The 56,234-nt window shown below is 64.3% G+C and carries 52 protein-coding genes and 1 tRNA gene (2 of these 53 cut by a window edge); 32 read left to right on the forward strand and 21 right to left on the reverse strand.

All coding sequences use genetic code 11. The features are described from left to right. Nucleotides 1-2,401, reverse strand: the 5' portion of a protein-coding gene (locus tag BI327_RS37440) for a CHAT domain-containing protein (protein ID WP_076866493.1). The gene continues 422 nt to the left of window position 1, outside the view; only the first 2,401 of its 2,823 coding nucleotides appear in the window; it begins with the start codon at nt 2,399-2,401; its stop codon lies off the left edge, out of view. 437 nt (nt 2,402-2,838) lie between these two features. On the opposite strand from BI327_RS37440, the gene BI327_RS37445 reads away from it, so the two are divergent. The 3 genes from BI327_RS37445 to BI327_RS37455 all read left to right on the forward strand — a co-directional run bounded on the left by BI327_RS37445 (nt 2,839) and on the right by BI327_RS37455 (nt 5,186). Next, nucleotides 2,839-3,249, forward strand: a complete 411-nt coding sequence (locus BI327_RS37445) for an ester cyclase (RefSeq protein WP_076866495.1) — start codon at nt 2,839-2,841, stop codon at nt 3,247-3,249. Between the two features lie 163 nt (nt 3,250-3,412). Next, a complete protein-coding gene (locus BI327_RS37450; protein WP_076866496.1) occupies nt 3,413-4,219 on the forward strand; it encodes a lytic murein transglycosylase in 807 nt (268 codons plus the stop codon). A gap of 121 nt (nt 4,220-4,340) precedes the next feature. Further along, entirely contained in the window at nt 4,341-5,186 is an 846-nt protein-coding gene (locus BI327_RS37455; RefSeq protein WP_076866498.1) for an FRG domain-containing protein, read from the forward strand. Between the two features lie 226 nt (nt 5,187-5,412). Here BI327_RS37455 and BI327_RS37460 read toward each other — a convergent pair whose 3' ends face one another. Beyond that, the gene (locus tag BI327_RS37460; protein WP_076866500.1) at nt 5,413-6,291 is read right to left on the reverse strand and encodes an SDR family NAD(P)-dependent oxidoreductase; all 879 of its coding nucleotides are present in this window, start codon (nt 6,289-6,291) and stop codon (nt 5,413-5,415) included. A 159-nt stretch (nt 6,292-6,450) separates the two neighbouring features. Here BI327_RS37460 and BI327_RS37465 point away from each other — a divergent pair, with 159 nt between their 5' ends. From BI327_RS37465 to BI327_RS37480, 4 genes are all read left to right on the forward strand, one after another. Beyond that, the gene (locus BI327_RS37465) at nt 6,451-6,852 is read left to right on the forward strand and encodes a response regulator (protein ID WP_076866502.1); all 402 of its coding nucleotides are present in this window, start codon (nt 6,451-6,453) and stop codon (nt 6,850-6,852) included. A gap of 101 nt (nt 6,853-6,953) precedes the next feature. Next, nucleotides 6,954-7,565, forward strand: a complete 612-nt coding sequence (locus BI327_RS37470; protein WP_076866504.1) for a LysE family translocator — start codon at nt 6,954-6,956, stop codon at nt 7,563-7,565. A 680-nt stretch (nt 7,566-8,245) separates the two neighbouring features. Further along, nucleotides 8,246-9,460: a GGDEF domain-containing protein gene (locus BI327_RS37475; RefSeq protein ID WP_076866506.1), complete on the forward strand. Its 1,215-nt coding sequence runs from the start codon at nt 8,246-8,248 to the stop codon at nt 9,458-9,460. Between the two features lie 219 nt (nt 9,461-9,679). After that, complete coding sequence (locus BI327_RS37480; RefSeq protein WP_076866508.1) at nt 9,680-10,300, forward strand: peptidoglycan recognition protein family protein; 621 nt, start codon at nt 9,680-9,682, stop codon at nt 10,298-10,300. 94 nt (nt 10,301-10,394) lie between these two features. Here the strand turns inward: BI327_RS37480 and BI327_RS37485 are convergent, their stop codons facing one another. Continuing rightward, the gene (locus BI327_RS37485; protein ID WP_076866509.1) at nt 10,395-10,802 is read right to left on the reverse strand and encodes a hypothetical protein; all 408 of its coding nucleotides are present in this window, start codon (nt 10,800-10,802) and stop codon (nt 10,395-10,397) included. Between the two features lie 194 nt (nt 10,803-10,996). Here BI327_RS37485 and BI327_RS37490 point away from each other — a divergent pair, with 194 nt between their 5' ends. Then, nucleotides 10,997-12,106: a dienelactone hydrolase family protein gene (locus tag BI327_RS37490; RefSeq protein WP_076866736.1), complete on the forward strand. Its 1,110-nt coding sequence runs from the start codon at nt 10,997-10,999 to the stop codon at nt 12,104-12,106. A gap of 694 nt (nt 12,107-12,800) precedes the next feature. On the opposite strand, the gene BI327_RS37500 is transcribed toward BI327_RS37490, so the two are convergent. The 6 genes from BI327_RS37500 to BI327_RS37525 form a co-directional block, all read right to left on the reverse strand. Continuing rightward, nucleotides 12,801-13,718, reverse strand: a complete 918-nt coding sequence (locus tag BI327_RS37500) for an NADP-dependent oxidoreductase (RefSeq protein ID WP_076866738.1) — start codon at nt 13,716-13,718, stop codon at nt 12,801-12,803. Nucleotides 13,719-14,038: 320 nt separating this feature from the next. After that, entirely contained in the window at nt 14,039-14,317 is a 279-nt protein-coding gene (locus tag BI327_RS37505) for a hypothetical protein (protein ID WP_076866513.1), read from the reverse strand. A 55-nt stretch (nt 14,318-14,372) separates the two neighbouring features. Next, nucleotides 14,373-15,050, reverse strand: coding sequence for a hypothetical protein (locus BI327_RS37510; protein WP_076866515.1), 678 nt, complete (start codon nt 15,048-15,050; stop codon nt 14,373-14,375). Nucleotides 15,051-15,376: 326 nt separating this feature from the next. After that, nucleotides 15,377-16,180 carry an LON peptidase substrate-binding domain-containing protein gene (locus BI327_RS37515; RefSeq protein ID WP_083742379.1) on the reverse strand — a complete coding sequence of 268 codons (804 nt, stop codon included), beginning with the start codon at nt 16,178-16,180 and terminating at the stop codon, nt 15,377-15,379. 282 nt (nt 16,181-16,462) lie between these two features. Continuing rightward, complete coding sequence (rpoH, locus tag BI327_RS37520; RefSeq protein WP_021077401.1) at nt 16,463-17,359, reverse strand: RNA polymerase sigma factor RpoH; 897 nt, start codon at nt 17,357-17,359, stop codon at nt 16,463-16,465. Nucleotides 17,360-17,575: 216 nt separating this feature from the next. Beyond that, a complete protein-coding gene (locus BI327_RS37525; protein WP_076866740.1) occupies nt 17,576-18,556 on the reverse strand; it encodes an RluA family pseudouridine synthase in 981 nt (326 codons plus the stop codon). A gap of 50 nt (nt 18,557-18,606) precedes the next feature. Here BI327_RS37525 and BI327_RS37530 point away from each other — a divergent pair, with 50 nt between their 5' ends. The 3 genes from BI327_RS37530 (at nt 18,607) to BI327_RS37540 (ending at nt 21,518) form a co-directional block, all read left to right on the forward strand. Next, entirely contained in the window at nt 18,607-18,942 is a 336-nt protein-coding gene (locus tag BI327_RS37530; protein ID WP_076866519.1) for a hypothetical protein, read from the forward strand. A gap of 126 nt (nt 18,943-19,068) precedes the next feature. Continuing rightward, nucleotides 19,069-19,716, forward strand: coding sequence for a QcrA and Rieske domain-containing protein (locus BI327_RS37535; RefSeq protein ID WP_076866521.1), 648 nt, complete (start codon nt 19,069-19,071; stop codon nt 19,714-19,716). A gap of 71 nt (nt 19,717-19,787) precedes the next feature. Then, nucleotides 19,788-21,518: a methanol/ethanol family PQQ-dependent dehydrogenase gene (locus BI327_RS37540; RefSeq protein ID WP_076866523.1), complete on the forward strand. Its 1,731-nt coding sequence runs from the start codon at nt 19,788-19,790 to the stop codon at nt 21,516-21,518. A 252-nt stretch (nt 21,519-21,770) separates the two neighbouring features. On the opposite strand, the gene BI327_RS37545 is transcribed toward BI327_RS37540, so the two are convergent. Genes BI327_RS37545 through BI327_RS37555 form a run of 3 tightly spaced genes read right to left on the reverse strand, consistent with a single transcriptional unit; the run spans nt 21,771 to nt 24,860 of the window. Beyond that, on the reverse strand, nt 21,771-22,040 hold the full coding sequence (locus BI327_RS37545; protein WP_076866525.1) for a hypothetical protein: 270 nt from the start codon (nt 22,038-22,040) through the stop codon (nt 21,771-21,773). Between the two features lie 50 nt (nt 22,041-22,090). Further along, nucleotides 22,091-24,406, reverse strand: coding sequence for a xanthine dehydrogenase family protein molybdopterin-binding subunit (locus BI327_RS37550; RefSeq protein ID WP_076866527.1), 2,316 nt, complete (start codon nt 24,404-24,406; stop codon nt 22,091-22,093). A gap of 1 nt (nt 24,407) precedes the next feature. Next, on the reverse strand, nt 24,408-24,860 hold the full coding sequence (locus BI327_RS37555) for a (2Fe-2S)-binding protein (protein WP_076866529.1): 453 nt from the start codon (nt 24,858-24,860) through the stop codon (nt 24,408-24,410). Between the two features lie 513 nt (nt 24,861-25,373). On the opposite strand from BI327_RS37555, the gene BI327_RS37560 reads away from it, so the two are divergent. Beyond that, nucleotides 25,374-25,448, forward strand: a tRNA-Glu gene (locus BI327_RS37560). A 1-nt stretch (nt 25,449) separates the two neighbouring features. Here BI327_RS37560 and BI327_RS37565 read toward each other — a convergent pair. Further along, a complete protein-coding gene (locus tag BI327_RS37565) occupies nt 25,450-26,493 on the reverse strand; it encodes a helix-turn-helix domain-containing protein (RefSeq protein WP_076866531.1) in 1,044 nt (347 codons plus the stop codon). A gap of 573 nt (nt 26,494-27,066) precedes the next feature. On the opposite strand from BI327_RS37565, the gene BI327_RS43850 reads away from it, so the two are divergent. Continuing rightward, nucleotides 27,067-27,858, forward strand: coding sequence for a DUF3047 domain-containing protein (locus BI327_RS43850; protein ID WP_394329912.1), 792 nt, complete (start codon nt 27,067-27,069; stop codon nt 27,856-27,858). An 18-nt stretch (nt 27,859-27,876) separates the two neighbouring features. Here the strand turns inward: BI327_RS43850 and BI327_RS37575 are convergent, their stop codons facing one another. Then, the gene (locus BI327_RS37575) at nt 27,877-29,172 is read right to left on the reverse strand and encodes an MFS transporter (protein WP_076866535.1); all 1,296 of its coding nucleotides are present in this window, start codon (nt 29,170-29,172) and stop codon (nt 27,877-27,879) included. 93 nt (nt 29,173-29,265) lie between these two features. On the opposite strand from BI327_RS37575, the gene BI327_RS37580 reads away from it, so the two are divergent. After that, the gene (locus BI327_RS37580; protein WP_083742382.1) at nt 29,266-29,862 is read left to right on the forward strand and encodes a TetR/AcrR family transcriptional regulator; all 597 of its coding nucleotides are present in this window, start codon (nt 29,266-29,268) and stop codon (nt 29,860-29,862) included. Between the two features lie 292 nt (nt 29,863-30,154). Here the strand turns inward: BI327_RS37580 and fabF are convergent, their stop codons facing one another. Further along, entirely contained in the window at nt 30,155-31,417 is a 1,263-nt protein-coding gene (gene fabF, locus BI327_RS37585; protein WP_076866539.1) for a beta-ketoacyl-ACP synthase II, read from the reverse strand. A 595-nt stretch (nt 31,418-32,012) separates the two neighbouring features. Here fabF and BI327_RS37590 point away from each other — a divergent pair. The 3 genes from BI327_RS37590 to BI327_RS37600 all read left to right on the forward strand — a co-directional run bounded on the left by BI327_RS37590 (nt 32,013) and on the right by BI327_RS37600 (nt 33,520). Further along, the gene (locus BI327_RS37590) at nt 32,013-32,432 is read left to right on the forward strand and encodes a hypothetical protein (RefSeq protein WP_076866742.1); all 420 of its coding nucleotides are present in this window, start codon (nt 32,013-32,015) and stop codon (nt 32,430-32,432) included. A gap of 111 nt (nt 32,433-32,543) precedes the next feature. Next, nucleotides 32,544-32,795 (forward strand): PilZ domain-containing protein, encoded by a 252-nt coding sequence (locus tag BI327_RS37595; RefSeq protein ID WP_076866541.1) that lies wholly within the window; start codon nt 32,544-32,546, stop codon nt 32,793-32,795. A 296-nt stretch (nt 32,796-33,091) separates the two neighbouring features. Next, complete coding sequence (locus tag BI327_RS37600) at nt 33,092-33,520, forward strand: hypothetical protein (protein ID WP_076866543.1); 429 nt, start codon at nt 33,092-33,094, stop codon at nt 33,518-33,520. Between the two features lie 247 nt (nt 33,521-33,767). Here the strand turns inward: BI327_RS37600 and BI327_RS42085 are convergent, their stop codons facing one another. From BI327_RS42085 to BI327_RS37625, 4 genes are all read right to left on the reverse strand, one after another. Continuing rightward, nucleotides 33,768-34,670 carry a hypothetical protein gene (locus BI327_RS42085; protein ID WP_143271775.1) on the reverse strand — a complete coding sequence of 301 codons (903 nt, stop codon included), beginning with the start codon at nt 34,668-34,670 and terminating at the stop codon, nt 33,768-33,770. 889 nt (nt 34,671-35,559) lie between these two features. Beyond that, nucleotides 35,560-36,729: a T6SS phospholipase effector Tle1-like catalytic domain-containing protein gene (locus tag BI327_RS37615; protein WP_083742380.1), complete on the reverse strand. Its 1,170-nt coding sequence runs from the start codon at nt 36,727-36,729 to the stop codon at nt 35,560-35,562. 152 nt (nt 36,730-36,881) lie between these two features. Then, entirely contained in the window at nt 36,882-37,148 is a 267-nt protein-coding gene (locus BI327_RS37620) for an HGGxSTG domain-containing protein (RefSeq protein ID WP_076866550.1), read from the reverse strand. Continuing rightward, on the reverse strand, nt 37,145-37,804 hold the full coding sequence (locus BI327_RS37625) for a hypothetical protein (RefSeq protein ID WP_076866744.1): 660 nt from the start codon (nt 37,802-37,804) through the stop codon (nt 37,145-37,147). The genes BI327_RS37620 and BI327_RS37625 overlap by 4 nt, the downstream gene beginning before the upstream one ends. A gap of 467 nt (nt 37,805-38,271) precedes the next feature. Here BI327_RS37625 and BI327_RS37630 point away from each other — a divergent pair, with 467 nt between their 5' ends. From BI327_RS37630 to BI327_RS37640, 3 genes are all read left to right on the forward strand, one after another. Beyond that, nucleotides 38,272-40,593 (forward strand): molybdopterin guanine dinucleotide-containing S/N-oxide reductase, encoded by a 2,322-nt coding sequence (locus tag BI327_RS37630; protein WP_076866552.1) that lies wholly within the window; start codon nt 38,272-38,274, stop codon nt 40,591-40,593. A 118-nt stretch (nt 40,594-40,711) separates the two neighbouring features. After that, nucleotides 40,712-41,752 (forward strand): alpha/beta fold hydrolase, encoded by a 1,041-nt coding sequence (locus BI327_RS37635; protein ID WP_076866553.1) that lies wholly within the window; start codon nt 40,712-40,714, stop codon nt 41,750-41,752. Nucleotides 41,753-41,798: 46 nt separating this feature from the next. After that, a complete protein-coding gene (locus tag BI327_RS37640; protein WP_076866555.1) occupies nt 41,799-42,668 on the forward strand; it encodes a PhzF family phenazine biosynthesis protein in 870 nt (289 codons plus the stop codon). Between the two features lie 51 nt (nt 42,669-42,719). On the opposite strand, the gene BI327_RS37645 is transcribed toward BI327_RS37640, so the two are convergent. Next, a complete protein-coding gene (locus BI327_RS37645; RefSeq protein ID WP_076866556.1) occupies nt 42,720-43,232 on the reverse strand; it encodes a winged helix-turn-helix transcriptional regulator in 513 nt (170 codons plus the stop codon). A 207-nt stretch (nt 43,233-43,439) separates the two neighbouring features. Between BI327_RS37645 and BI327_RS37650 the strand changes: the two genes are divergently transcribed. The 12 genes from BI327_RS37650 to BI327_RS37705 all read left to right on the forward strand — a co-directional run bounded on the left by BI327_RS37650 (nt 43,440) and on the right by BI327_RS37705 (nt 55,923). Beyond that, a complete protein-coding gene (locus BI327_RS37650) occupies nt 43,440-44,078 on the forward strand; it encodes a 2-hydroxychromene-2-carboxylate isomerase (RefSeq protein WP_076866558.1) in 639 nt (212 codons plus the stop codon). 71 nt (nt 44,079-44,149) lie between these two features. Further along, nucleotides 44,150-45,697, forward strand: coding sequence for a class I adenylate-forming enzyme family protein (locus BI327_RS37655; RefSeq protein ID WP_076866560.1), 1,548 nt, complete (start codon nt 44,150-44,152; stop codon nt 45,695-45,697). 51 nt (nt 45,698-45,748) lie between these two features. After that, the gene (locus BI327_RS37660; protein ID WP_076866563.1) at nt 45,749-46,486 is read left to right on the forward strand and encodes an SDR family oxidoreductase; all 738 of its coding nucleotides are present in this window, start codon (nt 45,749-45,751) and stop codon (nt 46,484-46,486) included. Between the two features lie 12 nt (nt 46,487-46,498). Then, nucleotides 46,499-47,680 (forward strand): acyl-CoA dehydrogenase family protein, encoded by a 1,182-nt coding sequence (locus BI327_RS37665; RefSeq protein ID WP_076866565.1) that lies wholly within the window; start codon nt 46,499-46,501, stop codon nt 47,678-47,680. Nucleotides 47,681-47,751: 71 nt separating this feature from the next. Next, nucleotides 47,752-48,879, forward strand: coding sequence for an acyl-CoA dehydrogenase family protein (locus BI327_RS37670; protein ID WP_076866566.1), 1,128 nt, complete (start codon nt 47,752-47,754; stop codon nt 48,877-48,879). Nucleotides 48,880-48,894: 15 nt separating this feature from the next. Then, the gene (locus tag BI327_RS37675; protein WP_076866568.1) at nt 48,895-50,082 is read left to right on the forward strand and encodes an acetyl-CoA C-acyltransferase; all 1,188 of its coding nucleotides are present in this window, start codon (nt 48,895-48,897) and stop codon (nt 50,080-50,082) included. Nucleotides 50,083-50,103: 21 nt separating this feature from the next. Continuing rightward, nucleotides 50,104-51,114, forward strand: a complete 1,011-nt coding sequence (locus BI327_RS37680) for an NAD(P)H-dependent flavin oxidoreductase (protein WP_076866570.1) — start codon at nt 50,104-50,106, stop codon at nt 51,112-51,114. A 10-nt stretch (nt 51,115-51,124) separates the two neighbouring features. After that, nucleotides 51,125-51,898: an enoyl-CoA hydratase-related protein gene (locus BI327_RS37685; RefSeq protein WP_076866746.1), complete on the forward strand. Its 774-nt coding sequence runs from the start codon at nt 51,125-51,127 to the stop codon at nt 51,896-51,898. A gap of 39 nt (nt 51,899-51,937) precedes the next feature. Beyond that, nucleotides 51,938-53,098, forward strand: a complete 1,161-nt coding sequence (locus BI327_RS37690) for an iron-containing alcohol dehydrogenase (protein WP_076866572.1) — start codon at nt 51,938-51,940, stop codon at nt 53,096-53,098. 24 nt (nt 53,099-53,122) lie between these two features. Continuing rightward, nucleotides 53,123-53,929, forward strand: coding sequence for a glutathione S-transferase family protein (locus BI327_RS37695; RefSeq protein ID WP_076866574.1), 807 nt, complete (start codon nt 53,123-53,125; stop codon nt 53,927-53,929). A gap of 39 nt (nt 53,930-53,968) precedes the next feature. Further along, entirely contained in the window at nt 53,969-54,670 is a 702-nt protein-coding gene (locus BI327_RS37700) for an SDR family NAD(P)-dependent oxidoreductase (RefSeq protein ID WP_076866576.1), read from the forward strand. A gap of 50 nt (nt 54,671-54,720) precedes the next feature. After that, complete coding sequence (locus tag BI327_RS37705) at nt 54,721-55,923, forward strand: ABC transporter substrate-binding protein (RefSeq protein ID WP_076866578.1); 1,203 nt, start codon at nt 54,721-54,723, stop codon at nt 55,921-55,923. 24 nt (nt 55,924-55,947) lie between these two features. On the opposite strand, the gene BI327_RS37710 is transcribed toward BI327_RS37705, so the two are convergent. Continuing rightward, a protein-coding gene (locus BI327_RS37710; RefSeq protein ID WP_076866580.1) for a glucosamine inositolphosphorylceramide transferase family protein crosses the window boundary here: on the reverse strand, nt 55,948-56,234 show its end. The gene runs 1,270 nt beyond the window's last position; only the last 287 of its 1,557 coding nucleotides appear in the window; its start codon lies off the right edge, out of view; it ends in the stop codon at nt 55,948-55,950.

Consider the following 56,234-nt stretch of genomic DNA (forward strand, 5'->3'; position numbering starts at 1 on the left):
GGCCGGACGCGGTGCTGTCGTGATAGAAGCCGTGGGTTGCCAGATGTGCGATGCGGGCCTTGCCGATCTTGTCGCGCAGCACGCTTTCGCTGACACCGGCTCCGCTCAGCATCTCGACCGGCGCGCCGCGCGCGCGGGCGAGTTTTGCGATCGCCTCGATCTCGGTCCTGGTGCCGGGCAGGGGCATCGGCCCGGGCTCGCCGTATTCGATGCCGCCGGCGAGCAGCATCGCGCCGCGTTGGTCGAGCGTCTCGCGCGCATGGATCGCGATCAGCGCGTCGGGGCTGGTCAGCATCCGGATCGTGGTGCGGTCTTCCAGCAGGCCGCCGTCGGCGCGGGGCAACAGCGCGAACGGCACGGCAAACAGGAAGCCGTCAGGCACCACGTAGAGCGTGGTCTTGCCTTGCAGGACAGGCTCCAGCGGCGCGAACAGCCGCGCGCGAAGGTTCTGGAAACGGCCCTTGGTGTCCAGTCCCCGGTTGTCGAGTGCTTTGGTGTCGTCGAGATCCGGCGCGGTGGCCCGCGTCGTCCGCAGCCGCGCGATCTCGGTGCGCACCCCGGTGTCGACCATCCGGCCGGGATCGCCGAGATCGACCACGCGCGGCTCGCTCGTGGCGGTCTCGACGATGGCATAGAGCACGGTCGCCGACAGCGGCTCCTTCTGTTGGCGATCCGCCTTCCACTGCCGGGTGATGAAGTAGTTGATGACGGCTTCCTGCGGCGCCAGCAGCTGCGCGGGATGGATCGGGTCTTGCGGCAGCTTGACGCCGATCGCATCGAGCCGCTTGTTCAGCGCCTTCTCCGCCGCGTCCTGCCGCTGCCACACCGATCGCGCCCAGTCGTCGATATTGCCCGACGAGAACAGCTCCTGCTTCTCGCCGTTGAGCCGCAGCGCCGCGCGTACCAGCGTCGCGGTCTCCTCGTCCTTGCCCGCGACCTGCGTCTCGAGCTGGCGCAATGCCGTGGCGTCGCCGCCGCCGAGCGTCTTCCAGCGCAGCACGGCAGCGGCAAAGGCCGACTGTGCGACGGACGACCCGGCGCCGGTGGCGAAGCGGCCGAACGCGAACAGCAGATGGTCGGCATGGGCGCGGATCGCTTCGGCGACCGCGCGGTCGCCGGCCGTGCCGACCTCGCGCTTCATCCAGTCGAACATCTCGCGGTCGAGCGCGCTGAACGCCCGCACCGCGCGGTTCGGATCGGTCGCAATTTTGGCAACGGCGATGCCGAGCTTGATCTCGAAGGAGAGCGGATGCTGCGCGGTGAAGGCGCGGGTCGAGATCGCCAGCGCGGTTTCGCGCAGCCGCATGCCCGCGTCCCGCTCGCCGCGCTGCTCGCGCTTGCCGGCGGCCAGCACCGCGGCCTTGATGCGGAGGAAATCCGCGAAATTCTCCTCATTGGCGACGATCGCTTCCAGCCGCTCCAGGTCGGCTGGCGCGACCGCGATGTCGCCGGCGGCAAGCATGTCGGTGTAGAACAGCCAGGCATCGGCCTGACCGGCAAACGTCGGGTCCTTCGGCGCCAGCACGGTCGCGATCGCGCGATGCCGGCGGAAATAGCGGCGGGCGTCGTCGAAGCGGCCGAGGTTGAGGAAATCCTGCCCGGCGTTGTTGACCGTCACCAGCGTGTTGAGATGGTTCTCGCCGTAGCGCTTGACGCGCTTGTCGATCGCGAACTGATCGAGCTCGAGCGCCTTCGCCGGCGCGCCGATCTCGCGCAGCATGTCGGCATAATTGTTGGCGAGCTTCGCGGTGGTGCGATGGTCGGGCCCCAGCGCCTTCTCCGCGCGCTCGAAATTGTGCCGGCCCAGATTGGTCGCCGACGCCGCCGAGCCGTTGGCCGAGAGCGCGACCGCGAGCTTGTCATTGGCGATCAGCGATTCCTCCGAGCCTTCGCCCCAATAGGCATTGAAGGCCGCGATCCCCTTCAAGTAGAGCGGAACCGCCTCCGCGATCCGGGCGTGGTCGGACAGCAGGATGGCGTATTCCAGCAGCACGTCGGCATTGCCGGGCGGCGATTGCGCGGCCGCCTTGCTCTGGAATGCGCGCACGAACAGTTTTTCCGCGAGATCGTCGCGCTTGACCGCGCGCAACGCGGCGGTGGCGTCGTAGAACTGTCCCATCACGAACTGGGCGTCGTCCAATCTGTCCGCGGCGTCGAGCGCGGCAGTCAGTTGCGCAGTGCCGGCGTCGATCTTGCCGCTGCGCACGAGCGCGATGGCGTTCTTGATCTGCGCGGTGACCACCTGGGTGCTGCCGGCCGCTTGCGCCGGCGCGCGCTTGGTGCGGGCGTCCTGCGCGGCCGCACTGTCGATCGGTCCGGTCAGACCCGCGCCGAGCGCGAGGATGATGCCAAGCGATGTGGCGGCCCTGCGCGCGCGTACGAAACCCAAGGCGATCGTCATCAGCAGTACATCCTCATCTCAAAACGCGTCATCGGATGCATCCCCAAGTGACGGCGTCGTTGCAGCCGGCCGCCCGGCTTTAGCGTCGCGCCTTGCATGAACAAGACATGGCGGCCCGGCCGCGCCGGCGGAACCGGCTCGCCGGGCGCGTGCTTCTTGGTCGCCGCCAGCGCCGCCGGCGTTCACGCATCGGCGCCTCTGATGCGCCCGCGCGGCGCGCCGCTACTTGCATGCCAGCGGCATGATCAGGCCATCGGATGATGTTACCGCCGGCTGCCTCGCTCTCCCCGCAACCGTCTTTCGCTTCGAAGCCGGAACGCGCCAGGACCGAAAGCATTGATTTTTCTGACCATCGTCACTTGCGCCGGCCCGTCCGATTCGCGTATGAGGCGCATCCTTCCTTTTCTACAACTTTTCATTTGAGAGCCCGATCGCCGATGTCCAACGCCACAAGCGACGCCAACAAGGCGCTCGTGCTCGCGCATTACGACGCCGTGACCAATCGCCTCGATCCCGATGCGATCCGCGCGCAGCTGGCCTCGGACTTCTTCGATCATGCCGCGGGCAAGCGGATGAGCGCCGAGGAGGTGATCGCGCACGCGGCCGCGATGCACGAGACCTTCGCCGACCTGTCGGCGGTGGCCGAATGCCTGGTCGCCGAGCGCGACATCGTCGCCGGCCGCTTCGTCTGGCGCGGCCGCCACCGCAGCCCGTGGCGCGGCATTGCCGCGACCGGCCGTCACGTCGAATTCCGCGGCATGACGTTCTGGCGCATCAGGGATGGCAAGATCTCCGAGCGCTGGGCCGAGATCGATTTCGTGGGGCTGGAGCGGCAGTTGAAGGATTGATCATCCGCGTCGTGCCGCTCGGTTGATGAATGCGTCGCGGGAATTCACGGTACGAACATGGACTGAGGCGTGTAGCCGTGGAAGCGAATGTCGGTGCCGACGCTTTGACTGCCTCGTTTGCTCCATGGCATGATCGGCCATTCGAAGCAGGAGGGATGTTTGCATGCTCAGGTGTCGTTTGGCGGTCTTCTTCGGCGCCTTGCTGCTTGCCACCCCATCCTATGGCGCCCGCTGCGGCGGCAGCTTTCCCGCTTTCGTGCAGTCGTTCTCGCAGGAGGCGGCTAGCGCCGGGATCCAGCAGGATGTGATCTCCTCAGCACTCGGCGGGGTGCAGCAGGATGGCGGGGTGCTCGCCTTCGACCGGCGGCAGCGCTACACCTTCAACAAGACCTTCGAGCAGTATGTCGCAACCCGCGTCGGCTCCGGGCGCATCAATGGCGGGCGTGCGATGTTGCAGCGTCACGCCGCGCTGCTCTCGAAGATCGAGGCGCAATACGGCGTGCCGCGGCAGATCCTGGTCGCGATCTGGGGGCTCGAGACCGATTTCGGCAAGGGCGACATGGGCAAGCTGCCGGTGTTCCGCGTGCTCACCACGCTGGCGCATGATTGCCGCCGCACCGACCTGTTCCAGGGCGAGCTGCTCGCCGCGCTCAAGATCCTGCAACGCGGCGACCTCCGCCTCAACGACATGATCGGCGCCTATGCCGGCGAGATCGGCCAGACGCAATTTTTGCCGTCGTCCTACATCAAGTATGGCGTCGATTTCGACGGCGACGGCCATGTCGATCTGCGCCACTCGGTGCCCGACGTGCTGGCCTCGACTGCGAACCTGCTGCACACCAACGGCTTCAAGATGGGTGCGTCCTATGGCGAGGGCAGCGCCAATTTCGAGGCGATGCGCGAGTGGAACAGGGCGGTGATCTATCGCAAGACGATCGGGTACTTTGCCGATCAGCTCGTGGGACGGTGAGGGAGGCCGTTTTCGTAGGGCGGATTAGCCGAAGGCGTAATCCGCCGATCGCGCGTGGGATATCGGCGGATTACGCGGCGCTAATCCGCCCTACGATGATTGAGAGTGCGGGGCCCGTCCCATGGAAACCATCGGCAGCCGAAAGATCTGGTCGTTCTTCGATCGCCGCGGTTGCCAGGTCGCGAAGAACTCGGCGGTGCGGGAAGGGCCCGGCCATCGCGTCGGCTCGTATCTGGAGCTCGCCACCAAGATCGCCGAGCTGCAATTCCTCAACCGCGACCATGTGCTGCTGTTTCGTGGCCAGGGCGCCGATTACAGGAACATCAAGCGCAACTCGTCGCTGAAGCCGACGCTGTTTCGCGGCGGCCGCGGCAATCCGGATCAGGCGACGCTGGTCGAGCGGTTCGAGGCTTTGCGGCGCGCCGAGCAGATCCTGATCGCGGAATATGCCAGGGCAAAACTGCTCGGGGTCGAGCGGCTGAAGCGGCATCGCATCCTGCGCTGGTCGATCCTGCAGCATTACGAGGTCTGCACCACGCCGCTGCTCGACGTCACCCATTCGGTGCGCATCGCCGCGTCGTTCGCCTCGCTGGCCGAGACCGGCACCGCCTTCCTCTATGTGCTCGGCGTGCCGAACCTCAGCGGCGCGATCACCGCGAGCGCCGAGGCCGGCCTGCAGATCGTGCGGCTCTCCAGCGTCTGCCCGCCGTCGGCGGTGCGGCCGCACATCCAGGAGGGCTATCTGCTCGGCGAATATCCTGAAATGTCCGGCACCGAGCAGAAGGAAAACTACTTCCCCTACGAGATGGATTTCGGCCGCCGCCTGGTCGCAAAATTCGCGTTCACGCCGGCGTCGTTCTGGAAGAACGACAATTTTCCGCAGGTGGCGCGGAGCGCGCTTTACCCGTCGGAGCGGAGCGATCCGTTGTTCCGGCTGGCGCTCGGGGTGAAGAAGCAGCTTGGGTGAGCAGACTTCGCGCCGGTCCGTAGGATGGGTGCGGTAGATGCGTGACCGGACGATCGGGCCACATATTCGGTGTCGTCCCGGGCTTGACCCGGGACGTATAACCACGAATGTCAGTTATGCCCGACGCTGGGGCTCCAGCGTGCTTGCACAACCTAGCCCTGTAGTTATAGGTCCCTGCTTTCGCAGGGACGACAGAGTGGGGGCGCCGACCTCATCCACTCAAATCCTACCGCGCCGCGTCGCGCGCCATCCGACGCGCCGCCGTCTTCTCCATCTGGCGCTGCATCACCTTCCAGTAGGTCCCGGGACGGAAGCGCTGCACCAGGTCCATGAACCAGGCGTCCTTGCCGATCAGGATGCGCGGCTGGTTCTTCTCGATGCCGGCGATGATCGTTTGCGCGGCCGCGGCCGGCGTGGTCCTGGCCAGCGTATCGAAGCGCTCGATCGATTCGGCGCGGCGGGCGTTGTCGGTGACGCCGGTGCCGGTGCGCGAATTGCGCGCGATGTTGGTGGCGACGCCGCCGGGATGCACGACGGAGATCTTCACCGGACTACCCGCCATCGCAAGCTCGTGGCGCAGGCTCTCGGAGAAGCCGCGCACCGCGAACTTGGCCGCGCAGTAGGCGCTCTGGCCCGGCGGAGCGACGATGCCGAAGATCGAGGAGACGTTGACGATATGCGCCTCGCGCTGCTGCGCGAGCTGCGGCAGGAAGGCGCGGCTGCCGTGCACCACGCCCCAGAAATTGATGTTGAACAGCCACTCCATCTGCGCCTGCCCGATCTCGTCGAATTGGCCGAGCAGCGCGACGCCGGCATTGTTGACCACGATGTTGAGCTTGGGATGCGCGGCGCCGGCCGCTTGCGCGAACGCCGCGATCTCGCTCGGTTCGCTGACATCGATACGGTGGATCGTGACCTTGCGCGGGCTCGCTTTCGCGATCTCGATCGCCTTGGCGATCTCGGCGGCGACGGCCTGCAAGCCGCCCTCGTCGCGGTCGGCGATCGCGAGGTCGCAGCCGCGTAGCGCGAGTTCAAGCGCGAGCGCGCGGCCGATGCCGCTGGCGGCTCCGGTCACGGCGGCGGCGGATCCAGCAATCGCAGTCATGTCGGGTCAACTCCATCTGAAAAAAGCGGGCGGCAATGCAATGAGGGAACATGGCGGGTTTCATCACTTTTCTCAAATTGGAACCGAACCATCCAGCGGTTTTAGGCATTTAATCTGCACTCGTTCTGGAAAACCGCGCTCATTGAAGGAGGCTCAGCCATGGGACAATCGAGGCCCTATCGTGCGAAGGCCCTGGTCGTCGAGGACGACCCGATGCAGCGCGAGATGATCGAATTGCTGCTCGAGGAGAGCGAGTTCGACGTCATTTCCTGCGAGAGCGCGGAGGCCGCGGAACTGGTGTTGCAGGGCGGCGGCGATAACGTCGTGCTGATGCTGACGGATGTCGAACTGGCCGGAAACATGACCGGCGTCGAGCTCGCCTATGTCGCCAAGAAATACAAACCCGATCTTGATGTGATCGTCACCTCGGGCAAGCCGCTGCGGCAGCGCCTGCCCGATGGCGCCCTGTTCTGGTCCAAGCCCTGGGCGCCGCTGGACGTGATCCGCCTCGCCGAGATGAAGGCCTCGGAGCTGTCAGGCGGCGGGCCGCGCCGGTCCTGATCGCGGCGCGGGTGAAGGGCGGGCGGCCGGCCGGTGGCCGCTTCCGCCGCTACCAAGGCCGTGATATTGGCGGCTGATGTCCCGCCCGCTCAGGATGTGAAATGACCTGGTCCTTCCTGCTGACCACGCTGATCGTGGTCGCCTCGCCCGGCACCGGCGTGCTCTACACGCTGGCGGTGGCGCTGACCCGGGGCTCGCGGGCGAGCGTAGCGGCGGCATTCGGCTGCACGCTCGGGATCGTGCCGCAGATGATCGCGGCGATGCTCGGGCTTGCCGCCATCCTGCACACCAGCGCGGTGGCGTTCGCAGCGCTGAAATGGGGCGGCGTGCTCTATTTGCTCTATATGGCCTGGCAAGCACTGCGCGAGCGCGGCGCGCTCGCCGTCGACACCGAGATCAAGCCGCGCTCGAGCGGGCGGGTGATCGTGACCGCGATCCTGATCAACATCCTCAATCCGAAGCTGTCGATCTTCTTCCTGGCCTTCCTGCCGCAGTTCATCGCCGTCGACGAGCCGCATCCGCTGACGCGCATGGTCGAGCTCAGCGGCGTCTTCATGGCGATGACCTTTGCGGTGTTCGCGGTCTACGGGCTGTTCGCGGCGTCGGTGCGCGACCGCGTCATCACCCGGCCGAAGGTGATGGCCTGGCTGCGGCGCAGCTTTGCCGCGGGCTTTGCCCTGCTCGGCGCCAAGCTCGCCTTCGCGGAGCGCTGAGGCCGCGCCGGCGCGGGATCGATCCAGGCAATAAAAAAGCAGGCCTTGCGCCTGCTGCCTTGCCCGCTGTCGGGGCCGATCGATCCGGTTCGGGTGCCCGGGCAGGGCAGGAGCCGCTACCCGGGCGAGAACTGGTTACTTCTTGGCGGCCTTCTTCTTGGTGGCCTTTTTCGCCTTCGCCTTCTTCGCCTTCTTCGCTTTCTTAGCCATAGTATCCTCTCAGGGTTTTCATGGATTGAACGCGACTCCGAGGCATGCTTGGCGGAGGGCCAGCCTCGCAACATCCTCAGTATCAAACTCAGCAGATTCGGAGGCGGCTGCCGCGTGCTGTCACCGCGCTGTCATCGTGTTATCCACAGCTGTTACGTGTTTTCGTCAGTTTTTTCGCCAGCATGCGCGCGTCGCGCGGCGCGGCGTCGTCGCATCCGTCATGCTTAACGATGCGCAAATGGCGGATGCGCACATCTTCATCAATTCAAAACCACAGCGCGGATTCACCCGTGGCGGGTGACAGTCCGTTAAGTGGCGCGGCCGCATCCTGTCCGGCAAGGCAACGGGGATTGCCGATTAAGGGAAACGCCCTGGGCATGATCCGGAAAGATCATGCGCAGATAAAGGGCTTGGTGGCGGGGCGGCTATTTCAGAAGAGGCGAGGCCGGTAGCGGTCTCGAACAGGGGCGATGTTGAGCGTTCCGACGCTTTGGACGGTATTCATTATCAATTTTCTCGCGCTCGGCCTGATCTGGGCGTATGTGGCGCGCAGCTATCCAGCTTTCGGCGCAGCGCGGTTCTGGACCGCATCCGCCTTCGTCGCGTCCGCCGGCGCCGCCTGTGCGATGCTCCGCGTGATGATGACGGACTCGCTGTTGCCGCTGCTCGCGGCGGGTACGCTGATGGTGTTCGCCGCCGGTCTTGCCGCGATGGGCATCGAGCGGTTCTACGGCAAGCCCGTGGGCTGGCGCAGCACCGCGCTGTCGGCCGGGCTCGCCTTTGTCGGCCTCGGCGTCTTCATCTTCGCCTATGACAGCATGCCGATGCGCATCCTGGTCTATACGGTCGCCCAGGTCACGCCGCTGGCCCTGACGCTGAAGCTGCTGCTGTCGCCCGAGAAGGGCCGCGTCAGCCCCGGCGCGCGGCTGGCCGGCATCGTCGCCTCCGTGCTGATCGCCATCTACGCGCTGCGCCTGGTCGGCGCGCTGCTGCAGCCCGGCGAGTTCTCCTTCGTCCGTTTCAACGCGGGCCAGTCGCTGGCGATCCTGCTGATGGTGTTCCTGTCGATGGCGCTCAATTTCGGCTTCCTGCTGATGGCGATCGACCGGCTGCGCAACGAGGTCGCCGACCTCGCGCTGCTCGACGATCTCACCGGCGTGGGTAACCGCCGCCATCTGTTGCAGCGGCTGACCGAGGAGTGCGCGCGCTCCGACCGCAACGGCGAAGCCTTCGCGCTGCTGGTGATCGACCTCGACGGCTTCAAGGGCATCAACGACACCCATGGCCATGCCGCCGGCGACGCCTGCCTGCAGCACTTCACGCTGATGGCGCAGACCAGGCTGCGCCCGGGCGACATGCTGGCCCGCACCGGCGGCGACGAGTTCTGCATCGTGCTGCCGTCCTCGACGTTGCGCGAGGGCGCGATGATCGCGCGCCGCGTGCTGGAGGTCTGCCGCGCCGACGCCGAGCAGTGCACCGGCAAGGACATTCCGATCGCGGTCTCGATCGGCATCGCGCAATGGACCCGCGAGATCGGCATGCATCCGGACCGCCTGATCGCCGCCGCCGACCATGCGCTCTACGACGCCAAGAAGGGCGGCAAGAACGGCTACGCGAGCTACGAGCCGAGGCTGCCGCCCGAGATGGTCGACCAGGTCGAGGCAAGCCTGCGCAAGCGCGCCTGAGCGTGCTAAAGCATGATGCGAATAAGTTGAACTGGAGCGGCAGTGGGGCTTCACCTCTCCCTTGGGAGAGGTCGGTGCGCAGCGCCGGGTGAGGGATTACGGTCTCTCGTTAGCGCCGCGTCCCCTCACCCGATTTGCTGCGCAAATCGACCTCTCCCCGCTGGGGAGAGGTGAAACGAAGCCGTTGCAGAACCGAAGCGCGATACTGGATATTCCGTGATGATGCCCCGCCTGTTTGCCGTGCTCCTTGCGCTCGTCCTGTCCGCTGCCGCATCCGCCGGAAGCCAAGACCTCACGACGATCGCGCGAGCGCAGGGCACGCCCGAGATTCCCGGCCTGAAGATGGTCTGGCTGTCGCCCTGGGGCGACGTCGCCAGATCGCATCCCTGGCGCAACATCATCGTGCACCAGACCGAGGGGCCGGCCGGTTCGGCGCGATACGGCGCCGAGGAGCAGCACAAGAACCCGACCCGGCGCGGCGTCATGGTCTGGGTCGAAACCGACGGCACGGTCTATTGGGCGGTCGCCGACAACCTCGTTCCGACCCACACCGACGGCGCCGATCGCAACGACAACAAATACATCGACAACAGCAAGACCTATCACCAGGTCAACAAGGACACCTCGATCGGCGTCGAGTTCGCCGGCAATTACCCCGATGTCACCAAGGGCCCGACCGATGCGCAGATTGCGGCCTGGCGGGTGCTGGTCCAGCTGCTGCGCGCGCGCTACGGCATCCCGCTCGAGCGCGTCTACGCGCACAACTGGATCGACTTCAAGGACGCCCGCTACTGCGAAGGCTGCGCGCTCGCGACCATGGCGCGAGAGTGGGGCGAGTAGGGGACGGTTACTCATCAAGAGCCGGAGTGTAAGCTCACCACCCGTGAATCGTGCCCGCTCCGACGAACGCTGTCGTCCCGCTGGCATTGACCGACTATGCGTTGGTCATCACAACGGTAACGACAAGAGTTGTGCTCTGCGCGTTCGCGTCGTGGTTCTGCTGAAGAACTTCAATCTCGTAGACCGCGTTTGCGTCGAAGTTCATCACGGTCTGTACGGAGCCTGTCCAGCCCCTGAAGTTTGGCGGCGAGATGACTTCATCCAATTGCGTGCCATTTACAGACAACGTAAGGCTCGCGTTGCCGGCACCTCCCGCGATGGCGGTCGATACCCCGGTGATGTTGACGGTCGCACTTTGCAGAATTTGAATCTGTGCGGTGATCACACTGCCGGTCGCTGACTTCTGATAGATGATGCCGCCCGGAACAACGTCGCCGGGGGGAATCGGAATTGGAACGTCGGTCGGGGTGAGCTTGTGCGGAGTTGTTGCTGACATAGTCATGTGCCCCACAAAATGAATGAGAGAGGAGCCGAAAAACTATCCTCACTGATTACATCGTCCAGCGTGCACGGGCACAGCGAAATCAAATTGCAGATGAAGTCAACTTGTGTGCGATTGTGTCCGTAAGACGAGCCGGCCCAAGTCTCGCACCGTTGCTAATGACAGCCTGGATGCGGCGCCTTAAGCTTCGCTGCATGCGCCTTCTTGCCCTGCTGCTGATGTTGTTCAATACGGCCGCCCGTGCGGGCGACGGGCCGTTGATCAGTGGGCATGTGATGTTGCCCGTGGTCATATCCGGCAACAAATTGTCCCTCGAAAGTTTCGTGGTCCGTCCTGATCGTCCCGGCAAATTTCCTCTCCTGGTGATCACACACGGCATGCCGGGGGCCTCCGGCGATGTGTTCTTTAGTGAAATCCTCAACCGCTCTCCCGTCACCTACAGCAAGGCGGCTGTCGCCTTTGCTGAGCGAGGATACGCCGTCGTCTCGGTCATGCGCCGTGGCTATGGCCGATCAGGGGGAGGATTTTCCGAGCGGTTGCAACAGGCTTGCGATTATCTCCCCGCCGTGCGCGCTTCCGGCGAGGATGTCGTTGCAGCAGTCGCTTCACTGCGTAACGAGCCATGGGTTGACGCTGATCATGTCGTCTTGCTCGGTCATTCCGTGGGGGGATTATCCGTGACGGCCGCTGCCGCACAGAACATGCCGGGGATCGTTGGCGTCGTAAATTTTGATGGCGGGTGGCACAGTTTCTCGGCGCCGGAGCAGCCGTGTTCGTCCGAGCGCTTGGTTGACACGGTAGCAGCATTAGGGCGCGCGGCACGAATTCCGGCGCTTTGGCTCTATGCTGAGAATGATCAATTCTACGGTCCTGACTTGGCGCGCCGCATGTTCACCGCCTATACCGCCGGCGGTGCGCCCGGGCAGTTGCACGTGCTGCCGCCATTTGGAACGAACGGCCATGATACCGTCGCCTTGGCACCGGCAGACGACTGGTTTCCGTCCGTTGAGCCCCTCCTTGAAAAGCTCGGCCTTCCAACCAAATCCGTCGTTGAGCCACCGCTGTTTGCTCAGCTGCCGAGCCCGCCGGGGGCAATTGCCGCTTGTCAGAAAGCCTTCGCTGACTATCTCTCCAATCCCGATGACGCCAAGGCCTTCGCGGTAAGCGCAATGGGAGGCTGCGGTAGTGGGTTTGGCCGCACCAGCACAGAGGCACGCGAGCCCGCATTGACAAAATGCAAGATCAACACGCGTGGCGGCGATTGCAAGCTCTACGCCGTCGGGCAGAAGCTTGCCGGTGATTGAGCCGCAGTCGGAGATCGCTTTGTGGCTCTTCGCCGACAGGGCCAAGAGCGCCTATCTTGTCCGCTTTCCCGTGTGCAAATCGCGATGTAGCCCCGTAGGATGGCTGCAGCGAAGCGATACCAATCGACCTCGTGCTGCGCGGTGGGATGATGGGTATCGCGGAGTTTATCATCGGGCCGCGCGTTGCGCGGACCCGCTGGCTCCACCCATCCTACAGACTGTTCAATACCAGTACGGCCACCGCCACCCCTCATAGAGGCGCCACAACGACACCACGGGCGGGCCGTTTGGATCGACGCGGTCGTCTTCAGGACGATAACGATATCGTGGAACAATATAATAGTCCCACGGAGTTGGCCTTATCACGGGCCCCGGGATGATAACCCTTCTTGGCTCATGAACGACCTGTGCCTTCCGCGTTCGGGCTTCAGCACCGGACGTCCCGAGGTTGCACAGCACCAAGGCCGCTCCGAGAGCGCACACGACGGTCATTATTTTCATGCATCGGCCTCCTTGCCTGAGAGTGCTAAAGGACTCCGAGCAAGGCAAGCTAATTTCGCTCTCGACTGGCTTGAATGAGCGCATGGCCCTTGGCCGGCATGGCCAAGAGCGCGTCGGTGCTCCTGCGGCCATGCCAAAAGCCAGCCCCGTTGGCTCCCACCCATCCTACGGGCTGCATCAATCGGCGCGTCGCTCAGCGATGAACGCAAATGATGGTGTTTCCCTTGCGTCGCTTGGTCGGATTCAAGGCGGCGACGGCATCGTCGAGGGATGCGACCTTGCCGATGTGGGTCCGAAGTCGTCCGTCGCGCACCCGCTGGACGATCTCACTCAGTTGGACACGATCCGCCTCGACGACGAAGTCGACCGCAAGTCCGCCGGAGGGCCGTGCCTCGGGTGGCCCGACGATGGTCACCAGTGTTCCTCCGGCTCGAATGAGTGCTGCGGACCGCTTCTGAATGTCACCGCCGATGACATCAAATACGAGATCGACTTTGCCGACGTCTTCCAGGGCGTCATGGTCCAGGTCGACGAACTCCTTCGCGCCCAGGTCGAGCGCGGTCTGACGGTCGGCGGAGCGTCCGGTGCCAATGACGTAGGCGCCGGCCTCGCGTGCGAGTTGCGTCACCATCGATCCGACTGCACCGGCCGCGCCATGTGCGAGGACGCGCTGCCCCGTCTGAAGGCGGCCGTGCTGGAACAGCCCTTGCCATGCAGTCAGACCCGAGATCGGCAGGCTCGCGCCCACCGTGAAGTCGACGTCGCCCGGCAGCGGCGCGAGGTTTCGGGCCTCGATCGCCACATACTCGGCGAGCGTGCCGTCGCGATACCAGTCCGCGAGGCCGAACACCCGCTGGCCCACCGACAGTCCCGTCGTGCCATATCCAAGCGCGGTGACCACTCCGGCCAGCTCGTGCCCGGGGATCGACGGTGTCCGGTCACGATCGAGGCGATCGGTCCAGGTCGACGGCCATGCCAGCTCGGTCGGGGCAAATCCCGACGCATGAACCTGAACGACGACGTCGTTGATCGCCGCCTTCGGCTCGGGCCGCTCCACCAACTTCATCCCGGCCGTTCCCGCGGCCTGGTCCGTTACAACGATCGCCTTCATGGGAACTATCTCCTCGATCATTTGTCTCGTTGGTGAAAATGTTGCAGGGAGCACGAAAGCGCCGCCTATCAACAAACGCCAAGCAGTGCGGAACTCCAGACTCCGCGCTTGCGATCTGCGCTGTCCGCATTGACCGGAGCACTAATCCCGATGGATCCCTCCGGTCGCTGGCGCCAACGGATAGATGCGTTGCGCCTGGTCATAAGAACAGGACCAAGACTGCCGAATTTGGCTGTACCAAGCCCGGTGGCTGCCGGCTCGACCAATCCTACGGACTAATCTCAACGTTCAGGGGGCGACTCAGTTCGCGGTGGTTGGGTTCAGGTTTGATGTTGTCGGCAAAAAGCGATGCCGACCATCGTCCCCACAGTCGTCCCTATGAACAAGCCGACAACAGCACACCCTGCAAGGACCGTGATTGCATATCCCAATGCGGTCCATCCGCCACAATCGTTAGGGCTGATCGGCATATGAGCACAGCTATGCGCAACGTATCGCGAAGTGGTCAGCCAAAGGATCAAAAAGGCGGTCGTGGCGGTGAATATTGTCATCGCCGCAAAACCAATAAGTGTGGCCCAGACGTATTTGAGCCAACTCATAACTTCTTTCCCTTACATGCCGCCGCGGCAGATGTCGCTGGGCGCGACCCACACCCTACAGCCTGCGGCTTCTTCGGCCCGGCGGAGTTTTGGAGAGGATGTGACGATAGAGGGTGTCGCCCTTGAGGTCCAACGAAGCGGCGGCACCTGGGAAGCGCTTTCGCGCTAGTTCCTTTGAATTGCGGATATTACTGCAGTGCACGTATGTCCAGGTCATCGGACAGAACAACTTTCCAGTGCCCGGAAGACCAGAGATAAAATGCGTCGATACCTCTTTCTGAGGACCGCGCGCCACGATCCATTTCAGCTTCGTCCGTCGCGACCAAAGGCATTCGGCATGGTAGATGCCGAGATCAAATATGGGATTGAGGCCGGCCAGCGCGCCTGTCCACGGGACCGAGAACCCCCAATATGCTTCGTTGGTAAAATGGTCACCGAGGTTACGGACGAGCAAATCCGCGTACTGAGGCATCCAGGCGGATACCGCCCTGATGCCCGCATCGTCGAAACCCAATGCGATATCAAACTTCGCAAGAAAAGCGCGCAACGCTTCGAGCCGCAGCGGCTTGCTGTCAAAAAAGTACTTTTGGTACTCCACGTTCGCATCGCGCAGCGACTTCGTATCTAGATCCCATTCGGGTGGCGCATAAGGCGGATACTCAGACAATGCCTGCCACACCTGGCGCTGTTGCTCCGTAGGAGGCGCGGGAGCCCGCCGCAGCCAGCCGAACATTCAATTATCCTCGCCGAATATAACCATAAGTTGAACATACTCGACCAAACCATCTACGGACAATGCTGTCCGCAGTTGGCCCATGGCCGACATGGCCAAGAGCGCGCTTTTGTCCGCCCCGGGCTAATGCGACATTGATCGGCAGCGGAGCCAGATCGCGGTGCGTGCCAAAGTGTCATGCCAAGGATCTGCCACGTAGGATGGGTGGAGCCAACGGGTCCGCGCAACGCGGGGCCCGATGATAAACTCCGCGATACCCATCAAGCTCGCGCCGCGCGGTGGGATGATGGGTATCGCTGCCAACCGCTTGACCCACCGGGCCGACCTCAAGCGTTCCCCTGCAGGAAGGCCCCGACCCTTTCGAGCCGCCTTACGGGATCGAGGGTCGCGAGCAGCACTCGCTTGTCCGCGATTGAAAGCTCGATATGCGATGCAATCATGTCGGCGAGCCGGCCAGCATCGCGGACCCGTTCGAACGGCGGCTTGATTTGCGGCTCACGCGGATAACCTCGCTTTATTGCATCTCGAAACGAATGAGCCATGAAATACGCTTTGATTGACAGGATCAGGTACGGCACATCCGGAGCAGGTTGTTCGTCGAGATCATCGACCTCCGCGACATAGCTGTCCGCCTCTCCGATGAAATCTTTGATCATGATGCGCCGATGGATTTGGGTCAGCGCCTTCCATCTGCCGTCGGCCAGTTGGTCGAGGGTGAGGACGCTACCAAGAACACCGACGTCACAGACATCACTGCGTCCGGGCTCATCGACGTCGGAGCTTCTTTGGATCGCGACTATGATCGGCCGCGCACCCTGAAAGGCCCGTCCAAGCGCCTGAGTGGCTTTGGCGCTGCTGGCGTAAAGCGGCGCGATCTCGCCGGGGAACGGCACGAAATCCCGGATCGGCATGGCGGGATGGCGTCCCGCCTCCGTGGCGTGTGTTGCGGCCGCGACCAACGGTCCCTCGCGGCTCGCCTGGATCTCCGCCGACAGCGTGTTCCAGTCGGCGACGCCGAGCATTTTCGAGACCAGTTCCAGACTCTCGCCGTGGCTGATGGCGACGGTCTTGGCAGTCAGGGAAGCGCGCAAGGTACGCGCCATGGCTTTTGCATCGCGAAAATCGCGCATGACTTCGTCCTTTGACTGGAGCGAACCAGGCGTGCCAGGCGGTTGCGTTGCTGACCCGGTCGCTCGGGCAAAGGAAAGCCAATAGAGGGCTCGATACGTTCACCGTTCCCGTGAGGGTGCAACCAGCAGGTCGTATCAACCGTCACAAAATCTCACCTAGAGGCAGCTTGGTGTCAATCACCTATCGCATCGCTGCGCTCGACCGCATCCTGCGGACTGCCCAAAACAAAAAAGCCGGCGTTGCCGCCGGCTTTCGTGTCTGTTGGCTCGTGTGCCGCGCGGTTAGTGCGCGGCTTCGAGAGCTGCTTCCTGCCGGGCGATCGTGCCCTTGACGGCCGACTGCACCTTTTCGAACGCGCGGACCTCGATCTGTCGCACGCGCTCGCGCGACACGCCGAACTCGGCGGCGAGGTCTTCCAGCGTCATCGGCTCATCCGCCAGACGACGCGCCTCGAAGATGCGGCGTTCGCGCGGGTTGAGCACGCCGATCGCACCGTTGAGGGCCTGGCGGCGATGATCGAACTCCTCGCTCTCGGCCATCAGGGCTTCGGCGTTGGGCGAGTTGTCGACCAGCCAGTCCTGCCATTCGCCGGCTTCGCCGTCGTCGCGGATCGGGGCGTTGAGCGACGCGTCGCCACCGAGGCGGCGGTTCATGTCGACCACGTCCTGATCGGTCACGCCGAGGCGCTTGGCAATCAGCTTCACCTGGTCGGGGTGGAGATCACCCTCTTCCAGCGCGGAGATCTTGCTCTTCGCCTTGCGCAGGTTGAAGAACAGCTTCTTCTGGTTCGCGGTGGTGCCCATCTTCACGAGCGACCAGGAACGCAGAATGTACTCTTGTATTGACGCCTTGATCCACCACATGGCGTAAGTGGCGAGACGGAAGCCCTTCTCGGGCTCGAATCGCTTCACCGCCTGCATCAGGCCGACATTGCCTTCCGAGACGACCTCGGAGATCGGCAAGCCGTAGCCGCGATAGCCCATGGCGATCTTGGCCACGAGCCTGAGATGGCTGGTGACGAGCTTATGCGCCGCGTCGCGATCGTCATGCTCGCGCCAACGCTTGGCGAGCATGTACTCCTGCTGGGGCTCCAGCATGGGGAACTTGCGGATCTCGGCGAGGTAACGGGAAAGACCGGATTCTCCGTTGAGGACCGGTAACGTAGCTGTACGGGCCATTCGAGCGCCCTCCAGTGGTTCAGACCCCCGATAGCGGCGGGCCCGGCAGGTGGCCGCTGGGTTAAAGCCGGCCATGCTGCGATGTTCCGCGCTGGATATTCAGCGCAGGTGCAACATACACCAAACTGTCCGTGATAGGGAAGGATTGCTGACGTCACGTCCCCGTGTGCCAGCTATAACCTGTTGGCATAGCATGGCTTTTCCGGGAGGGGTGCGTCATACCGCCGCTTCCAGCGCCCGTTTCAGGAGAAGCAAATCCTCCGGCAAGGGCGCTTCCCAGTGCAAAAGTTCCCCGGTCCTTGGGTGCTCCAATGCCAGCAGATACGCATGCAGCGCCTGCCGGTCGAGGGCGGTGAGTGCGTCCTTACCTTCCGGCCCGAGATGGCCGGCCTTGGTCTTGAAGTGCGGGCCGTAGACGCTGTCGCCGAGCAGCGGGTGGCCGAGATGGGCGAGGTGGACGCGGATCTGATGGGTCCGTCCGGTCTCGAGCCGGCAGGCCAGCAGCGAGGCGACCGGCTTGCCGTCGCGGCCGGCGAAGCTCGAGAGCACCTCGAAATGGGTGATCGCCTCGCGGCCGCCCTGGCGCACGGCCATCTTCTCGCGGGCATGCGGGTGGCGGTCGATCGGCGCATCGATCGTGCCGTGGGGCCGGTTCGGCACGCCCCAGACGAACGCCATGTAGCCGCGCTCCATCGGGCCGGTGCGGCCGTGGTCGGCGAATTGCGCGGTCAGCGACTGATGGGCCTGGTCGTTCTTGGCGACCACCATCAGTCCCGTGGTGTCCTTGTCGAGGCGGTGCACGATGCCCGGCCGCTTGACCCCGCCGATGCCGGACAGGCTCGCGCCGCAATGCGCGATCAGCGCGTTGACCAGCGTCCCGCTGGCGTGGCCGGCCGCGGGGTGCACGACCAGGCCCCTCGGCTTGTCGATGACGATGATGTCGTCGTCCTCGAACACGATATCGAGCGCGATGTCCTCGCCTTGGGGCTCGGCGGGAGCAGCCTCCGGCACGTCGATTGTGATCGTATCGCCCTTGGCGACATGATAAGCGGGGTCGCGGACGATGGCGTCCTTGACGGTCACGGAACCGGCGAGGATCAGCGCCTTCAGCCGGGACCGCGACAGCTCCGGAGTGCGCTGCGCGAGTACGCGGTCAAGCCGGGCCGAGCCCTCGTCGCCCGCGACGATGACCTCCAGCTTCCGACCGCCATTCGAAGATACTTGATGCAAAGATATAGAGCCTTGTGATGACCGACACCGCTGTGACCGAACCGACCCCCGACCAGGCCGCGCTGATCGCGCGGGTGCGGCGCATGATGCTGATCGCGGGCCTGACCTCGGCATTGGCCGTGGCCGTCGTATTGATTGCCATCGGCTACCGCCTTTATCGCAGCGAGGGAAGCCCCGTTTCGGTATCCGATGTCACTGCTGCGCTGCCGAAGGGCGCCCGCATCGTCGCAACCGGCGTCGTCGGCGATCGGTTGCTCATCACGCTCGATATAGGCGGTGCAACAGAGATCCGCACATTTGATGCAAAGACGTTGAAACCTGCCGGCAGGCTGAGCTTCGTCAACGAGCCCTGACGCTCGCAGTCGCGAAGCCGCGTCGTCGATCAACCAAAAGATGCAGCGTAATTTTTGCGCATGCGTTCGCGCATCGAGAAGGTGTGCCGCCATCTTTTCGGCCGAGTTGCACGTTCAGCTTGCGCCATGTCGCAACCCAACCCCAACGCTTCCATCGCACAGTCCGGTGACTCCGATGCAGTGGGGTCGTGCACCGATCCGACGCGCCGCGCGGTGTTGACCGCGCTCGCGAGCTGCGCCTGTCTCGCCGCGATCGAGCCCGCGGCCGCCGACGATGAAGATCAGCCCGGCGCCAGTGAGCGACCGCAAAAAGCTGATCAGCTTGTGCGCGCTGAAGGCGACAAGGCCGGCCAGGTCATCAAGTCGGATGACCTGACCTTGGGCGGGCCGCCCATTCGCGCCTGGCCGCAGGACCCGAAGACCTCGGTCATCCGCAAAGGTTCGCGGCTGAACGAGGTCGTGCTGGTCAAGCTCGATCCCAACGAGCTCGACGACGCCACGCGCGCCCGCGCGCCCGACGGCATCGTCTGCTACTCCGTGATCTGCTCGCACGCCGGATGTCCGATCACCGCCTGGGTGAAGGAAGAGCAGGGCGACAAAAAAGTTCTGAAATGCCTCTGTCACAACTCCGAATACGATCCGCGGCAGAATGCGCAGGTCGTGTTCGGGCCGGCGCCACGTCGCCTCGCGGCATTGCCGCTGACGGTGGCCGACGGCGCGATCACGGTCGCAGCGCCATTCGTCGGGAAGGTGGGTGCTCAGCAGGGAGGATGAGGCCGCACCGGGAGTTCTGCATGATCTAAATAAAACTGAAAAAATAGAACAGAGCAGGGAGGTAGCATCTCATGACAAGCAAGCAGTGGTTACTGTCGAGTTGTGTCGCGTTCACGTGCCTCATTTCGACCTATGCCGTCGCGGGGCCGATCGAAAACTACAGTCCGGTGACGTCTCAACGTCTCGAAAATCCCGAACCCGGCAACTGGATGCTCTATCGCCGGACCTATGACGGACAGGGTTTCAGTCCGCTCAACCAGATCAACACCTCCAACGTCAAGGACCTCAAGCCGGCCTGGACCTTCTCGACCGGCGTGATCGAGGGCCATGAGGCGCCGCCGATCGTCAACAACGGCGTGATGTTCGTCGCGACCCCGATGGGACAGGTGATCGCGCTCAATGCCAAGACCGGCGAGGAGTACTGGCGCTACAAGCGGCAGCTTCCCGACGATCTGTTCCAGCTGCATCCGACCAGCCGCGGCGTCGGCCTGTGGGAGGACAAGCTCTATCTCGCCACCACCGACGACCACGTCGTCGCGCTCGACGCCAAGACCGGCAAGGTGGTCTGGGACACCAAGGTCCAGGACTACAAGAAGGGCCAGTACATGACGCTGATGCCGCTCACCGTCGACGGCAAGGTGATCGTCGGCGGCTCCGGCGGCGAATTCGGCGTGCGCGGCTATGTCGCCGCGTATGACGCGAGCAGCGGCAAGGAGCTCTGGCGCACCTTCACCATTCCCGGCGAGGGCGAGCCCGGTCACGAGACCTGGAGCGGCGACGACTGGAAGTCGGGCGGCGGATCGGCCTGGATGACCGGCACCTACGACAAGGACACCAAGACGGTCTATTGGGGCGTCGGGAACGCCGCGCCATGGCCCGGCTCGATGCATGCCGGCGACAACCTCTACACCAGCTCGGTGCTCGCGCTCGATCCCGACACCGGCAAGATCAAGACCCATTTCCAGTATCACCAGAACGATTCCTGGGACTGGGACGAGGTCGATGCGCCGATGCTGATCGACATGCAGCGCGACGGACGCTCGTTCAAGAGCCTGGTGCATCCCGGACGCGACGCGATCTTCTGGGTGCTGGAGCGCAAGCCGGACAAGATCAACTATGTCGCCGGCTGGCCGTTCGTGAAGACCAACGTCTGGAAGGGCATCGAGGCCGAGACCGGCCGGCCGATCGTCGATCCCGAGCACAAGCCGGTGCTCGGCAAGCGGGTCGAGTTCTGCCCGTCGCTGTGGGGCGGCAAGGACTGGCCGTCGGCGGCCTATAGCCCGAACACCAAGCTCGTCTATGTTCCCGCCAACGAAAACTTCTGCGGCGGTTTCACCGGCGAGAAGCAACCGCTGGTCCCCGGCCAGCTCTGGCTCGGCACCAAGCCGGAGGACATCGGGTTGATCCCCGCGCCGAATGCCGATCATTTCGGCGAGTTGCAGGCGTGGGATCCGGTCACCGGCAAGAAGGTCTGGCAGCACGACTACAAGACGTCGCAGCTGTTCGGCGCGGTGACGGCAACCGCAGGCGATCTGGTTCTCGCCGGCGGCACCAACGACCGCGCCTTCCGCATCTTCAACGCCAAGACCGGCGAGTTGCTGTGGGAGCAGAAGACCAACTCCGGCATCATGGCGATGCCGATGTCCTATGAGGTCGATGGAACGCAGTACATCGCGGTCCAGTCGGGCTGGGGCGTCGACGCCCAGCGCATCCAGGATGCGCTGGCCGGCAAGGTCAAGGGCTTCGAGAACAACGTCCCGCAAGGCGGCGTGATCTGGGTGTTCGCGCTCGACAAGAAGTAGACGCACGACTTGAGCCTCGGTTCTGACCAAATCAGGACCGAAGCTCCGGCTCCATGGTTGACCGACAGGGGGCGATGCGATCGGGAAGCGGCGGCTGGGGAGACCGCCGCTTCCCGGTCCGCCCAGTTCTATCCACGTCATTGCGAGCGAAGCGAAGCAATCCATAGCGCCACGAGCGGAAACATGGATTGCTTCGCTACGCTCGCAATGACGGCGGGTACTAATATGTATGCCAGGCTATGCGGCAACGGGCTATTTGCCCTTGCTGTCGACCTTCCGCTTCTCGTCGTCGTTCATCTTCTTGATGGTCGGATCACGGCTGGTCTCACCGGTGGTTTGGCCGGTGGTCGCCGGCGGCGCATTGCTCGGCGCCGAGGTCTGGTCGGGCAGCACCTTGGCCGGGCGCGTTGCCGTCGTGCTCGGCGGCGACGTGTTTTGCGCCGACGCCTGCGCGGCAAAAAGAAAGACGCCCGCGGACAGGGTTGCCGCGAGCGTCCCGAATTTCCGAGTTGGGGTTCTCATCGATCTGCTCCAGTGGATCGATGAGAACTGCCCGCCTTGTCTAACGTTCCTCAGGTCTCCAGCTGCTTGCCGATCGGAAGCGCGCGGATGCGCTTGCCGGTGGCGGCGAAGATCGCGTTGATCAGCGCCGGTGCGAACGGCGGCACGCCGGGCTCGCCGACGCCGCTCGGCGGCGTGTCGGCGCCGGGCGGTACGATGTAGACGTTGGTGATCGCAGGCGACTCGTCGATCCGAATCACCGGGAAGTCGTCGAAATTGCTCTGCTCCACCTTGCCGTCCTTGAAGCTGATCTCGCCGTATTTGGCGAGACTCAGCCCCATGATCGCTGCGCCCTCGATCTGCGAGTGGATCCGCTCCGGATTGACGTAAGTGCCGCAATCGATCGCGGTGTCGACCCGCGGCACCTTGAGCTGACCCTTGTCGTCGATCGCCACCTCGACGATGGTCGCGATGTAGCTGACGAAGGAACGATGCACGGCGATGCCGAGGCCGTGGCCCTTCGGCACGCTGCGGCCCCACTCGCCCTTTTCGGCGACCAGCTCGACCACCTTGCGCAGCCGCGCGGTATCGATCGGGTAGCTTTCATAGGGCTCGCCGTAGTTCCAGGGATCCTTCACCGAGGACAGGTTGACGATCCGCGGCGATCCGATCAGCTCCAGCAGCATGTCCTTCTGGTCGCGGTTGGTCGCATGCGCGATTTCCCCGACCATGGATTGCACCGCGAAAGCGCGCGGGATGTTGGAGACCGAGCGGAACCAGCCGATGCGCGTGAACGCCGCCGCTTCCGGATTCTCGCACTGCAGATTGGCGATCTCGAACGGGTTGTCGATCAGGCCCATGCCGAGCTCGAACGGCGCTTCGTGATTGGCGCCGGCGGCGAAGGTCGAGGCGATGGTCGGCGCCACGCTGCGGTGCCGCCACGCGATCACCTTGCCGTTCTTGTCGAGACCGGCCTCGATCCGTTCCACCGAGACGGTGTGCAGGAAGTCGTGATGGACGTCGTCCTCACGGGTCCACTGCACCTTGACCGGGGCGCCGAGTTCCTTCGACAGCAATGCCGCCTCCAGCGCGAAGTCGCATTTCGACTTGCGGCCGAAGCCGCCGCCGAGCAGCGTCACGTTGACGGTGACATTGTCCTCGGGAATCCCGAGCGTCTTGGCGACATCCTCGCGGGTGCCGCCGGGGCTCTGCACCGGCGCCCAGATCTCGGCCTTGTCGCCCTTGACGTCGGCAACCGCGACCGGCGGCTCCATGCTGACATGGGCGAGATGCGGCAGATAATATTCGCCTGTTATCACCTTGTCGGCGCTCTTCAGCGCCGCATCGACATCGCCTTCCTTGCGCACGACGAGGCCGGGCTTGCGCGCGGCTTCCTCGAGCGAGGCACGATAGCTGACGGAGTCATACTTGGCGTTGGCGCCGTCGTCCCAGACGATCTTGAGCTGGTCGCGGCCCTTGATCGCGGCGCCGGTGTTGCGCGCGATCACGGCCACGCCGCCGAGCGGCTGGAACTTGGACGGCCACGGCCAGCCCTTGACCTCCATCACCTTCTCGACGCCCGGCACCTTCAGCGCGGCGCTGTCATCGAACGACTTGACCTTGCCGCCGGTCACCGGCGGACGCGCGATCACAGCGTATTTCAGGCCGGGCAGCCGGGTGTCGGCGCCGTAATGCGCCTTGCCGGTGGTGATGTCGTGCAAATCGACGATCGAGACCTGGCCCTTGCCGAGATAGCGGAAGTCCTTCGGGTCCTTCAGCTTGAGGCTCTTGATATCGGGCACCGGCTCTTTCGCGGCATCTGCCGCGAGTTCGCCGAAGCCTATCTTGCGGCCGCTCGCGGAATGCACGACCTCGTGGTTCTGCGCCTTCACTTCAGTGACCGGCACGCCCCATTTCTTGGCGGCGGCGGCCTCCAGCATGGAACGCGCCGAGGCGCCGATCTGGCGCATCGGGATCAGATAATGCCGCGTTGAGCGCGAGCCGTCGGTGTCCTGGTTGCCGAACTTGACCTCGTCGCCATGCGCCTGCTGGACATGGACGCGCGACCAGTCGGCCTCCATCTCCTCGGCGACGATCAAAGGCAGGCTGGTGCGCACGCCGGTGCCCATCTCGGAGCGGTGCGCCAGGATGGTGACGGTGCCGTCCGGCGCGATCGCGACGAACACGCGCGGGTCGACCACGACGCCGTGCGGCATCTTGCCGGCGCCGGTCTCATAGGCGAAGGCCTGGCGGGTCATCACGGGCGCGGCGAGCACGAAGGAGCCGGCGATGCCGAGACCCTTCAGGATGCTGCGGCGGGACAGATTCTCGACCTTCACATGCTTCTCGAAGCCGCGAAGTTTGTTCGGATTGGTGCGGATATTCATGTCACACCCCCGTCGATGCGAGATGCACGGCATTCTCGATCCGCTGATAGCAGCCGCAGCGGCAGATATTGCCCGACATGGCTTCGCGGATCTGGTCGTGGCTGGGCTTCGGGTTCTGGTCCAAGAGCGCCGCCGCCTGCATGATCTGGCCGGCCTGGCAGTAGCCGCATTGCGGAACATTGACCTGGCGCCAGGCCTTCTGCACCGGATGGTCGCCGGTCGGATGCAGCCCCTCGATGGTGGTGATCTCGCGGCCGGCCGCGTCGGACACCGAGGTGATGCAGGCGCGCACCGCCTCCTTGTCGATGATCACGGTGCAGGCGCCGCACAGCGCCTGGCCGCAGCCGAACTTGGTGCCGGTGAGGCCGGCTTCGTCACGCAGATACCACAGCAGCGAAAGATCCGGGTCGCCGTCCCAATTTTGTTCCTGGCCGTTGATTTTTAGTTTGATCATGGTCTGTCCTCGCTCTGCCTAAGCTATTGACCGGGTGCGGCGCGAGGTGCGGAACGTCTTCCATCGCCTGCGGCCGCTGATGTTTGTTTTGCCAAGATTGTCGGTGAAGATGTTGGTGAGCCAAATTGCCGTGCGCCAAGGTTCTGCGCTTTGTTCCAAGCACTCCTCTCGCTTCTCGAGCGCCTTGCCGGGCGCAGCATGGTGAAGGGCTGCGATGTTAGCAGAGGAAGGCGCCGGGTGACTTCACAGACAGGTGTTTTGCCGTTGCCGTTTGGCGAAAGCAGGGCCGCCGTGCACGACGCAGACATGACATCCTGAGGTGGGTGTCATGCAATCGGCGGCTGCATCGCTGTATCCGTGCGGAGGAGACGCGCCGGGCCTGGCCGGTTCGGGACCCGTGCCGTGGCGAAACCATGGGCACGGCACGGTAAGCATGGATGACAAAATCCCCGCCGCAATGCACAAGGCACCTTGCGGCGGGGGGATTTCAAGGCTATTGCCTTCCCTCTCAACGCTCCCTTCGTCTAGCGGTTAGGACGCGGCCCTCTCAAGGCTGAAACAGGGGTTCGATTCCCCTAGGGAGCGCCAATCATCCTCGCAAGCCATTGGTTTCCGGCCGCACGCGTGATTCAAGCAGGCGCCGCCAGCGGCTGGGAGCAGCCCCGCTCCAGCGCTCGAAGGCCCGGCTGAAGTGGGCGGGGTCGTCATAACCGAGCATTGACGCAATTTCGCCGATCGAGCGGTCCTTCTGGCACAACAACGTCACTGCGCGTCGCTGCAGCGCGTTTCGCAGCAGGTCACGATAGCTCAGTCCGGCTTCGCTGAGCTTGCGCTGCAATGTTCGTGGTGTGAGGCCCGATCGGCTTGCGATGCTCGAAAGGGTCGGACGGCGGCCGAGTAGTTCCAATTCGATCAGCACGGAGAGACGGCCTGGCAGGTCTGCCGGATCCGGCAGGTCGAAGATGCGTCCGAGCTCACTGGCGCGCAGTCCATCGCCCTCGCCGAGATTTGGATTGACGGCCGCCAGCAGCCGCCGATCGAACACGATCGCGCTGGCGGCGTTGCCGCTAACCGTGTCGGTACACGTCAACGCGCCGATCGGACATCGCAGCCGGTGCGGCAGGTCGGCGAAGATGATCCGGCTCGGCAGCCAGCAGGCGCCGGCAAAATGCCTGACGACAGCGATCATGTACCAGATGGCGAGCATCTCGTTCTGCAGGCGCCCGTCGCGCGCGGGCTCCGTCAATTCATACGCCCAATGAATTTCGCTGCCATGGCGGCGGACGACCAGCCGGGTGGCGTTCTGCAGCATATGCGGCAGGCTCGTTCCGGCGCGGTGGATCGCCTCGAGCAAGGTCGGGGCCTGGGCCACCCATCGGCCGAAAATTCCAAGCCCCGACATCGACGTCTGGCGGCCGAGCCGGACTGCAAAGACTTCGTCGTGCAATTCCCGCGAGGTCACCATCAACAGCCGGAAATGATCGCGCAGCGGCAGCAGCGTGTCCGGCGCGTCGAGCAAGCCGAGGGGAAGATCGGCGCGGCGAAACACCCGCGCGATCGATCCACCGGCCGCCGTCACGACCTCCGCGATCGGACCAAGCGTGCTCGCGCGAGTGTAACCAGTCTGGTGCATCTGCCCTCACGCGCCAAATTTGCTGCCACGTCGGCACATCATGGCAGGCTGAATTCGCAGCGAAAGCATAGCATTCGAAATCCCATCGATGAACACGGCCGAACGCCGGCGACGAACGGGACCAGGGAGGAATGCATGTGCTTCGATTGTCTTGGTTTTGGCTTGTCGTCCCCAGCCGGCCGCATCGGGAAAATTTCCCGACGTGATGCGATGTTGCGCGCATCGGCGCTCGGTCTGGTGCTGCCCTTTGCCGGGCCTGCGTTGCGCCCGGCGCAAGCGGCAGAGCAGAACGGGCCGGCTGCAGCGGACCTGGTGAGCGGGATCAAGGATATCATTGCCAGGGCGAGTACGCCGGAGCTCGTGGCCTCCAGGGTTTTCGAGATCAACGGCGCCGATCTGCCGTGGACCGATCTCGGCCTCGACGCGGCGCAAGGCCAACAGATGACGTTCCTTTTGGGTGGTCGCATGTGGCTGTCGCGCGAACACGATCTTTGGTTCGGTCCTGGCCTCGTCTTCCACGCCCGCACGCGCGGGCAGCGGCCGATCTACAATCCGATGCTCGATACCGGGACCATGACCGCCTTCCACGATGGACGGATCGAGGTCGCGCGTTCGGCCGCGGAATGGGCCAATGAAGACGGCGCGCTGGGAACGCCGGAAGACATCTACAAGAAGGCGGATGTCAAGATCACCGGGATCGCACTGCTGTGGCGCGGCGATGCCGCTGCGGGCGTCAGGAGTCTGCTGACGCATGGCGACGTCGGCGGTCTGCTCAAGTCAGAACTCGCGCGTCTTCAGCGTGGGGGCAAGCTGCCGGCGGGCTGGTCGAACCTGCTCGGGTTTGGAGGCGGACAGGAGGTGTTCAGCCAGGGTGCCGACGGCGAGATCATCTGCGACACCACGGGCCACGTCAGCATCATCGAGCGGCCGCTGTCGCTTGCGTTGGCCTCCGGTCCGCGGCTCGCATGGCGCTGGAAAATCGACCAACTGCCAAGCGTCGTCGCGGAGGACCAGGCTGCGACCCACGACTATCTTTCGATCGGCGTGAAGTTCGAAGACGGGCAGGATCTGACCTACATCTGGAGCGAGCATTTGCCTGAAGGCAAGGTCTTCCAGTGCCCGTTGCCTGCCTGGAAAGCGATCGAGACGCATATGATCGTCCGTTCCGGGAAGGCGGATCTCGGAACCTGGCAAACGCAGGAACGTGATATCGCGGCAGACTACGCCGCCCATATCGGCGGCTCGGCAAAGGCCATCTCGAAAATCTGGCTGCTGGCCGTGGCGCCGTTTCAGCGCCGCCACGGCGCCTGTCGCTATGCCGATATCAAGGTCACCACCGGCGACAACGCCGTGCACAAGGTCTAGCGTGAGGCCGGCGCCGCCTCATGCCGCGGCGAGCACCGGCTGTGCCGGCCGCCTTCCGATCATCAGCGACAGCACGGCGGCGACGATGCCGGTTGCGCCTGCGATGATGAAGGCCTGCAGGTAATCGCCCTGCGCCGAGCGCACGAAGCCGGCGAGGAACGCGGCGCAGGCGGCGCCTAACTGATGGCCCGCCACCACCCAGCCGAACACCAGCGGCGCGTTCTTGTCGCCGAACGCCTCGTTGGCGATCCGCACCGTCGGCGGCACGGTCGCGATCCAGTCGAGACCATAGAACACCGCGAACACCGACAGGCTCACAAGCGAGAAATCCGAGTAGGGCAGGTAGATCAGCGACAGGCCGCGCAGCCCGTAATAGAAGAACAAGAGCTTGCGCGGATCGAACCGGTCGGTGAGCCAGCCCGACAGCGTGGTGCCGAACAGGTCGAAGAATCCCATCAGCGCCAGCAGGCTTGCGGCCTGCACCTCGACGATGCCGTGGTCGCCGCAGAACGCGATCAGATGGGTGCCGACCAGGCCGTTGGTGGTGAAGCCGCAGATGAAGAAGGTGGCGAACAGGAACCAGAACGCCCGCGTCTGCGCGGCGCGCACGAGGTTGCTGATCGCTGATGTGAACGGATTGCCGACAGCGGGCGGCGCGGGCTGATCGTCATGCGCGCTGCCGAACGAGCGCAGGCCGACGGATGCGGGCCGCTCCGGCACCAGGAAATACACCAGCGGAACCAGCGCCGCGCAGCATGCGGCGACCGTCAGCACCACCGGCTTCCAGCCGCCCCATGCCACCAGCGCCGCGAGGCCGGGCATGAAGATCAGGGTGCCGGTCGCGGTCGACGCGGTCAGAAGCCCCATGACGAGGCCGCGATTGGTGGTGAACCAGCGATTGACGATGGTGGCGCCGAGCACGTTGGCGACCGCGCCCGAGCCGATGCCCGACAGCAGGCCCCAGCTCATGAACAATTGCCACGGCGCGGTCATGAAGTAGCTCATGCCGGTCGAGACCGACATCAGCACGAGCGCGCCGAGCACCGTGCGGCGGATGCCGAAGCGCTGCATCACGGCGGCGGCGAACGGTCCCGCGAGGCCGTAGAGGAAGATGCCGACCGCGGCCGACGACGAGATCACGCCGACGTCCCAGCCGAACGCCCCTTGCAGCGGCAGCATCAGCACGCCCGGCGTCGCGCGCAGCCCGGCGGAGGCGAGCAGCGCCAGGAAGATCACGGCGACGACGACGAAGGCGTAGTTCTGGCCGAACGGGCGTTTCCGGACGGGGGCGGCTTGAAGGGATGTGTCGAGCATGTTACTTACCGGTACGTATTGCGATGCGGCCTGTATACGTACCGGTCAGTAACATTGTCAAGCGCGTCGCGCGGGAGGATCCGGATGGCTGCCATGAAGAAAACCGTCGAACCAGCTGAGGAGCGCCCCGTGCGCGCCGCCGACCGCATCCGCGCCTCCGCCAGCGAGCTGTTCTATCGCGAGGGCATCCGCGCCGTCGGCGTCGACGAGGTGGTCGAGCGGGCCGGCGTCACCAAGCCGAGCCTCTATCGCAGCTTCGCCTCCAAGGACGATCTCGCCGCCGCCTATATGCGCGACTACGACCTGGATTTCTGGGAGAAGTTCGAGAACCCCGGCGGCAAATCCTACAGCGATCCGCGCGAGCACGTGCTGGCCTATATCCGCGTGCTGTCGACCCGCGCGGTGCGCAAGGGCTATCGCGGCTGCGGGCTGAGCAACGCCACGATCGAATATCCGGCGCGCGACAATCCTGCGCGCCAGGTCGCCGAGGCGCACAAGAAGGTGTTCCGCAAGCGCCTGCGCGAGCTCGCAAGCAGCATGGGCGCGCGTCACCCCGCCGTGCTCGGCGATGCGCTGCTGCTGCTGATCGAAGGCATCTACAGCACCGGCCAGCAGTCGGAAGAGGGCCCGGCGGAATCCGCGCTCACGGTGGCGAAGCTATTGATCGATGCGAGCGTGGGGAAGCGGTGAGGGCGAGCATCCGCCTGCGGAGCCGCAAGCAAGCGTAGCCCGGATGAGCGCAGCGATATCCGGGGAAGGTCCGTCCCGCATGTCGCGGAGCCCGTCATCGGGCGCGCATTCGCGCGACCCGTTGGCTCATGCGGGCTACTGGCTACTTGCTGCTAACTCCATCGCGCTTTGGAGCATGATGAGATCAAGTTGAATTGGAGCAAGCGTAGCCCGGATGAGCGCAGCGATATCCGGGGAAGGTCCGTCCCCGCATGTCGCTGCGCTCATGCGGGCTACGAAACAGCCCAACGCTTCAAGCCCACCGCCGAAACACCAGACTGGCGTTGACGCCGCCGAATCCGAAGCCGTTCGAGATCGCGTGCTCGATCGCCATCGGCCGCGCAACCTTCCCGACCAGATCGATGCCATCAGCCGCCGGATCGGCATTCTCCAGATTGAGCGTGGGCGGCGCGATCTGATCGCGCAGCGCCAGGATCGTGAAGATCGCCTCGACGCCGCCGGCAGCGCCCAGCAGGTGTCCGGTCGCCGACTTGGTCGCGCTGACCGCAATCCCGCCGTCGCGCCCGAACACGCGCTTGATGGCCTCGAGCTCGCTGAGATCGCCGACCGGCGTCGAGGTCGAATGCGCGTTGAGATGCTGGATCTCGCGCGGGAGCACACCGGCCTGCGCCAGCGCCGCCTCCATGGCGCGGCGGGCGCCGTCGCCGTCTTCGGGACCTGCGGTGATGTGATAGGCGTCCGCCGTCGTGCCGTAGCCGGTGATCTCGGCGATCGGCTGCGCGCCGCGCCGCAGCGCATGGTCGAACTCCTCGATCACGAGCACACCTGCGCCTTCGCCCATCACAAAACCGTCGCGGTCGCGGTCGAACGGCCGTGACGCCCGGGCGGGCCCATCATTGAATGACGTCGACAGCGCTCGCGCGGCGGCAAAGCCGCCGAGGCTCACCGGATCGATGCAGGCCTCCGCGCCGCCGCAGATCGCAACATCGGCCTCGCCTGACCGGATCAGGCGCGCGGCATCGCCGATGGCTTGCACGCTCGCCGCGCACGCCGTCACCGGCGCGCCGATCGCACCCTTATAGCCGTAGCGGATGCTGATGTGCCCGGCCGCGAGATTGGCCAGGAAGGCGGGAACGGTGAACGGCGACAGGCGGCGCGTGCCGCTCTTCTCCACCGTGCGCACGGCGTCCGCGATCGCGGGAAACCCGCCGATCCCGGTTGCGATCACGGTCGCGGTGCGCACCTCGGCGTGCGCCTCGGCCGGCATCCAGCCGGCCTGCGCCACAGCCTCCGCCGCCGCCAGCAGCGCGAACAGGATGAACCGGTCCATCTTCTTCTGGTCCTTGCGCGGCGCCGCCAGATCAGGATCGAACCCGCCCTCGGCATCGTCGGCCTTGTCAGGCACCTGGCCTGCGACGCGCGCCGGCAGGCTCGCTGCCCATTCCGGCAATGCGCGCAGCCCGGACTGCCCCGCAAGCAGCCGCGACCAGACCAGTTCGGTGCCACAGCCCAGCGGGGACACCGTCCCGAGGCCCGTCACAACAATTCGACGCATGGTGCTCCTGTCGTGGCCTTGCCGGCGTGGCCGGGGCTCGAACCACCGCGGTTTCGAGGCTGGTTTGGTATATGATGATGATCATCATATATGACCGCGAGCGCCCGAGCGTCAAGGCATCGCGTGACGCCGTTTGCGGAGGCTGGAAGGCGAATTGAAATGATGTACGCAGCGCCTCATGGTCCGTCCCGCATGTCGCGGAGCCTGTCATCGGGCGCGCATTTGCGCGACCCGTTGGCTGATGCGGGCACCCTGCCGACGGACCAAAACGAAGTCGTCACGCCGAATATCGTGGCGCGACGACTTCGCCATGGTGGATCCGGATGGAGGGCAATATCCGGCGCGCTGATGTTTGATCGGCGACCGCGCCAAAGCAAACGAACTCGCGCGTTAAGCTTGATGCTGCGCGATCAGGTTAAATCGGGAACTCCGGCCGCCGACCTATCCATTTTAGTTCAGGCTAACTCCGCTGCGTGATTGATCCCGGTCGGAGTGCTTGATCCATTGCGTCAATTGTTGAGCGGAAATGACGAAATTTTGACGGGCGGTTAACCGGCCTCGCCGACACTTCAAGAGCCAGACCGGAGACGTGGAAGTGTCCTTCCAACTGACCGTCTTGAAAGTGCTGGCCGGCCAGTCCGCCGGGCGCGCCTCTGTTGCCGAAATCCGGCACGCCGTCGAAATCCTGATGAACAGCGGCAAGGACTGGACCGATCGCATGAAGCGCCTGGCGCAGCATGCACCGGATCTGAATATCTTCTCGGCCAGATTCATTCTCCGCGATCATGAAGGCTGGGAAATCACCGATGCAGGACGGCAATTCCTCGCGGCGCTCGAGGCGGCGGTTGCCAATCGGATAGAGCCACCGCCTCGAACAGTCGTCGATCTGCCATCCAGCGAGCCCGCAGCGAAGCCGGTGGCGGATGTGGAAAGATCGCTTGATCCTCCCCAGAGACGCCGTGACTGGCCGCGCCGCCGGCGGAGAAGAGATCGACCGAATCGGCGCAGCGCCTGAATGGTCTGTCGGGTTTTGGCGCGCGGCGCCGCATCCAGGCTTCGTTAGTGGAAACGAAATCTTTCTGACAGAGCATCAATCAGATTTGCATGATTTATTGATGGACACGGAATGGTTATCCTTCCCGACAGACGCAAGTCTGCGCGCAATCCGTCGTTGGATGATGCCCTGATCAGGTTTGACGATCTGTCGCTGTGCTGTGCCGTGCGGGACATCACGGAAGATGGCGCCGCCTTGCGGGCGGACCAGCATTCAGAACTGCCTGATCGGTTCACCCTCATCATTCCACCGAGCAAGACTTGCTTGTGCAATGTGGTTTGGCGCAAAGGCGGATGGGTCGGCGTCAAGTTCGTCACGGAGTGAATGGGCAAGCGTAGCCCGGATGAGCGCAGCGATATCCGGGAATGGCCCGTCCCGCATGTCGCGGAGCCTGTCATCGGGCGCGCATTCGCGCGACCCGTCGGCTCATGAGGGTTGTTTGCTCCGCCCTTGATTGCGCGGCGACGACCGTTCGATCGGCCGCCCGCACTGGTTGCGTTACACAAGATATCAATTCCGCGTTACGTTGTGGGATGTCTCACATCGGCCCGGACGGGGCGCCGCTTATCCTCAGATCGCTGCCGCTTTTCTTTCAAACAGAATATTTGAGGACGATGTAAATGAAAAAGCCCGTCTTGCACCCCACCTTCAGCTATGACGACAAGCACGGCATCAGGCCATTCGATAAGGCCAACGGGTCCGTGGATCCATGGACCGGCGTCGGTGGCCTCTCCGGCTTCGCCGGCTTCAGTTTCTTTTTCTTCAATGGTGGTGGAACGGGGAATTTGGCCCCCGGACGTCCGACCACCCAGACCGCCTCGTTCACATCGCCTCCAGGAAGCGGCGCGCTCATCACCGTGCGATCGGTCTCGGGAGCGTTCGTGACCGACGGCGGCGTCCATCTGACGGAACGGCCGCTGGGGCAGTTCGTCACCAACGTCTTTTTTTCAGGCCCGACGACGCTTGCCTGCCAGGTCATGTTGTCGGATTCGAACGGCGACGATCCCATCCAGGTGTGGGTGAACGGGACTCTGCTGTTTTTCAATTGAGCGAGCGCCAGTCGACGTCCCCGTCGTCGACCAGGCCGGCCGGCCGCGCTGGCGGCTTGACGCCGCCAACTGGATTGCAGTCGAAGCGGTGTCTTTCTCTACTCGATGAACGTCAGGAATCTTTGCCGATCACGCTAGTTGCGCTGAAAGCAGCGAGCGTAGCCCGGATGAGCGTAGCGATATCCGGGGATTGGTCCGGCCCGCATGTAGCGGCGCTCATGCGGGCTACTTGCTGTCACTGTCACTGTCACGGCTCGCGGAAGTATTGGATATCTCCCTGCATGCCGTTTTGACCGGATTGTCCAGGTTGTCCTTTCATATCAGGTCTGACGGTATGTCCCGGCGATCCGCCAGCACCGCCGTTGCCGCCACCCTTGCTTTCTCGGCCCTTCTTGAAATCGTTTCGGCAGCTCACGATAACCAGGCCGCCGTTGCCACCGGCGCCGCCACCGCCGCCAGCACCTGGATATTGCGCGTGCTCGAAAGTGCCGTTCGAAGCGCTGCCGCCGTTTCCACCGGCGGCACCGTCGGCGCCGGAGACGTCGATCAATCCGGCGCTTGCATCGAAATTGCCGAGGACACGAATGTAGAGAAACCCTCCGTGAAGCCCGCGAGCGCCTCCGCCCGCGCCGCCACCAACCGTTCCGTCTCCTCCCGACGCATCGCCCCCGTTGCTGCCTGGGCCGGCGGCGCCATTACCCGACGAAGCGATCTGTCCTCCACTGCCTCCATTGCCGACGTTCCAACGGGTGCCGTCCAAGCCGTTAGCCCTCCCGCCGTCGCCGGCTCGTGAGAGTTGGCCATCGCCCCCTCTTCCGAAGGCAGCGGCACCACCACCTCCGTTTCCGTATGCAGAACTGCCCGGCGTGCCGCCTGGTTTAAACTGCGAGCCAACAGAGGAGCCACCAGAGCCGCCGCTCGGCTGATGGAAAGCTGCCGAGCGCGTCGTTCCGTCGCTTCCCTGAAACACGTAATTGTTGTCGGCGCAGATTGGTGAACCGCGAACGAGAAGTGTTCCTCGCAGGATGAAGTCATCCATACAACCGATCTGCATCCAGGCACTCGCCGTCCAGGCCTCGGTGCTTATTTCAAGTATTCCGCCGGGGTCGATGATGACGCTCTTGTAGTTGGGAAATGTGTTGGGTGCCACGATGGATCGCGTGCCCACAGGGACGTGGAGAATCTGATGCCCGTTCGGCCAAGTCATACAGCCCTCTCTCTTCTAAGGTGCGAATTGGACATTCAGATCGAGAAACAATCCAGGCTTGGAGGTGGTGATGCGCAACCATGTCCCCGCATACTGCGTGAATTCATCCAGCCAGCACGAATTTGAGGCCCAGCTATCCGGTGCGTCTGGCGGAGCCGGAGATATGTTTCCTTGGCCTCCGACATCGAACCGGATGTACGCGCGAGGTTGCTGAGGATAGAACTCGTGTTCTGCTCGCCGCACGTCAACCACTAGCGAAAACGCATATCGGTCACCGTTGGACAACACTTCCTGATCAATGTTCCAAGGCTCCGGTCGCGTTAAGTCAACGCTATGCGGCAATGTATAAATGACCGTCTCTTGCGGTGGATGACCAGGCCTTTCCAGGGAAGTCTTTACACAAAGATACAATGAGCGAGTATCGTGCCCTGGCATAAGCGCTCCTTCTCTAAAATTATTTCGGACTAACACTCCGCCGGTAATACGTCCTGTTACATGAACGGGAATCAGCACCCGTCGGAGCATCGACAACCAAACGTTGCTCTACGACTGCACATTCACGTGCGGAATGCAATCGACAAATCGTCGGACGAGTACCGCACGCGCGGTGGAAGCGACGTACAGTCGACGTCGAAAATGAACGGAATTGCGGTGACGCGCACTCAAATATCTGTCGTCGCTCCAGCTCAACACGTGTGGGGCGGATCGCGCTCGGATGACTTCTCACTTGCTCACTTCATTACCTTCAGCGGCAAGCGTCGCCCGGATGAGCGTAGCGATATTCGGGAAGTGGTCCGTCCCTGCATGTCGCTGTGCTGATGCGGGCTACTTGCTACTCGAACCATCTGTCAAAGCGCTTCTGCAACGTGGCGTCTACGAACGTTGGCACGTCTGAAATCGTATCCTCATAGTCTACCGGCTTCGACGAGTAATCCTTCCAGTGTACCTTTTTTCCAACCAGGAATCCGTGCAGCGGATGAATCTCATCGTCCTTTTGCATGAAGGACAGTATTCGCGAGTTCCTTTGGCTGACAAGCGGCTCCTTATTGATGACGAACCGATTCGCCGCGGCATAGTCTTTGATCCTTCCGCGTACTGCTTCGCAGTTCGTGTTGATCAACGCGACATTGGCAATATCTCTCAGAAACTCCGCCATGGTGAGCAGCGCGACGAGGGAAATAAAATCTTCAGTGTAGCCGCCGCCTACGTCAGCATGAACTCCGGGCATCCAGATCTCTCGGAACGTCGCAGGACGATCTCTCGGAATGTCGAAGCGCTTTAATTCGAACTCTCTGCGGACATCGTGCATGCTCAGCAAGTGAACGACGTGCTCGACTGATTTCGCTGGAAACTGGTCTCGAAAATTGACGTTCTTGCAAAGCTCGACATCAAATTCACCGATAACGGTGTCGAAGAGACCCAAGAACTTGATCGTCGGCCCCTCGTCTTCTTCGCCGGTTGCGTGCCTTTGAAAAACCGACTTCTTGGCTTGTTGAAAGAGGTCGTTCTTTAGCTCGGCGATTTCGCCATAATACTCCCTCTCATCCTTTGCCCGCGAGATTTCGACGAAATCGTTCCAGAGGCGGTCTAGATACATCAGCATATCTGGTGTGAGAATGCCGAGATCGGAAATAAACCTCGACAGTATCCTGGCCGCCGCAGAGCCTCGGGAAAACCCGATCAGAACAATCTCATCACCGACGTGATAGTTGGCGCAGAGATTGACATATGCTCTCAGAATGAGCTGCTCGAGGTCATCTCCGAATATCTGTTGCCGTACCGTATCCGTCCGAAAGAACCACTTCTTTCTGTTCACTGCTCTCTTGACAGTGAATTTAGTCCCCACGCCAGGTAGATAGAAGGTGACTTGCGTCTTGGACGGCTCATCGCGAAATCGCTTACTGTCGGCTATGAGCTGGTTGATGGCATACACATTGGAGAATAGCTCACAGGTTGCGTCGTTTGTCGTGCCGTCAATGAGGAAGATCATCGTTTTTGACATGAATATTCGGTCACAAATGAATTTTCAAAAAGGCGTATTGAGAATAATTAGCAACCCTTGGTTATAAGTCAATTGTGCGATAAGAACTGCGGTGACAGTTCTGGAATCGTTCGGCATCGGTGGGCGCCGACTAGCACACCGTCACCGCGACATCACTTCATCCCCTCCAACACCTTCCGCACCTCACCCAGCAACGCCCGTATCTCCCTCCGTTCCGCGATCGCATCCCTGGTGAACAGGCCATGCTTGCGCGCGTTGCGGTTTGCCCTTGGCGCGCCGGATCCCTTTGCGCCGCCGTGCATGCGGCAGCGCCTCTTGCCGCGGACTACCGGCGCCCGGCACGCACCGCCGCAACGGGTCTTGGCGCCGCAGCGCGGGCTCGCCAGCATCGAGACGATCGTGCCGATGTGATCGCTCATGCCTGGGCGTCCTGCCCGGCATCGGCGGGGTCATGCGCGCGCCTGGCGGGCGTGGCCTTCGGCGTCCGCGCCGCGGGTGCCGGCGTCTCGCCGGCGACGATCACGCTCGCATGCTGGGTGACGTTGCCGACGATGGCGTTGCCGCCGTCCTCCACCTTCACGTTCTGCACGGTGATGGCGGGCTCGCCATGGCTGCGGTAGCGGTTCAGCGCCTCGATCTGGGCGGGAAAGGTGCGGGTGAGCCGGCCGAGGGCGCGCGCGGCGCTGTCGTGCTGGGCGAGGTCGTCGGCATGCGCGAGGTGGTGGGCGCAGCGCATCGCCATCACATGCACCGACACCATCTGCGCCACCAGCATGGCCTCGACGGCATCCCGCGGGCGAATGCTCTTCACCATCGAGATCATGAAGGCGAGGTTGACCTCGCAGGGCTTGCCGCCGCTCACGCTGGCCTTGACCAATTGCCTGAGGATGCCGTCCATCGCGGCGCGATCGGCGACGCCCAGCACGCTCGCCATCAGCGCTTCGCCGAGCCTCGGATCGGGGTGGTCGATCGCATATCCGCGCCGCGAGAGTTTTATGCGCGGCACTGTGGCGGCTTGCGGCTCGCCGGGGGCGGTGGCCAGCGTCGGCACGGTGAGATCGGGGGCAGGTGTCATGTCGATGGTCCCTGAAACGCGCACGGCCCGCGCGCAGGCGATCGCTCGCTGCGGGCGGCGGTGCATTTCGATGTGGTTGAGGGTGGTCGGCCGTCATCGCAGTCGCTGAGCCCGCTGTTGCGGGCGAGAGGGCATCTACCAGCGGCGCTTGCACGATTTCGGAATATTAGAAGAATATCCCTGAGTTGCCCGACATGTCAAGCCGCCGTGCCGGACGCCGACAGCGGGCCGGCTCCTTTGCATGGGGTTGTTTTCGAGTTTTTTGCTGCGGACACCCGTTGCGGCGAGTTCCGCCATCGTCGGCGATGAGGCCGGCAGGGCACGGTGCGACATCCGGCAGCGGGTGCCGTGCGCGTGGCCGCCTGCGCGTCGCGCAACCCTGTACCCGAAGACATCGGGGTGCCGATCGTTATACTGACGACATCTGTGTGACAGGGCTCGAACCCCGCATCCGAGGACGCTGCCGAATGAGCGAGACCATTGGCCACCCCGATCCCGGCCTCGATCTATCCGATGGTTTCAAGCCGCACACCTCGCATTGGGGCGTGTTCTCGGCGCGGCTCGGGAAGGCCGGTCTCGAAGTCCGGCCCTATGGCGGCGATCCCGATCCGAACGGCATCATCAACAACTTCCCCGGCGCGCTGCGCCACCAGGCGCGCATCGGCCAGCCTGCGATCCGCCGCGGCTGGCTCGAGCGCGGCCCCGGGCCCGACGATCGCCGCGGCCGCGACGAGTTCGTCTCGGTCAGCTGGGAGCAGGCGCTCGACCTGCTCGGCGGCGAGTTGTCGCGGATTCGCGACACGATCGGTCCCGGCGCGGTGTTCGGCGGCTCCTATGGCTGGTCGAGCGCGGGCCGCTTCCATCACGCGCAGAGCCAGGTGCATCGTTTCCTCAACATCGCGCTCGGCGGCTATGTCCGCTCGGTGAACACCTATTCCTCCGGCGCGTCCTCGGTGCTGCTGCCGCAGATTCTCGCCGGCTACGAGGACATCACCAAGCGCAACGTCACCTGGGAGCAGATTGCCTCAGAGACCGACATCGTGCTGGCGTTCGGCGGCATGGCGCTGAAGAACTCGATGGTGGCCGGCGGCTCGATCAGCAAGCATGTCGAGCGCGGCGCGATGCAAGCCGCGCACCTGCGCGGCTGCGCGTTCGTGCTGGTCAGCCCGCTGCGCGACGATCTCCCCGTCGAGGCCGGCGCCGAATGGCTGACGGCGGTGCCCGGCACCGACACCGCGCTGATGCTCGGCATCGTCCACGCCCTCGTCAGCGAAGGCCTGCACGATCAGGCCTTCCTCGATCGCTACACCGAGGGCTGGCCGGTGTTTCTGCGTTATCTGACCGGCGAGAGCGATGGCCAAGCAAAGAGCGCCGAATGGGCCGCTTCGATCTGCGGCATCGATGCCGGCACCATCAGGGCGCTCGCGCGTCGGCTTGCCGGGCGGCGCGCGCTGATCACGGTGTCGCATTCGCTGCAGCGCGCCGAGCATGGCGAGCAGCCGGTGTGGATGGGCATGGTGCTGGCGGCGGCACTCGGCCAGATCGGCCTGCCCGGCGGCGGCTACGCCTATTCGCTCGGCGCGATCGGCTATTACGGGCGCCGCGTCAACGACGTGCCGGGGCCGACGCTCGGCCAGGGCCGCAACGGCGTCGCCGACTTCATTCCGGTGGCGCGCATCGCCGACATGCTGCTCAATCCCGGCACCACCTATCGCTACAATGGCGAGACACGGACCTATCCGGATATCCGCCTGGTCTATTGGGCCGGCGGCAATCCGTTCCACCATCACCAGGACCTCAACCGGCTGCGCAAGGCGTTTGCGCGGCTCGACACGCTGGTCGTGCACGAGCTCGCCTGGACCGCCACCGCGCGCCACGCCGACATCGTGCTGCCCTCGACGATGACGCTGGAACGCGAGGACATCGGCTATTCCACCAACGATCCCTTGATGGTCGCGATGCACCGCATCGCCGAGCCGTTCGGGCTCGCGCGCGACGATTTTGACATCTTCGCCGACCTCGCCGAGCGTCTCGGCGCCCGTGAGCCCTTCACCGAGGGGCGCACGTCGCGGCAATGGCTGGAACATCTCTACGAGCCGACCCGCAAGGCGCTCGCCGCGCGCGGGCTCGAAGCGCCCGGCTTCGACGAGTTCTGGGCGCGCGGCAGCCTGGTGGTGCCGCAGCATCTCGACGACGGCGGCTCGCTGCGCCGCTTCCGCGAGGATCCCGTGGCGCGGCCGCTGCCGACGCGAAGCGGCCGCATCGAGATATTCTCGCAGAAGATTGCGGATCACGGCGATGCCGATTGCCCCGGCCATCCGGTCTGGCTTGCGAAGACCGATACGCCCAAGCCTGACTCGCCGTGCTATCTCGTCGCCAACCAGCCGGTGACGCGCCTGCACAGCCAGCTCGATTTCGGCGGGCACTCGCTCGACGCCAAGCATCGCGGCCGCGAGGTCGCACGGATGAACCCGCGCGATGCGGCGGCGCGCGGCATCGCCGACGGCGACATCATCCGCATCTTCAATTCGCGCGGAGCATGTCTGGCCGCGGTGCATGTCACCGACGGCATCGCGCCCGGCGTTGTGCAGCTGCCGACCGGCGCCTGGTACGACCCGATGGACCCCGAGGACGAGGCGCCGCTCTGCGTCCACGGCAATCCGAACGTGCTGACGCGCGACATCGGCACGTCATCCTTCGCGCAGGGCTGCACCGGGCAGCTCACGACCGTCGAGGTCGAGCGCTTCAACGGCAACCTGCCGCCGATTAGGGCGTTCGATCCGGCGTAGAGCATGATCCGACGGGGCTCCCGGCCGGATCACGAATAAATCATCGCTGGGCGCTGGATGGCGCCCAACCGTTCGGCTACGGCATCGCGAGATCGCCCCTGATATCGGACCCGCTGAGATGCACCTGAAAGCCCTGTTTTTTGCCGTCGCCGCGACCGTCGCGCTCGGTTCGTCCAGCGCCTTGGCGCAATCGGCCGCCGAGCCGGCCTATGGACCGGAGTTGCAGGGTTTCGAATATCCCTATCCGGTGCAGCATTATCGCTTCAGCTCGCAGGGGCAGGAGCTCGACATGGCCTATCTCGACGTCAAGCCGGCGACGCCGAACGGGCAGACCGCGGTGCTGCTGCACGGCAAGAATTTCTGTGCCGCGACCTGGGACGGCACCATCAAGGCGCTCAGCGGCGCCGGCTATCGCGTGATCGCGATGGACCAGATCGGCTTCTGCAAATCCAGTAAGCCGGAACGCTATCAGTTCACCTTCCAGCAGCTCGCCGGCAACAGCCGCGCACTGCTCGCCTCCCTCGGCATCGAGCGCTCGGTCATGGTCGGCCATTCGACCGGCGGAATGCTCGCGATGCGCTACGCGCTGATGTATCCGGACGCCACCGACCGCCTGGTGCTGGTCGATCCGATCGGGCTGGAGGACTGGAAGGCCAAGGGCGTGCCGTGGCTCAGCCTCGACGGCTGGATGCAGCGTGAGACGCGCGTCACCGCCGACAGCATCCGCGCCTATGAGCGCGCCACCTACTATGCCGACACCTGGGATCCGTCCTACGAGGTGTGGGTGCAGATGCTGGCCGGCATGTATCGCGGCGAGGGCCGCGCCGCCGTGGCGTCGAGCTCGGCGCGGCTCTACGACATGATCGCGACCCAGCCGGTGTTCTACGAATTCGAGCAGATCAAGCCGCCGACGCTATTGTTCGTCGGCGACAAGGACACCACCGCGATCGGCAAGGACACCGCGCCGCCGGAGCTTCGCAAGACGCTCGGCAATTATCCGGTGCTCGGCAAGGAGGCGGTGAAGCGGATTCCGCATGCGCAGCTGATCGAATTCCCCGATCTCGGCCATTCGCCGCAGATCCAGGCGCCCGCGCGCTTCCACGAGGCGCTGCTCGGCTGGCTGCAGCATCCGGAGACCGGCGCGACGCTGGTCAAATAAGGGCCGCGCGAGAGGTTCAGGGCAAGGCACTTCGGGGAACGACATCATGACGACAGCCGAACTGGTCAGCGTGTTCACGGTGGATGGGCAGGGCGGCAATCCCTGTCCGATCGTGGTGGATGCGCGAGGCATGAGCGCGTCCGAGATGCAGGACGTCGCCCGCCGCCACGGTCACGAGTCCGGCTTCGTCCTGCCGGCCGAGAGCGACGATTTCGACGCGACGTTCCGCTTCTTCGTGCCGAACCACGAAATGGAAATGTGCGGCCACGCCACCATCGGCGCGCTCTGGCTGCTGGCGCGCCACGGCAAGCTGGGAGGCGATACGATCCGGATCTCGACCCGCAGCGGTCCCGTCACCGGCTTCATCAGCCGCGATGGTCTCGGCGAGCCCCGTGTCGAGATCACCCAGCCGGCCGGCAAGACCGTTCCGCTGACTGCGAGCCAGCGCGACGACGTGCTGCGCGCGCTCGCGATCGGGCCGGATGCGATCGGCGCGGCAACGCCGTGCAATGCGGTCACCTCGCGGATCAAGACCTTGATCCCGATGCGCTCTCCCGAGGCGCTGAATGCGCTCGATCCGGTGGCCCAGGATGTCGAGGCGGTCTGCCGCCGGATCGGATCGACCGGGCTCTATCCGTTCGCGGTGATCGATCGGGAGGCGCGCCTGTTCGAGGCGCGGCAATTCCCGCGCTCGTCCGGTTATCGGGAAGATGCCGCAACCGGCATCGCGGCCGCCGCGCTGGCCTTCGGACTGCTCGATAGCGGTCTGGTCGCGCCGAATGACGAGGAGATCCGGATCCTGCAGGGCAGGGCGATGGGGCGCCTGTCGGAGATTCGCGTCCGCATCGGCTTCGCCGGCGGCCGTCCGGTCGGCTGCCTGCTCGGCGGCAATGTCGAGCTGATTGCGGCACACTGAAATCAGCGGCTTTCGCCCGGCCGCTCGAGGCGCCGGTTCTGCAAGGACAGTCTAGCCCTGCTCGGCGCCCCTCTTGGTGCGCTCCCGCGCGCTGGCGTGCAGCGGCGATGATCGCCGGGCGCCGGGGCCGGGATGCACATGGACGTGCTTGGCGCTCAGCGGTTCGCCGCATTCCGAGCAGACCATCACGGGATCGAACATCTTCCCGCAGCTCTTGTGTTCGTGCAGCAGCGGCCGGCCGCGCGCATCGACCATGTGGATGTTGCCCCAGTGCACGATCGACATGATGATCGGGTAGAGGTCGAGGCCCTTCGCCGTCAGGATGTATTCGTAGCGCTTCGGCGCTTCCTGATAGGGAATCTTGCGCAGCACGCCGAAGCGCACCAGCTTCTTCAGCCGGTCGGCGAGCAGATGCCGGGTGATGCCGAGCGACGCCTGGAAGTCATCGAACCTGCGGATGCGCAGAAAGCATTCGCGCAGGATCAACAGGCTCCAGCGGTCGCCGATCACGGCCACGGTGCGGGCGAGTGAGCACGGCTCCTCCTCGAGGGCATCCCATTTCATCGGCGTCTCCTGCGGTCAGCGGCATCGTCGCAAATCAAATTCTAAAACAGAACTTACATCATTTCAATAGGATGCCTGAAAGTCGGCCGCTTGCCGGCGATTGCATGACAAATATCATATTGACAGTTCTAAAATAGAACTTATGGTCCAGCCACGATCAACCCGGCCAGGCAAATGGCCGCCGACAATCGAAGGGAAGGGCGTTCCATGGCTGCTCCGCTCAAGGTCGAGTTCCACTTCGATTTCGGAAGTCCGAACGCCTATCTCGCCGAGCTTGCGCTGCCGGGGATCGAGAAGCGCACCGGCGTGAAGTTCGACTACATCCCGGTGCTGCTCGGCGGCGTCTACAAGGCGACCGGCAACATGTCGCCCGGCGAATCCCTGCGAGGCATCAAGAACAAGCCGGAGTACAACGCGCTCGAGACCGAGCGCTTCCTGCGCCGCTACAACATCACGACGTTCAAGACGAACCCGTTCTTCCCGGTCAACACGCTGATGCTGATGCGCGGCGTCGTCGCTGCCGATTTCGAGGGGCTGTTCGAGCCGTATTTCCGCGCCGCCTATCACCACATGTGGTCCGAGCCCAAGAAGATGGACGATCCGCAGGTGTTCCGCGAGGCGTTCCTTTCGTCCGGCCTCGATATCGACCGCATCATCGCCCGCGCGCAGCAGGACGAGGTGAAGAAGAAGCTGATCGACAACACCAGCAACGCGGTGGCGCGCGGCTCGTTCGGCTCGCCGACCTTCTTTGTCGGTGACGAGATCTTCTTCGGCAAGGATCGCTTGAGCGAGGTCGAGGAAGAGATCGTGGCGCAGCTGGCCGCGAGGCAGCGCAAGACCGCCTGATTCAAGGCCGCCTCAGCGGGAGTGTCTCAAGACAACAATCAAGCCCGAAGGGCTGATGCAGGGAGGTTGCAGTGCTGGCGACGACGCAGGTGATTGAGGGAAGTGTGGAAGGCTTGCCGAACCGCATCCACGAGGTGATCAATCACTACGTCGTGGCGACGCCGGATCATCCGGCGCTGATCGACGACACGATGCGGCTGACTTATCGCGAGCTCGATCAAGCGGTCGATCGCGTCGCCGCCGCGTTGCAGACGCTCGGCATCCGTGCCGGCGACCGCATGATGATCGTGAGTGAGAATTCGATTCCGCTGGCCTGCCTGCTGCTGGCGGCAAGCCGGCTCGACGTCTGGTCGATCGTGGTCAATCCGCGGCTGTCGCCGCGCGAGCTGGATCAGATCAGGGATCACAGCGGCGCCCGCCGCGTGCTGCTGACCGCCGACGTGTCGCAGGAGGCGGCCGCGCATGCCGCGCGTTACGAGGCCACCGTTCAGGATGTGGGCCCGCTCCGCAACGTCGCCGTCACCGCCCTGAACCTGGCAACGGTTGCCGAGCCGGTCGAGGCCGACGGTGCCAACCAGGTCGCGGTTCTGATCTATACGTCCGGCACCACGGGCACGCCGAAGGGCGTGATGCTGACCCATCGCAACCTCCTGTTCAGCGCCCGCGGCACTGCGGCCTTCCGCAAGATGGCGGCCGATGACGTGCAATATTGCGTGCTGCCGATCTCGCATATCGTCGGCATCTCGCTGCTGACGATGACCTTGATGGTCGGTGCCACCGTGCGCCTCGTCGCCAAGTATGATCCGGCTGCGCTGGTCAAGGCGATGGCCGAGGAGGGCATCACGATCCTCAACGGCGTGCCCGCGACCTATCAGCGCCTGCTCGAATACCGCCGCAATGCCGGGCTGCCGAAGCTCGATCGCGGCCGGTTGCGGGTGATCTCGGTGGCCGGCGCGCCGCTCGATCTCGAACTCAAAACCCGTGTCGAACAGGAGCTCGGGCTGCCGCTCCTCAATGGCTACGGCATCACGGAATGCTCGCCGGGTATCTCGGGCGTCCGGCCTGACAATCCGCGGGCGGACCACGCGGTCGGAACTGTCATGCCCGGCCTCGAGGCCAAGCTGGTCGGCCGTGACCTCAAGCCGGTCGCCGACGGAGAGGTCGGCGAGCTCCATGTTCGCGGCCCGAACGTGATGCGCGGGTACTACCGGGCGCCCGATCTGACCGCCAAGGCGATCGATCCTGACGGCTGGTTCAACACCGGCGATCTCGCTCGCTTCCAGGATGGCGCGCTCTACATTGTCGGGCGGACCAAGGAGATGATCATCCGCTCCGGGTTCAACGTCTATCCGGCCGAGATCGAGGCGGTGCTGAGCACGCATGATGCTGTGGTGCAATGCGCCGTGGTCGGCCGGCCGGTCGAGGGCAATGAGGAGGTCATTGCCTTCGTGCAGCTGATCAAGGGATCGAAGGTCACGGTAGCGGACCTGATGGCCCATGTTGCTCCGCAACTGACCTCGTACAAGCGCCCGTCGGAGATTATCCTGATGGACGCGCTGCCCGCGACGTCGACGGGCAAGCTATTGAAGCACAAGCTGGCGGAGTCGCTGCGCAGCTGAGGTTGCGCTGCCGCCGCAAGCCAGTTCACTCAAACAGAACCGGAGTACACCATGCAGAAGAGAAACAGGACGGTGGCCGTCATTGGTGCCGGTGACTTCATCGGCGGCGAGATCGCCAAGAAGTTCGCCAGCGAGGGCTTCACGATCTTCGCCGGCCGCCGCAACGGCGACAAGCTCGCGCCGCTGGTCAAGGAGATCGAGGCCGCCGGCGGCGAGATCCATGCGCGCTCGCTCGACGCGCGCAAGGAGGAGGAGATCACCGCTTTCCTCAACGACGCCGACAAGCATGCGCCGCTGGAGGTCTGCATCTTCAACATCGGCGCCAACGTCAATTTCCCGATCCTCGAGACCACCGAGCGCGTGTTCCGCAAGGTTTGGGAGATGGCCTGCTACTCCGGCTTCCTGGCCGGGCGCGAGGCGGCGCGGCTGATGACGGCGCGCGGCGAGGGCAACATCTTCTTCACCGGCGCCACCGCGTCGCTCCGCGGCGGCAGCGGTTATGCCGCCTTTGCCAGCGCCAAGTTCGGCCTGCGTGCCGTGGCGCAGGCGATGGCGCGCGAGCTGGGGCCGAAGAACATCCATGTCGCGCATCTGATCATCGATTCCGGCGTCGACACCGAATGGGTGCGGCAGCGCCGCATCGAGGCGCTCGGCCCCAACGCGCTCGACAATCCCGATCTGCTGATGCCGCCGGCCTCGGTCGCCGCGTCTTACTGGCAGCTCTACCAGCAGCCGAAGAGCGCCTGGACCTTCGAGCTGGAAATCCGGCCCTTCGGCGAGAAGTGGTAGGGAGCACGGCAGATGGAGCTCGCGCTATCCCCTGAAGATGCGGCGTTTCGCGACGAGGTTCGCGCCTTCATCAAGGACAACTATCCGGCGGAGATGCGCGTCGCCAATCCGGAGACCGATCTCTCCAAGGAGCAGATGCTGCTGTGGCATCGCATCCTGCATAACAAGGGCTGGATCGCGCCGCTCTGGCCCAGGGAATATGGCGGGCCCGGCTGGTCGATCACCCGCCGGTTCATCTTCGAGCAGGAGACGACCCGCGCCGGCACGATGCCGCCATTGGCGTTCAGCGTCACCATGGTCGGCCCGGTCATCTACAGCTTCGGCAACGCGGCGCAGAAAGCGAAGTTCCTGCCGCGCATCCTGTCCGGCGAGGACTGGTGGTGCCAGGGCTATTCGGAGCCGGGCTCCGGCTCCGACCTTGCCACAGTCCGCACCAAGGCGGTGCGTGACGGCGACCATTACATCGTCAACGGGCACAAGACCTGGACCACGCTGGCGCAGCATGCCGACTGGATCTTCTGCCTGGTCCGCACCGATCCCGCGGCCAAGCCGCAGTCGGGCATCTCGTTCCTGTTGATCGACATGAAGTCGCCGGGCGTCACCGTGCGCCCGATCATCACCATCGACGGCTCGCACGAGGTCAACGACGTCTTCCTCGAAAACGTCCGCGTCCCCGCCGAGAACTTGATCGGCGAGGAGAACAAGGGCTGGACCTACGCCAAATTCCTGCTCGGCAATGAGCGCACCAGCATGGCCGGCATCGGCCGCTCGACGCGCTATCTCAACCGGCTGAAGAAGATCGTGAAGGCCGAAATCCCGGAAGACGATCCTGCGCATCTGGAATTCATCAGGGATATAGCCCGCGTCGAGCTCGACGTGCTGGCGTTGGAGGCGACCGAGCTTCGCGTCGTCGCCCAGATGGCGCGCGGCATCGATCCGGGACCCGCGGCCTCGCTGTTCAAGATCCGCGGCACCGAGATCTTCCAGAACATCACCGAGCTGACGCATCGGGCGATCGGCAATGATGGGCTTGCGATCCGCGAGCATCCGGTCAGCGCCAATCACTTCATGCCGGGCCCTGACTACGGCCACACGGCGTCGGAGAAATATCTCAACTCGCGCAAGCTCTCGATCTACGGCGGATCGAACGAGATCCAGCGCAACATCATCGCCAAGGCGGTGCTTGGTCTCTAGGGCACCATGCCCAAACAAGGACACAACGCGCGTCTCATCACGCTCTAGCAGCAGCGCAACGAGAGGATCGGATGGATATCCAGTTCACGGAAGAGCAGGAATTGTTGCGGTCCAGCGTCCAGCGGCTGCTGCGCGACCAGTATGATTTCGACGCCCGCCGCAAGATCGTCGCGAGCGAAGAGGGCTTTGGCCGCAAGCAATGGGCCGAATTCGCCGAGCTCGGCCTGCTTGCCGCGCCGTTCTCGGAGGCCGCGGGCGGGCTCGGCGGCGGGCCGCTGTCGACCATGATCGTCATGCAGGAGTTCGGCCGCCATCTCGTGGTCGAGCCGTTCGTCGAGACGGTTGTCGTTGCCGGCGGCTTGATCGAGCACGCCGGTTCCGAGGTTCAGAAGCAGGCCTTCATTGGCGACATCATCGCAGGATCAAAACTCTGGGCGCTGGCATGGACCGAGCGGGGCTCGCGGTTCGATCTCGCCACCGTCACCACCACCGCGCGCCGGGACGGCAATGACTACGTCCTGACCGGCGAGAAGACGGCGGTGCTCGCCGCGCCGTGGGCGGATTACCTCATCGTCTCGGCGCGCACCTCGGGGCATCGCCACGACCGCGGCGGCGTCAGCCTGTTCGTGGTCGATCGCCGCGCCGCTAATCTCGACCTGCAAAGCTTCAAGACCATCGATGGCCGCCGCGCGGCAGAGATCAGCCTGCGCGGCGTGCGCGGGGAGCTGCTGGGTAAGGAAGGCGAAGGTGTCGCCGCGCTGGAGGCTTGCCGCAATCGCGCCATCGGCGCGCTGTGCGCCGAGGCGGTCGGCGCGATCGGCGAGCTGAATGACGCGACACTCGATTATTCCAAGACGCGAAAGCAGTTCGGCGTCACGATCGGCAGCTTCCAGGTGCTGCAGCACCGGATGGTCGACATGTTCATCGCGCATCAGGAAGCGCTGTCCCTTATGCAGCACCTCAGCCTCAGTCTCAGGGACGACGACGCCGGCGTCTCCCGGCTGGCGTCGGGTGCAAAATCCAAGATCGGCTATGCCGGCAAGTTCGTCGCCGATCAGGCGGTGCAGCTGCACGGCGGCATGGGCATGACCGACGAGCTCAATGTCGGCCATTACTTCAAGCGGATTTCTTCCATCAACATCCAGTTCGGCGATCCCGCCTATCACGTGCTGCGCTACGCGCAGCTCGACGCGGCTTAATTCAGAGAGGCAAGCATGTCCCAGGATGCAGTCATCGTTTCCACCGCGCGCACCGGCGTCGGCAAGGCCTATCGCGGCGCGCTCAACAACACCGACGGCCCGACCCTGGCCGGCCACGTGATGGCCGAAGCCGTGAAGCGCGCCGGCATCGCGCCCGGCGAGGTCGAGGACGTCGTGATGGGCTGCGCCATGCAGCAGGGCACCATGGTGATGAACGTCGCGCGCAAGGGCGCGATCCGCGCCGGACTTCCCGTCACGGTCGCCGGCACCACCATCGACCGGCAATGCGCCTCCGGCCTGCAAGCGATCGCGGTCGCCGCGCGTTCGGTGATGCTGGATGGCGTCGAGATCGCGATCGGCGGCGGCATCGAGTCGATCAGCCTGGTGCAGAACGAGCACATGAACCGGTTCCACGCCGTCGACGACGAACTGATGGCGATGAAGCCCGAGATGTACATGTCGATGCTGGAGACCGCCGAGGTCGTCGCCGAGCGCTACGGGATCGGCCGCGACCAGCAGGACGAATACAGCCTCGAGTGCCAGCGCCGCGTCGGCGCCGCGCTGCAGGGCGGCCGCTTCAACGACGAGATCGTGCCGTTCACGACCAAGATGGCCGTGGTCAACAAGGACACCAAGGAAGTCAGCTTCCAGCAGGTGACGCTCGCCAAGGACGAAGGCCCGCGGCCGGACACCACGGCGGAGGGGCTTGCCAAGATCAAGTCGGTGTTCGAGGGCAAGACCATCAGCGCCGGCAATGCCAGCCAGCTCTCGGACGGCGCCTCGGCCTGCGTGATCATGAGCGACAAGGTCGCCGCGCAGAAGGGCCTCAAGCCGCTCGGCATCTTCCGCGGCTTCGTCGCCGCCGGCGTCGAGCCGGACGAGATGGGCGTCGGCCCGGTCGCCGCGATCCCGCGGCTGTTGAAGCGGCATAACCTCAAGATCGACGACATCGATCTCTGGGAGCTCAACGAGGCCTATGCGGTGCAGGTGATCTATTGCCGCGACAAGCTCGGCATCGATCCGGAGAAGCTCAACGTCAATGGCGGCTCGATCGCGATCGGTCATCCCTATGGCATGACGGGCTCGCGGCTCACCGGCCACCTGCTGATCGAGGGCCGGCGGCGCAAGGCGAAATACGGCGTGGTGACCATGTGCATCGGCGGCGGCATGGGCGCGGCCGGCCTGTTCGAAATCATCCACTGACCGGAAACGCGGGAGAGACTTGTGAAGACAGCAATCACTGAACTGTTCGGTATCCAGCATCCGATCATCCAGGGCGGCATGCATTATGTCGGCTTCGCCGAGATGGCGGCCGCGGTGTCCAATGCCGGTGGCCTCGGCATCATCACCGGCCTGACCCAGCGGACGCCGGAACTGCTGGCCAAAGAAATCGCGCGCTGCCGCGACATGACCGACAAGCCGATCGGCGTGAACCTCACCTTCCTGCCGAGCTTCACCGCGCCGCCCTATCCCGAATATATCGCCGCGATCCGCGAGGGCGGCGTCAAGGCGGTGGAGACCGCGGGCCGCAGTCCCGAACAGTACATGCCGGCGCTGAAGGCTGCCGGCATCAAGGTGATCCATAAATGCACCTCGGTGCGGCATTCGCTGAAGGCCGAGAAGATCGGCTGCGACGCAGTCAGCGTCGACGGCTTCGAATGCGGCGGTCATCCCGGCGAGGACGACATCCCGAACATGATCCTGCTGCCGCGCGCAGCGGACGAGCTGACGATCCCGTTCGTCGCCTCGGGCGGCATGGCGGATGCGCGCAGCCTGGTGGCAGCGCTCTCGATGGGCGCGGCCGGCATGAACATGGGCACCCGCTTCATCGCCACCAAGGAAGCGCCGGTTCATCCCAATGTGAAGCAGGCGTTGCTCGATGCCGACGAACTCGACACGCGGCTTGTGATGCGCGCGCTGCGCAACACCGAGCGGGTGCTGAAGAACAAGGGCGTCGACGAGCTGCTCGAGATCGAGCGCGAGAAGGGCGCCAGGCTCAAGATCGAGGACATCCACGAGCAGGTCGCCGGCGTCTACCCGAAGGTGATGATCGAGGGCGAGATGGATGCCGGCGCCTGGAGCTGCGGCATGGTGGTCGGCCTGATCAACGACATCCCGACCGTCAAGGAATTGATCGACCGCATCATGGCCGAGGCCGAGCAGATCATCCGGCAGCGGTTGACCGGCTTCCTCGACGGCACATTCGAAACCAAGCCCGCCCGCGCGGTCGCCTGAGGAGATGGCCATGACGGAACATGTCAAGGTTGAGATTGCCGGTGGCGTGATGACGCTGACGTTGCAACGGCCCGAGAAGAAGAACGCGCTGACCGGCGCGATGTACGACGCCATGTCGAACGCATTGAAGCAGGCCGAGACGGATGCATCCGTCCGCGTGATCCTGTTTCAGGGCGATGGCGACAGCTTTACGGCCGGTAACGATTTGGCAGACTTCGCGAGCCAGGCGCGCGGCGAAGGCACGGTCGATAGCCCCGCGCATCGCTTCATCGAGACCATCAGCAAGGTCGGCAAGCCGCTGGTCGCGGCCGTGCAGGGCAATGCGGTCGGCGTCGGCACCACCATGCTGCTGCACTGCGACCTGGTCTATCTCGCCGAGAACGCGCGGCTGATCACGCCGTTCGTCAATCTCGCTCTGGTGCCGGAGGCCGCATCGAGCTGGCTGCTTCCCTTGCGGATCGGGCACGCGCGCGCCTATGCGATGTTCGCGCTCGGCGAGCCGATGGATGCGCCCGGCGCGCTGGCATCGGGCCTCGCCAACGCCGTGGTGCCGCAGGCCGATCTGCGCAAGAAGGCCCATGACGCGGCGATCGCGCTGACCAAGCGGCCGGCCGGTTCGCTCGGCATGACCAAGCAGCTGATGCGCGAGCATCAAAGGATCGCGGCGCAGATCGCCGAGGAAGGCGTGCTGTTCAAGCAGCGGCTGACGACGCCGGAGGCGCGCGAGGCCTTTGCCGCCTTCGCCGAACGGCGCCAGCCCGATTTCACCAAGCTGTCGGCCTGACCGGCAGCTTAACTCACGGCACCATCGAGGGAGTGAAGCATGGGCGTCGTCGGCAGCCATCAGTATCCCACCATGGAATCCGTGATCTACGGCAAGCCGGCGGCCGAAGCGCTGCGCGAGGAGGCGGAACGGCTGGGCGCCAAACGCGTCTATCTGATCGCCAGCCGGACGCTGAACACCACGACCGACGAGATCGAGAAGATCCGTAAAGGTCTCGGCGATCGTTATGCCGCGACCTTCGACGGCGTGCCGCAGCACACCACGCGGGACGTGGTGACGCTGATCGCGCGGCAGGCCAGCGAGGCCAAGGCGGATCTCGTCGTCGCGATCGGCGGCGGCTCGGTGGTCGATGCCGCGAAGATCGTGCTGATGTGCATGGAGAATGAAATCTTCGAACCTGCGGGGCTGGACGGTTTCGAGACCACGCCGGAGCGCCGCTTCGGGCCGTTCCGCGACCCGAAGGTCCGGATGATCGCGATTCCCAGCACGCTGTCGGGCGGCGAGTACAATTCAGGGGCGCTGGTCACCGACACCAGCCGCAAGCTGAAGCAGATCTTCAACCACCCGATGATGATGCCGCGCAGCATCATCCTCGATCCCGCGATCACGAAATACACGCCGGAGAAGCTCTGGCTCGGGTCCGGTACCCGCGCGATGGATCACGGCATCGAGGCGATCTGTTCCAGCCGTCCCAACGTGCTGGTCGATGCGGTGTGCCAGCAGGGCCTGCGCTACCTGCATGACGGCCTGCTCCGCACCAAGGCCAACCCAAACGACGAGGCGGCACGGCTGAATTGCCAATTGGGCTCCTGGCTGTCGGCGTTCGGATTGCAGTCGCGGGTGCCGATGGGTGCGAGCCACGCCATCGGTCACGTGCTCGGCGGCACCTGCGACGTGCCGCATTATTTCTGTACCGCGGTGATGATGCCGAGCGTGCTGCGCTACAACCGCCCTGCAACGGAAGCGGCCCAGCAATCGATCGCCGCCGCGCTCGGCGCGCCCGGCCGCGACGCCAGCGAGGCATTCGCCGGCTTTATCGCGGAGCTCGGCCTGCCGCGGCGGCTCGCCGATGTCGGCGTCGGCGAGGATCGCTTCGAGCTGATCGGCAAGAACGCGATGTTGTCGATCTTCACGCGCGCCAATCCGCAGCCGATCCGCGAGCCCGCCGACGTCGTCACGATCCTGAAGCTCGCCGCCTGACGCAACAGCACCGGAGCAGCCACCATGGCCGCCTTGCGCATCTTCTCCTATCTGCCGAACCCGCGGGTCTGGAAAGCGACCATCGCGGCGCGGTTCTGCGGCGTCGACGTCGAGGTCAGGGGTGCCTCGGGTAAGGAATTGCGCGACTGGCTGTGGGACTACGATGCCCATCCGCTGGCGGAGCAGGAGCGCGCCGAGCTCGCCTCGCTCGCGCGAACCGGGAAGGTCGGCCTGACCGGAGCGCAGCTATACAAGACCGATGCGTTCATGGCCGCGCATCCGTTCGGCAATGTGCCCGCCGCGTTCGGCGCCGACGGCAAGGTCGGGATCTTCGAGTCCAACAGCATCATGCGCGCGGTGGCGCGGCTTGGCGACGCGAAGTTTCCGCTCTACGGGCGTGACGCCTACGAGGCGTCCAGGATCGACAGTTTCCTCGATGTCAGCCTGGTGTTCGCGCGCGACACCCAGATCTATCTGCTCGCGCTCTCGGGCGGCACGGTCGATGCGGCGATCCATGCGCGCGCCAGGGATGCGTTCGCGATCTATGCGTCCGGAATCGAGCAGGCACTGTCGCCACGGCGCGAGATGCTGGTCGGGGACGGCATCTCGATTGCCGACATCTGCTTTGCCGCCGAGCTCGCGCTGTTCATGAACGAGTACGGGCGGAGCGAGCAATTGGACAAGCAGGGATTGACCAGGATCCTGCATCCCGGGGTGCAGGATGGGTATCCGCTTATGTTCGCTCACTTTGCCCGGCTGGTCGCGCACGCGCATTTTGCGCCCGACCTCAAGCCTTATGTCGAGAAGCTGCGATCGAAGGCAGCGGCTTGACCATGACACCTGTTGGTTCTAACGCGGAGGATTGATCGGATGTCCGCTCCTGTTTGCCTGATATCCGGCGTTGGGCCCGGCACCGGCTCGGCGCTCGCGAGGAGGTTCGCCGAGGGCGGCTATCGCGTCGCCATGCTTGCGAGGAACGAGGAGCGGCTCGCCGCGCTCGAAAAGCAGCTGCCCGGTGCAAAGGCCTATCGCTGCGACGTGTCAGATCCCGCGCAGGTCGAGGCAGCGGCCTCGGCCGTGGAGCGCGATCTCGGCAACCCCAATGTGGTGATCCACAACGCCGTCGGCGGCGCGTTCGGTACCTTCCGCGAGATCGATCCGCAGATTCTCAATCGCAACTTCCAGGTCAACACGATGGGCCTGCTGTATCTGGCCAGGCGGTTCGCCCCGGCGATGATCAGCGCCGGCAAGGGCGCTATCATTGCGAGCGGAAATACCTCGGCGCTGCGCGGCAAGGCCGGCTTCGCGGGGTTCGCGCCGACCAAGGCGGCGCAGCGGATCCTCGCCGAGGCGATGGCGCGCGATCTGGGGCCGCAAGGGGTTCATGTCGCCTATGTCGTGATCGATGCGGTGATCGATCTGGAGTGGACGCGGAAGCGCTGGCCGGAGCGGCCGGACGACTTCTTCATCAAGCCGAAAGCGATCGCGGACGAGATCTGGCACGTCACCCACCAGGATCGCAGCGCGTGGTCGTTCAACGTCGAGATCAGGCCGTTCGGCGAGACCTGGTAGGCGCGACAACAGTCGCATCGGTCAATTCATAAAAGCGAAGGGGGAATTTCATGTTGTTGAGAACGTTTGCCGTTTCCGTGGCGATGCTCGCCACCGTAGCCGCCGCACCGGTTCGCGCCGAAACGCCGGGGATCTCGGAGCCGGAAATCAAGGTCGGCGCGACATTCCCGTTCAGCGGCCCGGCATCGCCGCTCAGCAACACCGGCAAGGGCCTGATCGCCTACGTTCATTCCGTCAACGACCGCGGCGGCGTCAACGGCCGCAAGATCAACCTGATCACCTACGATGACGCCTATTCGCCGCCCAAGGCGGTGGAGCAGACCCGCAAGCTGATCGAGAGCGACGAGGTGGCGTTCCTGTTCAGCCCGCTCGGCACGCCCGGCATCGGCGCGACGATCAAGTACGTCACCGCAAAGAAGGTGCCGCATCTCTTCGTCGTCAGCGGTGTGACCAAGTTCGCGAACTTCAACGAGTTTCCGCTGACCACCACGGGATTGCCGAGCTACAGCACCGAAGGAAAGATCTACGCCCGGTACATCGCGCAGACGGCGCCCGATGCCAAGATTGCGATCCTCTACCAGAATGACGATCTCGGCCGCGACTTCGTCGCCGCGTTCAAGGACGTGCTCAAGGGCGAGTTCGACAAGAAGGTGGTGACGTCGCCCTACGAGGTCACCGAGCCCACCATCGAATCCCGCGTGGTGACGCTGAAGGCGTCGGGCGCCCAGGCGTTCCTGATCGCCGGCACGCCGAAATTCGCCGCGCAGGCGATCAAGAAGGCGAGCGAGATCGGCTGGACGCCGCTCACCATCGTCAACTACGTGTCGAGCTCGGTTTCCGCGACCATCGTGCCGGCCGGCGTGGACAAGGCGGTCGGCGTGGTCGTCGCGACCATCACCAAGGATCCGAACGACAAGAAGTGGGCCGACGATCCCGGCATGAAGTGGTATCGCGCGCACTTCGAGAAGTATCTTCCCGGCGCCGACATCGGCGACAACAACTATCTGTTCGGCACCCAGCAGGGTCAGATTTTGGAGCAGGTGCTCAAGCAATGCGGCGACGACCTGTCGCGGGAGAACATCGTGAAGCAGGCGCGCAACATCAAGGGACTGGTGCTGCCGACCTTGATGCCGGGCATCACGATCAACACCGGCCCCGACAACAGCATGGCCTATACCCAGCTTCAGCTGCAGCGCTGGACCGGAAGCTCGTGGGAACAGTTCGGCGGCGTGCTGAGCGCCGACACGAACTGAGCGGCAGGAGTGATCGCGCGTGCGCTAGTGCGGCCGTCGCGCGATCGGCCTCGCCAGCGCATTGTGCCAATCCGATTGCGATGACCGGTCGTTCGACCGAAGGCCGGCCAGCAAGGCTGCGGTCTTCGGTTGAACCCGCGAGCCGTCGATCACCTCGAGCTGGCCGCATCGGTTGAGCGTGTGCAGCTTGCGCCCGGTCCATTGCGGCCCGGGCTTGAGCAGATGCCGAACTTCCTGCCTATAGGTCGTCGGCGACAGTTCGAGCACCTCCGCAAGTCCGAGTGCCGCGCCGTATCCGTTGGTGCAATCCT

The sequence above is a fragment of the Bradyrhizobium mercantei genome, from assembly GCF_001982635.1.
GTDB classification, from domain to species: Bacteria; Pseudomonadota; Alphaproteobacteria; order Rhizobiales; family Xanthobacteraceae; genus Bradyrhizobium; species Bradyrhizobium mercantei.

What these genes read in the sequence shown, in the direction of transcription:
- BI327_RS37445 (WP_076866495.1), top strand. Translation starts at nt 2,839, where the DNA reads ATGTCCAACGCCACAAGCGACGCCAACAAGGCGCTCGTGCTCGCGCAT.
- BI327_RS37450 (WP_076866496.1), top strand. Translation starts at nt 3,413, where the DNA reads ATGCTCAGGTGTCGTTTGGCGGTCTTCTTCGGCGCCTTGCTGCTTGCC.
- BI327_RS37455 (WP_076866498.1), top strand. Translation starts at nt 4,341, where the DNA reads ATGGAAACCATCGGCAGCCGAAAGATCTGGTCGTTCTTCGATCGCCGC.
- BI327_RS37460 (WP_076866500.1), bottom strand. Translation starts at nt 6,291, where the DNA reads ATGACTGCGATTGCTGGATCCGCCGCCGCCGTGACCGGAGCCGCCAGC.
- BI327_RS37465 (WP_076866502.1), top strand. Translation starts at nt 6,451, where the DNA reads ATGGGACAATCGAGGCCCTATCGTGCGAAGGCCCTGGTCGTCGAGGAC.
- BI327_RS37470 (WP_076866504.1), top strand. Translation starts at nt 6,954, where the DNA reads ATGACCTGGTCCTTCCTGCTGACCACGCTGATCGTGGTCGCCTCGCCC.
- BI327_RS37475 (WP_076866506.1), top strand. Translation starts at nt 8,246, where the DNA reads ATGTTGAGCGTTCCGACGCTTTGGACGGTATTCATTATCAATTTTCTC.
- BI327_RS37480 (WP_076866508.1), top strand. Translation starts at nt 9,680, where the DNA reads ATGATGCCCCGCCTGTTTGCCGTGCTCCTTGCGCTCGTCCTGTCCGCT.
- BI327_RS37485 (WP_076866509.1), bottom strand. Translation starts at nt 10,802, where the DNA reads ATGACTATGTCAGCAACAACTCCGCACAAGCTCACCCCGACCGACGTT.
- BI327_RS37490 (WP_076866736.1), top strand. Translation starts at nt 10,997, where the DNA reads ATGCGCCTTCTTGCCCTGCTGCTGATGTTGTTCAATACGGCCGCCCGT.
- BI327_RS37500 (WP_076866738.1), bottom strand. Translation starts at nt 13,718, where the DNA reads ATGAAGGCGATCGTTGTAACGGACCAGGCCGCGGGAACGGCCGGGATG.
- BI327_RS37505 (WP_076866513.1), bottom strand. Translation starts at nt 14,317, where the DNA reads ATGAGTTGGCTCAAATACGTCTGGGCCACACTTATTGGTTTTGCGGCG.
- BI327_RS37510 (WP_076866515.1), bottom strand. Translation starts at nt 15,050, where the DNA reads ATGTTCGGCTGGCTGCGGCGGGCTCCCGCGCCTCCTACGGAGCAACAG.
- BI327_RS37515 (WP_083742379.1), bottom strand. Translation starts at nt 16,180, where the DNA reads ATGCGCGATTTTCGCGATGCAAAAGCCATGGCGCGTACCTTGCGCGCT.
- rpoH (WP_021077401.1), bottom strand. Translation starts at nt 17,359, where the DNA reads ATGGCCCGTACAGCTACGTTACCGGTCCTCAACGGAGAATCCGGTCTT.
- BI327_RS37530 (WP_076866519.1), top strand. Translation starts at nt 18,607, where the DNA reads ATGACCGACACCGCTGTGACCGAACCGACCCCCGACCAGGCCGCGCTG.
- BI327_RS37535 (WP_076866521.1), top strand. Translation starts at nt 19,069, where the DNA reads ATGTCGCAACCCAACCCCAACGCTTCCATCGCACAGTCCGGTGACTCC.
- BI327_RS37540 (WP_076866523.1), top strand. Translation starts at nt 19,788, where the DNA reads ATGACAAGCAAGCAGTGGTTACTGTCGAGTTGTGTCGCGTTCACGTGC.
- BI327_RS37545 (WP_076866525.1), bottom strand. Translation starts at nt 22,040, where the DNA reads ATGAGAACCCCAACTCGGAAATTCGGGACGCTCGCGGCAACCCTGTCC.
- BI327_RS37550 (WP_076866527.1), bottom strand. Translation starts at nt 24,406, where the DNA reads ATGAATATCCGCACCAATCCGAACAAACTTCGCGGCTTCGAGAAGCAT.
- BI327_RS37555 (WP_076866529.1), bottom strand. Translation starts at nt 24,860, where the DNA reads ATGATCAAACTAAAAATCAACGGCCAGGAACAAAATTGGGACGGCGAC.
- BI327_RS37565 (WP_076866531.1), bottom strand. Translation starts at nt 26,493, where the DNA reads ATGCACCAGACTGGTTACACTCGCGCGAGCACGCTTGGTCCGATCGCG.
- BI327_RS43850 (WP_394329912.1), top strand. Translation starts at nt 27,067, where the DNA reads ATGACCGCCTTCCACGATGGACGGATCGAGGTCGCGCGTTCGGCCGCG.
- BI327_RS37575 (WP_076866535.1), bottom strand. Translation starts at nt 29,172, where the DNA reads ATGCTCGACACATCCCTTCAAGCCGCCCCCGTCCGGAAACGCCCGTTC.
- BI327_RS37580 (WP_083742382.1), top strand. Translation starts at nt 29,266, where the DNA reads ATGAAGAAAACCGTCGAACCAGCTGAGGAGCGCCCCGTGCGCGCCGCC.
- fabF (WP_076866539.1), bottom strand. Translation starts at nt 31,417, where the DNA reads ATGCGTCGAATTGTTGTGACGGGCCTCGGGACGGTGTCCCCGCTGGGC.
- BI327_RS37595 (WP_076866541.1), top strand. Translation starts at nt 32,544, where the DNA reads ATGGTTATCCTTCCCGACAGACGCAAGTCTGCGCGCAATCCGTCGTTG.
- BI327_RS37600 (WP_076866543.1), top strand. Translation starts at nt 33,092, where the DNA reads ATGAAAAAGCCCGTCTTGCACCCCACCTTCAGCTATGACGACAAGCAC.
- BI327_RS37615 (WP_083742380.1), bottom strand. Translation starts at nt 36,729, where the DNA reads ATGTCAAAAACGATGATCTTCCTCATTGACGGCACGACAAACGACGCA.
- BI327_RS37620 (WP_076866550.1), bottom strand. Translation starts at nt 37,148, where the DNA reads ATGAGCGATCACATCGGCACGATCGTCTCGATGCTGGCGAGCCCGCGC.
- BI327_RS37625 (WP_076866744.1), bottom strand. Translation starts at nt 37,804, where the DNA reads ATGACACCTGCCCCCGATCTCACCGTGCCGACGCTGGCCACCGCCCCC.
- BI327_RS37630 (WP_076866552.1), top strand. Translation starts at nt 38,272, where the DNA reads ATGAGCGAGACCATTGGCCACCCCGATCCCGGCCTCGATCTATCCGAT.
- BI327_RS37635 (WP_076866553.1), top strand. Translation starts at nt 40,712, where the DNA reads ATGCACCTGAAAGCCCTGTTTTTTGCCGTCGCCGCGACCGTCGCGCTC.
- BI327_RS37640 (WP_076866555.1), top strand. Translation starts at nt 41,799, where the DNA reads ATGACGACAGCCGAACTGGTCAGCGTGTTCACGGTGGATGGGCAGGGC.
- BI327_RS37645 (WP_076866556.1), bottom strand. Translation starts at nt 43,232, where the DNA reads ATGAAATGGGATGCCCTCGAGGAGGAGCCGTGCTCACTCGCCCGCACC.
- BI327_RS37650 (WP_076866558.1), top strand. Translation starts at nt 43,440, where the DNA reads ATGGCTGCTCCGCTCAAGGTCGAGTTCCACTTCGATTTCGGAAGTCCG.
- BI327_RS37660 (WP_076866563.1), top strand. Translation starts at nt 45,749, where the DNA reads ATGCAGAAGAGAAACAGGACGGTGGCCGTCATTGGTGCCGGTGACTTC.
- BI327_RS37665 (WP_076866565.1), top strand. Translation starts at nt 46,499, where the DNA reads ATGGAGCTCGCGCTATCCCCTGAAGATGCGGCGTTTCGCGACGAGGTT.
- BI327_RS37670 (WP_076866566.1), top strand. Translation starts at nt 47,752, where the DNA reads ATGGATATCCAGTTCACGGAAGAGCAGGAATTGTTGCGGTCCAGCGTC.
- BI327_RS37675 (WP_076866568.1), top strand. Translation starts at nt 48,895, where the DNA reads ATGTCCCAGGATGCAGTCATCGTTTCCACCGCGCGCACCGGCGTCGGC.
- BI327_RS37685 (WP_076866746.1), top strand. Translation starts at nt 51,125, where the DNA reads ATGACGGAACATGTCAAGGTTGAGATTGCCGGTGGCGTGATGACGCTG.
- BI327_RS37690 (WP_076866572.1), top strand. Translation starts at nt 51,938, where the DNA reads ATGGGCGTCGTCGGCAGCCATCAGTATCCCACCATGGAATCCGTGATC.
- BI327_RS37695 (WP_076866574.1), top strand. Translation starts at nt 53,123, where the DNA reads ATGGCCGCCTTGCGCATCTTCTCCTATCTGCCGAACCCGCGGGTCTGG.
- BI327_RS37700 (WP_076866576.1), top strand. Translation starts at nt 53,969, where the DNA reads ATGTCCGCTCCTGTTTGCCTGATATCCGGCGTTGGGCCCGGCACCGGC.
- BI327_RS37705 (WP_076866578.1), top strand. Translation starts at nt 54,721, where the DNA reads ATGTTGTTGAGAACGTTTGCCGTTTCCGTGGCGATGCTCGCCACCGTA.